The 56,856-nt window shown below is 55.0% G+C and carries 54 protein-coding genes, 1 tRNA gene and 3 pseudogenes (2 of these 58 only partly in view); 23 read left to right on the plus strand and 35 right to left on the minus strand.

The window, feature by feature from the left end:
• The 4 genes from FXO12_RS21525 to copD form a co-directional block, all read left to right on the plus strand.
• Positions 1-1,789: the 3' portion of a copper resistance system multicopper oxidase gene (locus FXO12_RS21525; protein ID WP_032894833.1), read on the plus strand. 65 nt of this gene lie to the left of the window's left edge; only the last 1,789 of its 1,854 coding nucleotides appear in the window; the start codon falls outside the window, past its left edge; its stop codon occupies positions 1,787-1,789.
• A 127-nt stretch (positions 1,790-1,916) separates the two neighbouring features.
• Positions 1,917-2,762 carry a copper resistance protein B gene (locus FXO12_RS21530; protein ID WP_232964630.1) on the plus strand — a complete coding sequence of 282 codons (846 nt, stop codon included), beginning with the start codon at positions 1,917-1,919 and terminating at the stop codon, positions 2,760-2,762.
• A 69-nt stretch (positions 2,763-2,831) separates the two neighbouring features.
• A complete protein-coding gene (copC, locus tag FXO12_RS21535) occupies positions 2,832-3,215 on the plus strand; it encodes a copper homeostasis periplasmic binding protein CopC (RefSeq protein ID WP_032894831.1) in 384 nt (127 codons plus the stop codon).
• Between the two features lie 2 nt (positions 3,216-3,217).
• Positions 3,218-4,153 carry a copper homeostasis membrane protein CopD gene (copD, locus tag FXO12_RS21540; RefSeq protein WP_032894830.1) on the plus strand — a complete coding sequence of 312 codons (936 nt, stop codon included), beginning with the start codon at positions 3,218-3,220 and terminating at the stop codon, positions 4,151-4,153.
• 51 nt (positions 4,154-4,204) lie between these two features.
• On the opposite strand, the gene FXO12_RS21545 is transcribed toward copD, so the two are convergent.
• Positions 4,205-4,651 carry a DUF411 domain-containing protein gene (locus FXO12_RS21545; RefSeq protein ID WP_032894829.1) on the minus strand — a complete coding sequence of 149 codons (447 nt, stop codon included), beginning with the start codon at positions 4,649-4,651 and terminating at the stop codon, positions 4,205-4,207.
• Positions 4,652-4,939: 288 nt separating this feature from the next.
• Between FXO12_RS21545 and FXO12_RS21550 the strand changes: the two genes are divergently transcribed.
• Together FXO12_RS21550 and FXO12_RS21555 are read left to right on the plus strand one after the other, a co-directional pair.
• The gene (locus FXO12_RS21550; RefSeq protein ID WP_032894827.1) at positions 4,940-5,623 is read left to right on the plus strand and encodes a heavy metal response regulator transcription factor; all 684 of its coding nucleotides are present in this window, start codon (positions 4,940-4,942) and stop codon (positions 5,621-5,623) included.
• On the plus strand, positions 5,620-7,002 hold the full coding sequence (locus FXO12_RS21555) for a heavy metal sensor histidine kinase (protein ID WP_047338274.1): 1,383 nt from the start codon (positions 5,620-5,622) through the stop codon (positions 7,000-7,002). Before FXO12_RS21550 ends, FXO12_RS21555 begins: the two co-directional genes overlap by 4 nt.
• A gap of 293 nt (positions 7,003-7,295) precedes the next feature.
• On the opposite strand, the gene FXO12_RS21560 is transcribed toward FXO12_RS21555, so the two are convergent.
• Complete coding sequence (locus FXO12_RS21560) at positions 7,296-7,937, minus strand: hypothetical protein (protein ID WP_032894825.1); 642 nt, start codon at positions 7,935-7,937, stop codon at positions 7,296-7,298.
• Between the two features lie 12 nt (positions 7,938-7,949).
• Entirely contained in the window at positions 7,950-8,687 is a 738-nt protein-coding gene (locus tag FXO12_RS21565) for a HupE/UreJ family protein (RefSeq protein ID WP_032894822.1), read from the minus strand.
• Positions 8,688-9,200: 513 nt separating this feature from the next.
• On the opposite strand from FXO12_RS21565, the gene FXO12_RS21570 reads away from it, so the two are divergent.
• The 4 genes from FXO12_RS21570 to FXO12_RS21585 are packed head-to-tail and all read left to right on the plus strand — an operon-like array spanning position 9,201 to position 11,831.
• Positions 9,201-9,500, plus strand: coding sequence for a metal-sensing transcriptional repressor (locus tag FXO12_RS21570; RefSeq protein ID WP_032894820.1), 300 nt, complete (start codon positions 9,201-9,203; stop codon positions 9,498-9,500).
• Positions 9,501-9,507: 7 nt separating this feature from the next.
• Positions 9,508-10,644, plus strand: a complete 1,137-nt coding sequence (locus FXO12_RS21575; RefSeq protein ID WP_160049747.1) for a nickel/cobalt efflux protein RcnA — start codon at positions 9,508-9,510, stop codon at positions 10,642-10,644.
• Between the two features lie 12 nt (positions 10,645-10,656).
• The gene (locus FXO12_RS21580) at positions 10,657-11,094 is read left to right on the plus strand and encodes a YqaA family protein (RefSeq protein WP_032894818.1); all 438 of its coding nucleotides are present in this window, start codon (positions 10,657-10,659) and stop codon (positions 11,092-11,094) included.
• A gap of 2 nt (positions 11,095-11,096) precedes the next feature.
• Positions 11,097-11,831: a TraX family protein gene (locus FXO12_RS21585; protein WP_032897726.1), complete on the plus strand. Its 735-nt coding sequence runs from the start codon at positions 11,097-11,099 to the stop codon at positions 11,829-11,831.
• A 40-nt stretch (positions 11,832-11,871) separates the two neighbouring features.
• Here the strand turns inward: FXO12_RS21585 and FXO12_RS21590 are convergent, their stop codons facing one another.
• Positions 11,872-13,182, minus strand: a complete 1,311-nt coding sequence (locus FXO12_RS21590) for an MFS transporter (protein WP_032894816.1) — start codon at positions 13,180-13,182, stop codon at positions 11,872-11,874.
• Positions 13,183-13,457: 275 nt separating this feature from the next.
• Here FXO12_RS21590 and FXO12_RS21595 point away from each other — a divergent pair, with 275 nt between their 5' ends.
• Positions 13,458-13,589 (plus strand): YHYH domain-containing protein, encoded by a 132-nt coding sequence (locus tag FXO12_RS21595; protein WP_096144211.1) that lies wholly within the window; start codon positions 13,458-13,460, stop codon positions 13,587-13,589.
• Between the two features lie 96 nt (positions 13,590-13,685).
• Here the strand turns inward: FXO12_RS21595 and chrA are convergent, their stop codons facing one another.
• Both chrA and FXO12_RS21605 read right to left on the minus strand, forming a co-directional pair.
• Positions 13,686-15,044 (minus strand): chromate efflux transporter, encoded by a 1,359-nt coding sequence (chrA, locus tag FXO12_RS21600; RefSeq protein ID WP_160049748.1) that lies wholly within the window; start codon positions 15,042-15,044, stop codon positions 13,686-13,688.
• Positions 15,037-15,919 (minus strand): annotated as a pseudogene (locus tag FXO12_RS21605) (chromate resistance protein ChrB domain-containing protein); the annotation flags it as partial. The pseudogene FXO12_RS21605 and the gene chrA, both read right to left, overlap by 8 nt.
• 182 nt (positions 15,920-16,101) lie before the next feature.
• Here FXO12_RS21605 and istA point away from each other — a divergent pair.
• A complete protein-coding gene (istA, locus tag FXO12_RS21610) occupies positions 16,102-17,616 on the plus strand; it encodes an IS21 family transposase (protein ID WP_160049749.1) in 1,515 nt (504 codons plus the stop codon).
• A 20-nt stretch (positions 17,617-17,636) separates the two neighbouring features.
• Positions 17,637-18,391, plus strand: a pseudogene (gene istB / locus FXO12_RS21615) (IS21-like element ISPsy14 family helper ATPase IstB).
• Between the two features lie 104 nt (positions 18,392-18,495).
• Here the strand turns inward: istB and FXO12_RS21620 are convergent.
• The 5 genes and pseudogenes from FXO12_RS21620 to FXO12_RS29455 all read right to left on the minus strand — a co-directional run.
• Positions 18,496-18,876, minus strand: a pseudogene (locus tag FXO12_RS21620) (FAD-dependent oxidoreductase); the annotation flags it as partial.
• A gap of 146 nt (positions 18,877-19,022) precedes the next feature.
• Positions 19,023-19,592, minus strand: a complete 570-nt coding sequence (gene gfa, locus FXO12_RS21625) for an S-(hydroxymethyl)glutathione synthase (protein ID WP_060765787.1) — start codon at positions 19,590-19,592, stop codon at positions 19,023-19,025.
• 75 nt (positions 19,593-19,667) lie between these two features.
• Complete coding sequence (locus tag FXO12_RS21630; RefSeq protein ID WP_060765788.1) at positions 19,668-20,777, minus strand: S-(hydroxymethyl)glutathione dehydrogenase/class III alcohol dehydrogenase; 1,110 nt, start codon at positions 20,775-20,777, stop codon at positions 19,668-19,670.
• Between the two features lie 65 nt (positions 20,778-20,842).
• A complete protein-coding gene (gene frmR, locus FXO12_RS21635) occupies positions 20,843-21,118 on the minus strand; it encodes a formaldehyde-responsive transcriptional repressor FrmR (protein WP_081089331.1) in 276 nt (91 codons plus the stop codon).
• A gap of 33 nt (positions 21,119-21,151) precedes the next feature.
• Positions 21,152-21,526 carry a heme-binding protein gene (locus tag FXO12_RS29455; RefSeq protein WP_223816886.1) on the minus strand — a complete coding sequence of 125 codons (375 nt, stop codon included), beginning with the start codon at positions 21,524-21,526 and terminating at the stop codon, positions 21,152-21,154.
• A gap of 486 nt (positions 21,527-22,012) precedes the next feature.
• Between FXO12_RS29455 and FXO12_RS21645 the strand changes: the two genes are divergently transcribed.
• A complete protein-coding gene (locus tag FXO12_RS21645; protein ID WP_081089332.1) occupies positions 22,013-22,306 on the plus strand; it encodes a DUF1652 domain-containing protein in 294 nt (97 codons plus the stop codon).
• Between the two features lie 99 nt (positions 22,307-22,405).
• Here FXO12_RS21645 and FXO12_RS21650 read toward each other — a convergent pair whose 3' ends face one another.
• Positions 22,406-22,771 carry a response regulator gene (locus FXO12_RS21650; protein WP_254989400.1) on the minus strand — a complete coding sequence of 122 codons (366 nt, stop codon included), beginning with the start codon at positions 22,769-22,771 and terminating at the stop codon, positions 22,406-22,408.
• Between the two features lie 248 nt (positions 22,772-23,019).
• Complete coding sequence (locus FXO12_RS21655) at positions 23,020-23,508, minus strand: cupin domain-containing protein (protein ID WP_081089333.1); 489 nt, start codon at positions 23,506-23,508, stop codon at positions 23,020-23,022.
• 201 nt (positions 23,509-23,709) lie between these two features.
• Between FXO12_RS21655 and FXO12_RS21660 the strand changes: the two genes are divergently transcribed.
• Both FXO12_RS21660 and FXO12_RS29120 read left to right on the plus strand, forming a co-directional pair.
• The gene (locus tag FXO12_RS21660) at positions 23,710-24,420 is read left to right on the plus strand and encodes a glycosyltransferase family 2 protein (protein WP_060765839.1); all 711 of its coding nucleotides are present in this window, start codon (positions 23,710-23,712) and stop codon (positions 24,418-24,420) included.
• A gap of 3 nt (positions 24,421-24,423) precedes the next feature.
• Positions 24,424-24,672, plus strand: a complete 249-nt coding sequence (locus FXO12_RS29120; protein WP_080758760.1) for a hypothetical protein — start codon at positions 24,424-24,426, stop codon at positions 24,670-24,672.
• Between the two features lie 7 nt (positions 24,673-24,679).
• Here the strand turns inward: FXO12_RS29120 and FXO12_RS21665 are convergent, their stop codons facing one another.
• Positions 24,680-24,883, minus strand: coding sequence for a hypothetical protein (locus tag FXO12_RS21665; RefSeq protein WP_372242000.1), 204 nt, complete (start codon positions 24,881-24,883; stop codon positions 24,680-24,682).
• Positions 24,884-25,110: 227 nt separating this feature from the next.
• Here FXO12_RS21665 and FXO12_RS21670 point away from each other — a divergent pair, with 227 nt between their 5' ends.
• Positions 25,111-26,250, plus strand: coding sequence for a glutathione-independent formaldehyde dehydrogenase (locus tag FXO12_RS21670; protein ID WP_060765790.1), 1,140 nt, complete (start codon positions 25,111-25,113; stop codon positions 26,248-26,250).
• A 547-nt stretch (positions 26,251-26,797) separates the two neighbouring features.
• Here FXO12_RS21670 and FXO12_RS21675 read toward each other — a convergent pair.
• The 4 genes from FXO12_RS21675 to FXO12_RS29310 all read right to left on the minus strand — a co-directional run bounded on the left by FXO12_RS21675 (position 26,798) and on the right by FXO12_RS29310 (position 29,201).
• The gene (locus tag FXO12_RS21675; RefSeq protein ID WP_034114359.1) at positions 26,798-27,274 is read right to left on the minus strand and encodes a hypothetical protein; all 477 of its coding nucleotides are present in this window, start codon (positions 27,272-27,274) and stop codon (positions 26,798-26,800) included.
• Entirely contained in the window at positions 27,271-27,480 is a 210-nt protein-coding gene (locus tag FXO12_RS29125) for a hypothetical protein (RefSeq protein ID WP_060766449.1), read from the minus strand. Before FXO12_RS29125 ends, FXO12_RS21675 begins: the two co-directional genes overlap by 4 nt.
• Positions 27,481-27,647: 167 nt before the next feature.
• A complete protein-coding gene (locus FXO12_RS21680; protein WP_196492891.1) occupies positions 27,648-28,343 on the minus strand; it encodes a hypothetical protein in 696 nt (231 codons plus the stop codon).
• Between the two features lie 342 nt (positions 28,344-28,685).
• A complete protein-coding gene (locus FXO12_RS29310) occupies positions 28,686-29,201 on the minus strand; it encodes a hypothetical protein (protein ID WP_306109887.1) in 516 nt (171 codons plus the stop codon).
• Positions 29,202-29,473: 272 nt separating this feature from the next.
• Here FXO12_RS29310 and FXO12_RS21690 point away from each other — a divergent pair, with 272 nt between their 5' ends.
• Both FXO12_RS21690 and FXO12_RS21695 read left to right on the plus strand, forming a co-directional pair.
• Positions 29,474-29,875 (plus strand): hypothetical protein, encoded by a 402-nt coding sequence (locus FXO12_RS21690; protein ID WP_131672247.1) that lies wholly within the window; start codon positions 29,474-29,476, stop codon positions 29,873-29,875.
• A gap of 163 nt (positions 29,876-30,038) precedes the next feature.
• Positions 30,039-30,425 (plus strand): hypothetical protein, encoded by a 387-nt coding sequence (locus FXO12_RS21695; protein WP_160049751.1) that lies wholly within the window; start codon positions 30,039-30,041, stop codon positions 30,423-30,425.
• A gap of 275 nt (positions 30,426-30,700) precedes the next feature.
• Here FXO12_RS21695 and FXO12_RS21700 read toward each other — a convergent pair whose 3' ends face one another.
• Positions 30,701-31,246, minus strand: a complete 546-nt coding sequence (locus FXO12_RS21700; protein WP_160049752.1) for a hypothetical protein — start codon at positions 31,244-31,246, stop codon at positions 30,701-30,703.
• Between the two features lie 296 nt (positions 31,247-31,542).
• Here FXO12_RS21700 and FXO12_RS21705 point away from each other — a divergent pair, with 296 nt between their 5' ends.
• Positions 31,543-31,761, plus strand: a complete 219-nt coding sequence (locus FXO12_RS21705; protein WP_160049753.1) for a hypothetical protein — start codon at positions 31,543-31,545, stop codon at positions 31,759-31,761.
• Between the two features lie 8 nt (positions 31,762-31,769).
• Here the strand turns inward: FXO12_RS21705 and FXO12_RS21710 are convergent, their stop codons facing one another.
• From FXO12_RS21710 to rpsU, 11 genes are all read right to left on the minus strand, one after another.
• Positions 31,770-32,327 (minus strand): hypothetical protein, encoded by a 558-nt coding sequence (locus FXO12_RS21710; protein ID WP_160049754.1) that lies wholly within the window; start codon positions 32,325-32,327, stop codon positions 31,770-31,772.
• A gap of 111 nt (positions 32,328-32,438) precedes the next feature.
• Complete coding sequence (locus tag FXO12_RS21715) at positions 32,439-34,604, minus strand: AAA family ATPase (RefSeq protein WP_160049755.1); 2,166 nt, start codon at positions 34,602-34,604, stop codon at positions 32,439-32,441.
• A complete protein-coding gene (locus FXO12_RS21720) occupies positions 34,601-35,074 on the minus strand; it encodes a hypothetical protein (protein ID WP_160049756.1) in 474 nt (157 codons plus the stop codon). The genes FXO12_RS21715 and FXO12_RS21720 overlap by 4 nt, the downstream gene beginning before the upstream one ends.
• The gene (locus tag FXO12_RS21725) at positions 35,061-35,729 is read right to left on the minus strand and encodes a hypothetical protein (RefSeq protein ID WP_160049757.1); all 669 of its coding nucleotides are present in this window, start codon (positions 35,727-35,729) and stop codon (positions 35,061-35,063) included. Before FXO12_RS21725 ends, FXO12_RS21720 begins: the two co-directional genes overlap by 14 nt.
• Positions 35,726-38,962, minus strand: a complete 3,237-nt coding sequence (locus FXO12_RS21730) for a hypothetical protein (RefSeq protein WP_160049758.1) — start codon at positions 38,960-38,962, stop codon at positions 35,726-35,728. Before FXO12_RS21730 ends, FXO12_RS21725 begins: the two co-directional genes overlap by 4 nt.
• Positions 38,955-40,370, minus strand: a complete 1,416-nt coding sequence (locus FXO12_RS21735; protein WP_160049759.1) for a site-specific integrase — start codon at positions 40,368-40,370, stop codon at positions 38,955-38,957. The genes FXO12_RS21730 and FXO12_RS21735 overlap by 8 nt, the downstream gene beginning before the upstream one ends.
• A gap of 163 nt (positions 40,371-40,533) precedes the next feature.
• Positions 40,534-40,610, minus strand: a tRNA-Ile gene (locus FXO12_RS21740).
• Between the two features lie 136 nt (positions 40,611-40,746).
• Positions 40,747-44,490, minus strand: a complete 3,744-nt coding sequence (locus tag FXO12_RS21745) for a bifunctional diguanylate cyclase/phosphodiesterase (protein WP_087716051.1) — start codon at positions 44,488-44,490, stop codon at positions 40,747-40,749.
• Positions 44,491-44,624: 134 nt separating this feature from the next.
• Complete coding sequence (rpoD, locus tag FXO12_RS21750; RefSeq protein ID WP_034128833.1) at positions 44,625-46,472, minus strand: RNA polymerase sigma factor RpoD; 1,848 nt, start codon at positions 46,470-46,472, stop codon at positions 44,625-44,627.
• A gap of 67 nt (positions 46,473-46,539) precedes the next feature.
• A complete protein-coding gene (gene dnaG, locus FXO12_RS21755; protein ID WP_014720188.1) occupies positions 46,540-48,510 on the minus strand; it encodes a DNA primase in 1,971 nt (656 codons plus the stop codon).
• 442 nt (positions 48,511-48,952) lie between these two features.
• On the minus strand, positions 48,953-49,168 hold the full coding sequence (gene rpsU, locus FXO12_RS21760) for a 30S ribosomal protein S21 (RefSeq protein ID WP_002551877.1): 216 nt from the start codon (positions 49,166-49,168) through the stop codon (positions 48,953-48,955).
• A gap of 203 nt (positions 49,169-49,371) precedes the next feature.
• On the opposite strand from rpsU, the gene tsaD reads away from it, so the two are divergent.
• Positions 49,372-50,397 (plus strand): tRNA (adenosine(37)-N6)-threonylcarbamoyltransferase complex transferase subunit TsaD, encoded by a 1,026-nt coding sequence (tsaD, locus tag FXO12_RS21765; protein ID WP_003194748.1) that lies wholly within the window; start codon positions 49,372-49,374, stop codon positions 50,395-50,397.
• Between the two features lie 31 nt (positions 50,398-50,428).
• On the opposite strand, the gene plsY is transcribed toward tsaD, so the two are convergent.
• Positions 50,429-50,998, minus strand: coding sequence for a glycerol-3-phosphate 1-O-acyltransferase PlsY (plsY, locus tag FXO12_RS21770; protein ID WP_057978453.1), 570 nt, complete (start codon positions 50,996-50,998; stop codon positions 50,429-50,431).
• A 74-nt stretch (positions 50,999-51,072) separates the two neighbouring features.
• Between plsY and folB the strand changes: the two genes are divergently transcribed.
• Positions 51,073-51,426 (plus strand): dihydroneopterin aldolase, encoded by a 354-nt coding sequence (folB, locus tag FXO12_RS21775; RefSeq protein WP_054896792.1) that lies wholly within the window; start codon positions 51,073-51,075, stop codon positions 51,424-51,426.
• Positions 51,417-51,935, plus strand: a complete 519-nt coding sequence (folK, locus tag FXO12_RS21780) for a 2-amino-4-hydroxy-6-hydroxymethyldihydropteridine diphosphokinase (RefSeq protein WP_057978456.1) — start codon at positions 51,417-51,419, stop codon at positions 51,933-51,935. Before folB ends, folK begins: the two co-directional genes overlap by 10 nt.
• A 134-nt stretch (positions 51,936-52,069) precedes the next feature.
• On the opposite strand, the gene FXO12_RS21785 is transcribed toward folK, so the two are convergent.
• The 4 genes from FXO12_RS21785 to FXO12_RS21800 all read right to left on the minus strand — a co-directional run.
• Positions 52,070-53,299, minus strand: a complete 1,230-nt coding sequence (locus FXO12_RS21785) for a multifunctional CCA addition/repair protein (protein ID WP_057978458.1) — start codon at positions 53,297-53,299, stop codon at positions 52,070-52,072.
• Between the two features lie 63 nt (positions 53,300-53,362).
• A complete protein-coding gene (locus FXO12_RS21790) occupies positions 53,363-54,928 on the minus strand; it encodes a SpoVR family protein (RefSeq protein ID WP_057978460.1) in 1,566 nt (521 codons plus the stop codon).
• Positions 54,925-56,196: a YeaH/YhbH family protein gene (locus tag FXO12_RS21795; protein WP_057978462.1), complete on the minus strand. Its 1,272-nt coding sequence runs from the start codon at positions 56,194-56,196 to the stop codon at positions 54,925-54,927. The genes FXO12_RS21790 and FXO12_RS21795 overlap by 4 nt, the downstream gene beginning before the upstream one ends.
• 113 nt (positions 56,197-56,309) lie before the next feature.
• Positions 56,310-56,856 carry the 3' portion of a PrkA family serine protein kinase gene (locus FXO12_RS21800; RefSeq protein ID WP_003194732.1) on the minus strand. 1,376 nt of this gene lie beyond the right edge of the window, so 547 of the gene's 1,923 nt are visible here — the last part of the coding sequence; its start codon lies off the right edge, out of view; it ends in the stop codon at positions 56,310-56,312.

The following is a 56,856-nucleotide window of genomic DNA, read 5'->3' on the forward strand; positions in this document are numbered from 1 at the left end:
TTTAGGCCTCTGGCATACCCCTATCTGGGCCGCCCCTAGAGTGGGCGATGCCAATGTCTTGTCAGGTACAGAGTTTGACCTCTTCATCGGAGAAACACCGGTAAATATCACTGGGAACTCCCGGACGGCCATGACCATAAATGGCGGGATTCCTGGGCCCCAGCTGCGCTGGCGTGAGGGCGATACCGTGACCTTGCGGGTCAAGAACCGCCTCAAGGATATGACTTCTATCCACTGGCACGGAATTATCCTTCCGGCAAACATGGACGGTGTTCCAGGCCTTAGCTTCCATGGAATTGAGCCTGATGGCACGTACGTCTATCAGTTCAAGGTCAAGCAGAACGGAACGTACTGGTATCACAGTCACTCCGGCTTCCAAGAACAGGTTGGTGTGTACGGCCCACTGGTCATCGATGCCAAAGAGCCTGAGCCTTTTGAGTATGACCGCGACCTCGTGGTGATGCTTAGTGACTGGACTGATGAAAATCCTGCTTCGCTGATGAAAACACTGAAGAAACAGGCGGACTACTACAACACCCATAAGCGAACAGTGGGTGACTTCATCAATGACGTGGCTGACAAAGGTTGGTCAGCGACCGTCGCTGATCGCAAGATGTGGGCCGAGATGAAGATGAATCCTACGGACATTGCGGACGTCAGTGGTGCGACGTACACCTACTTGATGAACGGACAGGCTCCGGACTCCAATTGGACTGGCACCTTCAAACCTGGCGAAAAGCTCAGGTTGAGGTTCATCAATGGTTCAGCCATGTCCTACTTTGATGTACGAATTCCAGGTTTGAAGATGACTGTTGTGGCCGCTGATGGCCAATACGTCAAACCGGTAAGCGTGGATGAGTTCAGGATCGCCACTGCCGAGACTTTCGACGTGATCGTCGAACCCACGCAAGAGGCCTACACACTGTTTGCGCAGTCGATGGATCGGTCGGGTTACGCCAGAGGCACCTTGGCTGTCCGGTCTGGCATGACTGCTCCAGTGCCTGCGCTAGACCCTCGTCCTCTAGTCACCATGGCCGACATGGGTATGGCCGGTATGGATCACGGTGGGATGGCCGGTATGGGCGATATGGCTGGAATGGATCACAGCAAAATGGCCGGTATGGGAGACGACTCGATGCAGGGTATGTCAGGTATGGACGGCGGAGCCATGAAAGATAGCTCTGGTGCTATGCAAGGCATGTCCAGCATGCAGGGAATGGATCACAGCAATATGTCCATGGGCGGCATGAATGGTATGGGAGAAATGCAGTCGCACCCAGCCACAGAGTCCAACAATCCCCTCGTCGACATGCAAGCAATGTCGACCTCTCCGAAGCTCGATGATCCTGGCATGGGCCTTCGCGACAATGGACGAAAGGTGCTGACGTACTCTGATCTAAAAAGCACGTTTGAGGATCCAGATGGCCGTGAGCCAAGTCGCACTATTGAACTGCACTTGACCGGTCATATGGAGAAATTTTCCTGGTCTTTCAACGGCGTGAAGTTTTCAGACGCCGAGCCGGTAAAACTGAAGTATGGCGAGCGAGTTCGGTTCGTTCTTGTGAACGACACCATGATGACTCACCCCATCCACCTGCATGGGATGTGGAGCGACCTTGAAGATGAAAACGGGCAATTCCTTGTCCGCAAACACACCATCGATATGCCGCCAGGATCAAAGCGCAGCTACCGGGTGACTGCAGATGCGCTGGGACGCTGGGCCTATCACTGCCATCTCCTATACCACATGGAAATGGGCATGTTCCGTGAAGTGCGCGTGGAGGAATAAGGAGATGGCTATGAGTAATTTCTTAAGCGGGACTCGCATGCACTCGGCTGTACTCACGGTCGCTCTCACTGCTGGTGTTGCCTTGCCGGCAGCTGCTGAGTCTAGCCAGGGGGTGGCCGCTGGGCAGATGCAGGGCATGGATCACAGCCAGATGCAGGGTATGGATCACAGCCAGATGCAGGGCATGGATCACAGCCAGATGCAGGGCATGGATCACAGCAAAATGGAGGGTATGCAGCCCGCCAAGCAACCACTAACTCAAAGCCGGACTCCGATACCACCACTTACCGATGCTGACAGAGCCGCAGTCTATAACGCCCCTGGTGGTCATGAAGTTCATGACACTGCAATCAACTCATTTTTTATATTTGAGAAACTGGAATGGCAGGATGCTGACGATGGAAGCGCGCTGAACTGGGAAGCACAAGGTTGGATAGGGGGAGATGTTGATCGGCTATGGTTGCGCTCCGAAGGTGAGCGCACCAATGGGAAGACTGAAGAAGCAGAGGTTCAGGCACTTTGGGGCCACTCCATTAGCCCTTGGTGGGATTTAGTCGGTGGGGTTCGTCAAGACTTCAAACCAGGCGACCCACAAACGTGGGCTGCTTTCGGTATTCAGGGCCTGGCTCTCTACAATTTCGAGGCCCAGGCTACTGCTTATCTGGGTGAAGGTGGCCAGACCGCTGCTCGGTTGGAGGGTGACTACGACATTCTCCTTACCAATAAGCTGATTCTGCAACCGACGGCAGAATTCAATTTCTATGGCAAAAACGATCCTCAACGCGGGGTCGGTTCAGGGCTGTCTGAAAGTGAGGTTGGTTTGCGGCTTCGGTACGAAGTCCGCCCGCAATTCGCACCTTACGTCGGTGTAACTTGGAATCGGGCTTATGGCAGAACCGCAGACTATGCCCGCGAGGAAGGCGAAGATAACAACGAAGCACGCCTAGTGCTCGGCGTCCGAGTGTGGTTCTGAAACAAAGTTAGCGGTACTAAATAATTATCTAACCTCATTACAACAGCTTCGCGCTGTGAGGAGCCTTGCATGTCCGTATTCAAATCCTGTGTTGTGGCCGTCGCTCTTTCTTCTAGCCTGCTGCTCAGTGCAGTTGCCCAAGCTCACCCGAAGCTGCTGTCTTCAACTCCGGCTGAAGGCGAGAGCGGCCCAGCTCCTGCGAAGATTGAACTGCATTTTTCCGAAAACCTGGTTACTCAGTTTTCCGGGGCCAAGTTGGTCATGACGGAAATGCCTGGCATGTCACACTCCCCTATGCCCATGAAAGCCAGCGTGTCTGGCAGTACCGATCCTAAAACCATGATCTTGACCCCGGCCTCTCCTCTCACCGCTGGTACTTACAAAGTCGAATGGCGAGCGGTCTCCTCCGATACCCATCCGATTACCGGCAGCGTTACTTTCAAAGTGAAATAAGCGTGGGCGACCCATTGAATGTGGCGCTGCGCCTCGCGCTTTATCTGGATCTAATGCTCCTGTTCGGCCTGGCGGTCTTTGGACTGTACAGCTTTCGGGGTAAAGAGCGCGTGTCCGGAGCGGTGCTGCATTTTGGGTGGATACTGCCCGGCACCGCTGCTATAGGCATGCTTTTGTCCGTAGCAGCTTTCATGATTATCACAAGCAATATGAGCGGCGCCTCCGACTGGGACGAGCTGCGGCCTCATCTGGAAATGATGCTGTACGAGACTGAGATCGGCTATAGCTGGGTGACGCGCATGATCTCGCTGGCAGTGGTGATTTTTGTCGCAAGTCAGAGCAAGCGATGGCCAACAGGGAGTCTCTGGGTTGCTACCTTGGCAGGCAGCATCGCCTTGTCCACGCTTGCTTGGACAGGTCATGGGGCAATGGACGAAGGTACTAAGCGGTTCTGGCACTTTGCAGCTGATATTCTGCACCTCCTCTCCGCTGGGGGCTGGATCGGAGCTCTTGCGGCGTTTGGCCTGATGTTGAGGATTAAAGGGGCTAATCCGGAGCAACTCGTAAGAGTGCTGTCACGAGCGCTTAAAGGATTCGAAACAGCGGGTGGATTTATTGTTGGCACAATCATAATTACTGGCGTCGCTAATTATCTCTTCATTGTCGGGCCGACAGTAATCGAACTCGTAACTAGCACCTACGGCATTCTCCTGCTGATGAAAGTCCTGCTTTTCGCTGGGATGATTGGGCTTGCTGCACTCAATCGTTTCTACCTGAGTCCCTCACTTGAACGTTCTTTGAAGGCTGGGGATTATTCTCTGGCAGCAACTGCCTTGAGAAAAAGTGTGATGCTCGAATCGACCTGTGCAGTTGTCATCGTTTTCTTGGTGGCATGGCTAGGAACGTTGAGCCCTTCAATCGAGATGGCTCAAGGGTGATTCATGAGCCAGATCTGAGCGTCACTATGGACGCTCAGGACTAGGTAAAAACTATCGGCTCGAGGGGTAGTCAGCGACCACTTCTTGCGCACCTGCCTTGGTGAGCCCCAATACTTGATAAGGTTGATGATTCTGGCCGTAGTCCATGCCGGGGGAGCCTGCTGGCATGCCTGGTACTGCAATTCCTGCGAGGTCTGAGCGGCCACTCAGCTTCTTGATTTCTTCCGCAGGGACATGCCCCTCTACGAACTTGCCGTCAATAACAGCCGTATGGCATGACGCGAGTCCCTGCGGCACTCCTAAGCTCTGCTTAATAGCGCTCATATTGCTTTCAACATGGTCGACCACCTTGAATCCATTCGATTCAAGGTGCTTGACCCACTCCTTGCAGCATCCGCAGTTCGCGTCACGATGCACATCGATTGTGAGCGGCTCAGCCGCCTGCGCGACAGCACAAATCATCAAGCCCACGGCGAGCGATAGCTTTCGTTTGAACATTCGATGCACCTCGTAGCGTTTTAGTATGCGGTTGCTCTGCAAGCCCCCTAGCCTTGGGCCAGCCGTCATGCTTCCACAGTGGTTGGAATTAGGTTAAGCGCAAAAAGCTCAAATCGCTGATTACATTTTTGTAAGCCGCCTGCCAATTCACTCCATCCAACCCATCACACACCGACCTGTCGTGGCATCGGGCGATCCGTGGGCTGTTGAGGCAATTACATTTACGTAAGCTTGCGCACAGATGTCAGATTGGTAGCACACTAGAACACCGCAAACCGGAGCCCGTGCATGAAACTCTTGGTCGCAGAAGACGAACCCAAAATCGGAATGTACCTACAGCAGGGTCTTGTGGAGGCTGGCTTCACTGTCGACCGAGTTGTTACGGGAACAGAGGCGTTGCACCATGCGTTAAATGAGACCTATGACCTTCTGATCCTGGACGTAATGATGCCCGGCCTGGACGGCTGGGAGGTCATTCAATCTGTCCGCATAGCCGGGAACTCAGTTCCTGTTTTGTTTCTGACAGCCAGGGACGGGGTTGATGACCGGGTCAAAGGGTTGGAACTAGGAGCGGACGATTACCTAGTCAAACCCTTTGCATTTTCCGAATTGCTTGCTCGCGTCAGAAGCTTGCTCCGCCGTGGTTCCGCCGTACCCAACCAAACATCTATCAAAATCGGCGATCTGGAGGTCGATCTTCTGAAACGACGTGCCTCCCGCTCAGGTCGACGCATTGACCTCACCGCCAAAGAATTCTCCCTCCTAGAACTCCTTATGCGCCGTAGAGGGGAAGTCCTGCCAAAATCACTGATCGCATCGCAGGTTTGGGATATGAACTTCGACAGTGATACCAACGTGATCGAAGTAGCAATTCGCCGGCTCCGGGCCAAAATCGATGATGATTTCGACACTAAGCTGATTCAGACCACCAGGGGAATGGGCTACATGCTAGATGCGCCGGATACTGAATGAAGCGTGTATCTCTTACCTTCCGTTTGAGCATGATGTTTGTCTGTGCCGTGGTAGCCGTGCTGGTTGTAGCAGGCTTTACCTTCGATGCTTTTAGTAGACATCACTTCAAAGCGCTCGACCGTCAAGCGATGACGGAAAAGCTCGTATCCATTCGGCAAATCATGGATGGCGAGGCCGGCTCCGTAGACTCTTCAGAAGTGGTGTTACAACTGCAAGCCCTGCTGGGCGCCCATCAGGAGCTTTCAGCATCGATTGTCACCAACGGAGGGAGGACGATCTTCGCTACTCCCAACGGAACTGCACAGCCTACCGCTGCGGTTCATGAGGCTGGGGAAGGTTTGTTGGAGTGGACGGCTGGCGGCCATACGTATAGAGGCATGAAGGCCCAAGTTCATTTAGTGAATGAAGCTGAGCCACTAACCGCATGGTTAAGTATGGATATCACCAGTCACATGCACTTCGTTGAAACTTTGCGTTGGTGGCTGGTCATTGGGCTGGCTATCAGCGCTCTGGTCAGCGCAGCGTTAGGGTGGCTGGTGGCGCGCAGCGGGTTAAAGCCGGTCGCACAGGTGACGCAAGTCGCGGCCTCAATGTCAGCCGGTTCGCTGAAAGAACGCATCCCGATGGACTCGGTGCCTCGTGAGCTTGAGAGCCTTGTCTCTTCTTTCAACGCCATGCTTGCTCGCCTTGAAGAGTCTTTTGTTCGGCTGTCCAACTTTTCAGCCGATATTGCGCACGAGCTACGAACCCCTATCAGCAATCTGCGTACACACACCGAAGTCATCCTTTCAAAGAAACGTGCACCGGACACTTATGAAGAGAATCTCTATTCAAACCTGGAGGATCTGAACCGACTCTCCAGCATTATTGACGGCATGCTTTTCTTAGCAAAATCGGACAACGGTCTGGTTCTACCTGCCAAAGAGAAAGTCGAGTTGCGTTCGGTGGTCGAAAAACTTTTCGAGTATTACCAGTTGCTGGCAGAAGACACCGGAGTAAAGCTACAAGTCTCCGGACACGGCGCGGTCTATGGTGACGGTACGATGTTGGATAGGATGATCTCGAATTTACTTTCTAATGCGCTCAGGTATACCCCTCCTGACTGCACTGTCTCCGTAAAAATCGAGTCGTTGGGTAGCATAATCAGCTTGTCAGTGAAGAACCCCGGCGAGGAAATAGCTGGAGAACATCTGCCCCGGTTGTTTGACCGTTTTTACAGAGTCGATCCTGCACGTAGAGAGGGTGCTACGAACAACGCGGGGTTAGGTTTGGCAATCGTCAGATCACTGGTTGACGCCCATGATGGCGCCGTTGAGTGTGTCTCCGGAGGAGGCTATACGACCTTTGAGATCCGCTTACCTGCTTGGCCTGCTGACTGAGAATAAAAGAAAACTCCCGTGCCTCTTCTTTGAGGAACAAGGCCGCAATGCGGCCTTGTTTATTTACGGCGTCACTCGTGTGAATGGCCGTGCCCAGCGATCTCAGAAGTTGCGTCTTTTTCATCGCCTCCGCAGGCCGTCATCAAACCAAGGAAGCAGATCAGGAGCATCGAACGGATCATGGTTGTTGGGGTTTTCATTGGAATACTCTTCAAAAATGGATGAAATTGAATGACATGTGGTCAAGCAGCACGCTGCGTTTCTTGCCGTAGCACAGCCATCGCTGCTTCTGATTACTGTTTGACGCCCAAATAATCGCCGCTGGTTTTCAGTGTGATGGTCACGTCGTTAGTGCTGCGATTACGCCAAAACCAGCCATGGGTGCCGTCAAAAATGGCGGTGAACTCACCTTTATCACTTTTGACTTGCTTGCCCTTGTTGTAGCTGTGGAAGTACCCCTTTTCGCCGTTGTAAGGCTCTCCATGAGTGTCGTAGTTCACAGGCCCACCTGCCGCTGTCCATTCATAGCTGACAGCCTTGTCCTTCAGCACTTCCAGTTTGATTTCTGTCCCTTCACCTGGCTTGAGCGTGACGGTCATTTGATCCGTCTTTAACGCAGGGGCAGGTGTCGCAACCGGTTGAGTCACTGGTTGAGCCACCGGTTGGACTTGCGCAACCTGCGGAGCCGGGGCTGAAGCCGCTGGTTGAGGTGGAGCTGCATCCGCCAACGCCTCTTGGGCAAGAGTGATCTTCAGTTCGCCCATCTGGGTCAGCCCCAGTGTCCGGCCCACACCTGTCGGATCAATGGCGTATTCCGAGGGCATGACCACGGTCACCAAAAGGCCGGCTGCAACCAGCATTGCAATGACAGTCGAGCGCACCAGTTTGCGAGTGGTAGGTAATTCATTAACAGTGGGAAGCGGAGTATTGAACATGGTCAGAATTCCTTACGTAGAGACAAACAGGCCAGTGATCTGATAACCCATCAGCAGGAAACCGGCACTCATCATGGCGACGTTGGCGGTATAGGCGTGGCGCCAGAAGCTGCCAGTGCGCCGCCAAAACCCCATCAGAATTAGAATCGCGCTGAGGGCAAGCAATTGGCCGATCTCGACACCGACGTTAAAGGCGATGAGGTTGGGAATCAGGCCGTCAGGCGAGATTTCGTACTCCTGGATTTTGGTTGCCAGACCAAAGCCGTGGAGCAGGCCGAATATCAGCGTGGCCACTTTGGTGTTGGGTTGGAAACCGAACCAGCGCTGGAATGCACCCAGGTTGTCGAGCGCCTTGTACACCACTGAAAAACCTATGATGGCGTCGATGATGTACGAGCTAATGCTAATCTCGGTGAGCACACCAAGTAGCAGCGTGACCGAGTGGCCTACAGCGAATAGCGTGACGTAGAGCCCCACGTCTTTGAGGCGATAGAGGAAGAAGATCACCCCGAACAGAAACAGGAGGTGGTCGTAGCCCGTCATCATGTGCTTGGCGCCCATGTAGATGAAAGGCAGCAACATGACGCCGGAGCTTTCCTGGATGAAGCCCTTGTCACCTTCCGCGACGGCGTGAGCCATCGCCTCGGGCATTCCCAGGAAAAGTACAGCGACAAGTAAAAACAACAGCAATACGGGGCGGTGCAAAGGCGCAGTAAACGCGCCGACGCCGCTCATCGAATACGAATGCATAGATCAATCCTACGTTGCAGAGATCGAAGGCCGCAGTGCGGCCAAGGTCAAGACGCGAACGAAGGACGGGGTGGACGCTCGATCAAAAATATCGGCGGCAGGGGAACAGAGTCTCGAAGCGCATCGACCCGGATGGATAGCATTAGGGGGGTCGCCAGCATCAACGCTGCTGTGAGTTGCGGTGTTTCGTGCTGGTGATCAGGGGTCAATGGCGAATGGTAGTGATCTGAAAGGCTCGAGTAGCTGGATGAAGCCTCTTCGCCGTGGGAGTGATGGGCATCTTGCGCGATCTCCCAGGCTGGCTGTTTCGACGCCACAGATAACGAATAGGTATGCCCAGCCCAAGCCACCAACATGGCGAGAGCAAGTGCGATTACCACCGTCGTTGTCAGTGTTCTGCTGAACATGGCGTTAGGGTTTCAACTCGTTTTATAGGGCTTTTACGCGTTTGACCACATCCCCCTGGGGGGGATAGGATGCCAGCGTAATTCATTGAGGCCTGAGGCTCAAGTCATGAGTGAGCACGAACACGAACACAGCCATCCCCACACCCACCAGAGTCATGAGGCAATCATCAAACGTCTCAAACGGGCAGATGGGCATTTACGCGGCATCATCACCATGATCGAAGAGGGTCGTGAGTGCGTGGACATCGCCCAGCAGCTGCATGCGGTTGAAAAAGCAGTGTGCCAGGCCAAACGTACGCTCATCCAGGATCACATTGATCACTGCCTGGAGGACACCGTTTCGGCGCTAGGCAATGGCGAGCGCGCACCACTGGAAGCTTTCAAGCAAATCACCAAGTACCTCTAGGTCTGTCATGCCCAATTTTGCTGAACTGCTGCAACAAGGCGGGGCTCACGCCTGGCTGTATTTCCCGAGCGCGATTCTGCTCGGCGCCTTACATGGCCTGGAGCCGGGACATTCCAAAACCATGATGGCGGCCTTCATCGTGGCCACCCGTGGCTCGGTCAAACAGGCAGTTTTGTTAGGTTTGGCCGCGACGTTGTCGCATACCGCAGTGGTGTGGTTGGTCGCCATCGGCGGCATGTACCTGGGCAAAGGATTGGACGCGCAAACCACTGAGCCGTACTTCCAGCTTGCCTCCTCTGTACTGATCATCGTGATTGCGCTTTGGATGCTCTGGCGTACTTGGCGCGGTGAGCAGATGTTCAAGTTTGAGCAAGGTGATGATCATCACCACGGCGAGCACGACCATGGTCATGATGATGAGACCCATCGAATCGATACCGGCCATGGCCGCATCGAGCTGTCGATCTTCGAGGAAGGCATGCCACCGCACTGGCGCCTGAAGACACTGACCGGGCACGCTTGGGCTGCCTCAGATGTTCGCCTGATGACTACTCGTCCGGACGGTAGCACCCAATCGTTCTCTTTCGTTGAGCGCGACGGCTTCCTGGAGTCGACGGTCGATATTCCGGAACCACATGAGTTCAGTGCTCGCTTGAGTCTTGGGCATGCAGGTCACTCCCATGATTACGATCTTCAGTATCAGGAACACGATCACGGGCATGCTCATTCCGAATTGGAAGGCTTAGAGTTGTCGATTGATGGCTACCAGGATGCGCATGAACGTGCGCATGCCAACGATATACGCAAGCGCTTCACCAATCGCGAGGTCACCACGGGCCAGATCGTCATGTTCGGCCTGACTGGTGGTCTGATTCCTTGTCCGGCTGCCATTACCGTTCTGTTGCTATGTCTTCAGGTTAAAGAAGTCGCACTGGGAGGCATGCTTGTCCTGTGTTTCAGCATCGGATTGGCGCTCACCTTGGTCACTGTAGGTGCTGCGGCGGCAATTGGTGCTAAGCAGGCCTCCAACCGTTGGCCTTGGCTGGGCACCGTGGCTCGTCGTGCTCCGTACCTGTCCAGCGTGCTGATCATTGGTGTTGGTCTGTACGTGGGTTTCCATGGCTGGATCGGCCTGAACGCTTGAGGCAAGTCTTTCGTGTTTGAACTTACGAGCTACATTGGTCTGTTCGTGGCGGCATTCGGTGCCGCGACGTTATTGCCGATGCAGTCTGAAGCCGTGCTGGTCGGGATGTTGCTCGCCGACCGGTACGTCGTTTCTACGCTATTGGCGGTAGCCACTGTTGGCAATGTGCTTGGCTCCGCACTGAACTGGCTTCTGGGCCGTTCTGTTGAGCGATTTCGCCACAAGCGCTGGTTCCCCGTGAGCGAGAGCAAGTTAGAAAAAGCCCAGCATTCCTATCTGCGCTACGGGCGCTGGTCACTGTTGTTGAGCTGGGTGCCCATCATTGGCGACCCGCTGACAGTCGTCGCTGGAGTCATGCGCGAGCCACTCTGGAGTTTCCTGCTGATTGTCACCTTGGCCAAGGGCGTGCGTTATCTCGCGCTGACCGCCGTCACCCTGGGGTGGGCATGACGATGCCTACTGACCCGCTTTCCCCACTCAAGAGCCGAAGCAGTAGCCTAGATCTGATCAAGTGGCTAGCGATGTTGACCATGGTTATCGATCACTTGCGGTTGGTGTGGCCGGAGTTGAGCAACCTGTTCATTCCGGGGAGAGTTTCCTTTCCGTTGTTCTGTGTCGCTATTGCAGCCAACGTGGCGCGCTCCAAACAGGGTGAATTGCTGACTGCTGCGAACGGTCGTTATCTTGCCTTGATGCTGTTATTCGCCGCCATTTCAGAAGTGCCTTATCGCTACATCAGCACCTCGGGATCATTCAACGTGTTGGTGACGCTGGCATTGGGGCTGGTGATTGCCTGGGGATGGCAACATCGCACTCTGTTGAGCAGCGCTATGGCGTTATTGGCCGCCGCGATTGCCTACGTGCTGGATGATCCACTTATGTACGGCTTCTACGGTGCACTTGTACCAGCGGCTGTCTTAATAGCAATCAAAGGCCCCGGTGTTCTTTGGCTGCTGCCTGCGGTTCTATGCTTGATGAGCAATACGCGAAGTAGCATCGTAATCAAAGCGCTGGACTTGGAAGTCTATTCATTGGTGGCTTTGAGCACCGCGTTCGCGGCGCCGCTGATCGGACTCTGGCTACTGCGTCAGAGCTTCACTTTCAAGGTCTGGCCGGTACGGCAATGGGGATACTGGTTCTATCCGGGCCACCTTGCCGCTTTGCAAGCGCTACGGTTGCTTGTCTGAATACCGGTCACCAGCTTTAGCAAGTCTTAGGAACTCACGATCATCTGTTGGGCCATCGGCGATGCTGATCATCGATCACGTATGGATGTTCGTGATCCACACCTTCCTGGCCGTCGATGTGCGCGTGATCGCCCGGCAGATTCTCATGGGTGTGTTTGATCGACTTCTGGTCATGAACTGGGCGCCAGATTACGATGCTGACCAGTAGTGCACTGCCTGCCACAGCGGCGAGGCCAACAAACGACGCCGTGAGGCTGATGTTGGCTCCCAGCCATCCCGCCAGTGGATAAGTAATCAACCAGCAAGCATGGGACAGCGCAAATTGGGCGGCAAACAACGCCGGGCGATCTTCGGCATGTGCCGAGCGACGCAACAGGCGACCGCTTGGAGTCTGGGCCAGCGAATAGCCCACCCCGAGCACCATCCACAGCGGCAGCAGGAAGTTGTAGATGGTCAGGTTGATACCGACGGCCAAGCCTGCGACCAGTATTCCTCCGCCAAACAACATGGCCGTTCGGTCTTTGATGTTTTTCAGCAGGCGAGGCAAGACCAGGGCCGAGATCATGGAACCACCACCAAACGCAGCCAGCGCCAATGCCGTTGAGCTTTGAGGCAGAGCGAAGCGCGACTGAACCATCACCACGGTATTGACGATGACCATGGCACTGGCAGCCGCTACCGTCAGGTTGAGAGCCAGCAGCCCTCGCAGGCGGGGCGTCGCTAGGAATATGCGCATGCCACGAGTAGTTCGTTCATAGATGCTGCGTCGTGGTACTTGCTTCGCCTTTGGCAACAACACCGTGGCGACTAGGGCGGCAGAAGCGAGGAAGCCGATGACCGTGCCGGCGAAAAGGCTGTGGAAGCTGATCACCGTCAGGAGCGCGGCAGCGAGCATCGGGCTCGCGACACTTTCGAGATCGTAAGCCAGACGCGATAGCGACAAGGCACGGGTGTAGTCGTCTTCATCCGGCAGGATGTCTGGAATGGTCGCTTGGAACGTTGGAGTGAACGCTGCCGATGCGGACTGAAGGACGAAAATCAGCACGTAGATTTGCCAAACCTCGGTCACAAACGGGAGAGCAAGCGCGACCAGCGCCCGCACCAGATCCAGCGAGACCAGCATGGCTCTGCGAGGCAGGCGCTCTGCAAAAGCCGCTGCAATGGGCGCTACGCCAATATAGGCCGTCATTTTTATAGCCAACGCCGTGCCGAGAACGGCACCTGCTTGGGCGCCTGCTAGATCGAACGCCAGTAAACCGAGCGCGACGGTGGCAAGGCCAGTCCCTAAGAGTGCAATCACCTGAGCCAGGAAAAGATGGCGATAGGTTCGGTTGGCTAGGATTTTCAGCATGAGAAATCTCAAAAGGAAGCGCGTACGACTATCTGGTTACTGAGATTTCCCGAAGATAAAAGAACTACGAGTTTCTCGTTTTCAGATGAATTCATATCCCCCCTAGGGGGATATGAATTCATCCTAAACCAGAGCCAGAAGTAGCTCAAGAAATAAGCATTCGACCTTTGATCGAGTCTCCGGAGAAGTAGCTTGCTCAGTGAAGGCACTTAGCCATACGCTGCCGGGCGTGAGACCTCTCACGGATATAAAATATGAGCAAGGAGCAAGCCCTGATGAAACTGTCCGCCATTTTGATCGCCGCTTTACTTTCGATTACGTCCGTTGCTGCCTTCGCACACAGCGGCGGTACTGATTCAAAAGGTTGCCATCGCAACCATAAAACCAACGACTACCACTGCCATTAAATGGCCAAAGCCCAGCGTCAGGCTGGGCTTTGGTGTGAGCTGGTCACTTCAGATCTCTGGGTGTCTGACGGACGCTGTTTAATCCGCTCGTGATCGCTAGCGCAACAGATGTACTGCCAGACCAGCGAGCGCACAGGCCATCAGTACCTGAATGACGCCGCGCTTGAAGCGGAACAATGCTATTGCGGCTGCGATGGCGATCAATGCAGAGGGCCAGTCGAGGTTACCGCTGAAGCCTTTCGGCCAAAGCACGTGATACCCGAAGAAGCACGCCAGATTGAGGATCACCCCAACTACGGCGGCGGTGATGGCGGTAAGCGGTGCAGTGAACTTGAGTTCGTTGTGGGTCGACTCAACCAGAGGGCCACCCGCAAGGATGAACAGGAACGAAGGTAAGAAGGTGAACCAGGTCACCAGGGCAGCTGCGACAGCTCCGGCCAGAAACACCTGATCAGCCCCGAACACTTGCGAGACATAGGCCCCGACGAAGCCGACGAAAGCCACCACCATGATCAGCGGCCCTGGCGTGGTTTCCCCCAGCGCAAGGCCGTCGATCATCTGTGTCGGGGTTAGCCAGCCATAGTGACCGACTGCGCCTTGATAGACATACGGCAGTACGGCATAAGCCCCGCCGAAGGTCAGCAATGCAGCTTTGGTAAAGAACCAGCTCATCTGGGTCAGGGTTCCTTCCCACCCAAAGAGCGCGGTCAAAACACCCATCGGCAAAGCCCATAGCACGGCACTAATCAGTGCGAGTGAGGCCAATTTCAACCAGCTGAACCGAGCATGTTCGGGGGACGGCGTGTCGTCATCGATTAAGGCCGGGCCGAAGGATTTTTTGGCGGCGCTATGGCCACCGGCTCTGAATTTTTCGGGTGCCATTCGCCCCCCGAAATAGCCAATCAACGCTGCCCCTAAGACGATCAGCGGGAACGGAACATTGAATGCAAAGATGGCGGCAAATGAAGCCGCTGCTATCGCCCACAGCCAATTATTCTTCAGTGCCCGAGAGCCGATTCTATGCGCCGCCTGCACCACGATGGCCGTCACGGCGGGCTTGATGCCGTAGAAAAGTCCGGCTACCACGGGTACTTCGCCGAACGCGATGTACATCCACGACAGCGCGATCAGGATGAATAGTGAGGGCAGTACAAACAGCGCGCCGGCGATCACGCCTCCCCACGTTCGATGCATCAGCCAACCAATGTAAGTCGCCAATTGCTGAGCCTCGGGCCCTGGCAACAACATGCAGTAATTGAGGGCATGTAGAAATCTGCGTTCTGAAATCCAGCGTCGCCGCTCCACCAACTCCTGATGCATGATCGAGATCTGGCCCGCAGGCCCGCCGAAGCTAATGAAACCGAGCTTCAACCAGAACCAGAACGCCTCACGCAGACTAATCTGTTCAGGCCTCAACGGATCCGCTTCAACCTCTGGTGCCATAACTTTACTCATTGGGTTGCTCCTCTTTCACAAACCCGGCGAGCAGGCCGTCGAAGATGGCGCTCGCGGCAGCCAGAAGTTGGTCGTCGTCGGAAATGGTCTCTCGCAGCCCAGCAAGCACCCGCTCAATCCCGGCAGCCTCCACCGGCTGAATACCGCCAACATCGAGGTAATGCACAAGGGCAGCAATGCGACCTAGACCTTGTATCTGGATTTGAAAACTGGCCTGTAGGGTTTCAAAGGTGACGCGGTTACCAACATGGCTGAAGGTTGCGTCATCAAAATCAAACCCCAAGGCGTTGACTGGGCAGTCCTGTGGAGTGTTCAGCCAGACGATCTGAGCTTGCGGGTCGATGAAGCGGCGGATCAACCAGGCACAGGCGAGCCGGTCGACCCAGGGACGTTTACGCGTTGCCCAGATACGGCCTTGATAATCGCTGAGATTGAGTACCGATATCGGTTGGTTACTGCTGTGGGGCTCATCCGGAGACAGGGCTCTACTGACTGCTGTCTCTAACTCCTGCAGAGCCAAATCAATCTGGTGTTTCGGCTCACCTGAGAAGTAATCGATGCTCGCTATCTGATCGTAGGCTTTGCGCAGCTTGCGGATTTGTTTGGTCGTCGCCAGCGCATTTTCAGCATTCAACTGCTCACGGCAGTCTTCGATCTCTCCACCAAGTTTTGTGTAGTCATCATTACGGTTGAAAGACTCGATAAAGCGCTCACCGTTAGGATCGACTACAGGCAGGAGGTAAGCGGTGCCATTGATGGCCAATATGTCTCGTTCGACAGAAGTCAGAGATTCGCGGCAAGCGCTGGTATCAGGTAGCAGGTAGCAGGTAAACACCGTCACGGAGTACAGCGGCACCTGAAGCTTTCAAGGCACGCTGCGGATTCCACAGCCATCCGGCCACCCATTCCATGAACATCCGGCCACTGATTCCACGATGATCCGGCCACCCATTCCACGGTCATCCGGCCACCCTTAAGGCAGGCAGCAACGCAGGATTAATTCACTACCATCGACCTCTTTTATCGAAGCAGAGAGGTCGTCGTGGAGCGGTTATCCATGCGTAAGATTCGAGAAGTGCTACGTCTCAAATTCGAGGTCGGCCTATCTGCCCGCCAGGTCGCTATCAGCCTGCAAGTAGGTCGAGCCAGCGTCGGTGAGTACCTCAATCGCTTTGCTGCCAGCGGTCTTATCTGGCCGTCTGCGCTGACTGACGCCGAGTTGCAACGGCATCTTTTTCCGCCGCCGCCCGCTGTCCCCAGTGATCAACGTCCGGTACCGGACTGGACTCATGTCCACGCCGAGTTGCGCCGCCCCGGCGTAACCCTGGCCCTGCTTTGGCAAGAGTACCGACTCGCTCATCCGCAAGGCTTCCAATACAGCTGGTTCTGCGAGCACTACCGGCTCTGGGCGGCCAAGGTCGACGTGGTCATGCGCCAGGAACATCGCGCCGGCGAAAAACTGTTCGTCGATTACGCGGGTCAGACCGTGCCGATCATCGACCAGCGAACCGGCGAGATCCGCCAAACGCAGATCTTCGTCGCCGTCCTCGGCGCCTCCAGCTACACCTTCGCCGAGGCCACCTGGTCGCAGAAACTGCCTGACTGGCTGGGCTCGCACGCTCGATGTTTTGCTTTTTTCGGCGGTACGTCACAGATCCTGGTGCCCGACAATCTACGCAGCGGCGTCACCAAGGCCCACCGCTACGAGCCGGATATCAACCCGAGCTACCGCGATCTGGCCGAGCATTACGGTGTGGCCGTGCTGCCCGCTCGCTCGCGCAAACCCAAGGACAAAGCCAAGGTCGAAGTCGGTGTACAGGTCGTCGAACGCTGGATCCTCGCGGCGTTGCGCAACCGACAGTTCTTCTCGCTCGGCGAACTCAACACGGCGATCAGCCTACTGCTGGAACGGCTCAATCAGAAACCCTTCAAAAAGCTGCCTGGCTCACGCCGCTCAGCCTTCGAGACCATCGACCAACCGGTGCTGCAACCGCTGCCGGAGCATCCTTACGTCTATGCCGAGTGGAAAAAGGTACGCGTCCACATCGACTACCACGTCGAAGTCGACGGCCACTACTACTCGGTGCCGTATCAGCTGGTGAAACACCAACTCGAAGTGCGCCTGACCGCACAGACCGTCGAGTGCTTCCACGCCAACCAGCGCGTGGCCAGCCACCTTCGCTCGCAGCACAAAGGCCGCCACACCACCCAAACCGAGCACATGCCCAAGAGCCACCGCGAGCACGCCGAATGGACTCCACAACGGTTGATCCGCTGGGCAGAGCAAACCGGGCCTAACACCGCAGGCGTCATCGCCTACATCCTCGAGCGCCGAATCCATCCTCAGCAGGGCTTCCGCGCCTGCCTGGGCATCCTGCGCCTGAGCAAACAGCACGGCGAAGCGCGGCTGGAAGCCGCGTGCCAGCGTGCGCTGGCACTGGGCGCATGCAGTTACAAGAGCCTGGAATCGATCCTGCGCCAAGGGCTGGAGCGCCTGCCGCTGGCCCAGCAAAACCTGCCGCTGCTGCCCGACGAGCACATCAACCTGCGTGGCCCCGGCTACTACCACTGACCTGAAAAAGGAGCATCAAAATGCTACCGAACCCGACCCTGGACAAGCTACAAACCCTGCGCCTGCACGGCATGATCAAGTCGCTGGGCGAGCAACACGCAACGCCCGATATCAATGATCTCAGCTTCGACGAACGCTTCGGTCTGATGGTCGATCGCGAGCTGACCGAGCGCGAAGACGCCGCCTGACCACTCGCCTCAAAGCAGCGCGGTTGCGCCATAACGCCTGCCTGGAAGACATCGACTACCGCAGCCCTCGTGGCCTGGACAAGGCGCTGATCCTGCAACTGGGCAGCGGCCAGTGGCTGCGCGACGGCCTGAACCTGATCATCGGCGGCCCAACCGGCGTAGGCAAAACCTGGCTCGCCTGCGCGCTGGCCCACAAGGCCTGCCGCGACGGCTACAGCGTGCGCTACCTGCGCCTGCCACGCTTGTTGGAGGAACTGGGCCTGGCCCACGGCGACGGCCGCTTCGCCAAACTGATGGCCGGCTATGCCAAGACTGACCTGCTGATCTTGGACGACTGGGGCCTGGCACCGTTTACCGCCGCGCAACGCCGCGACATGCTTGAGCTGCTGGACGACCGCTACGGCATCCGCTCGACACTGGTGACCAGCCAGATGCCGGTGGACAAATGGCATGCGCTGATCGGTGATCCGACCTTAGGCGATGCGATCCTCGACCGGCTGGTGCACAACGCTTACCGGATCGAACTGAAGGGCGAATCGATGCGCAGGCGCGCAACGAAATTGACGACGGCCGGGACTTCAGACTAACAATGCAAACCTGCGTCGCTGCGCTCCGACTGCCCGGCCGGATGAGCGTGGAATAGGTGGCCGGATGTTGGTGGGCTGGGTGGCCGGATGGCGTGGAATGCGCAACCGAAATCGTTTGAGTTGCTTCCAACTGCAACGATCAATGTGTCGTAGCAGAGAGTTCGAGGAGCGATGAGCGGCTTATCGTCCTCATCCATAACAGCGGCCAGACTCAGTGTCTTGGCCTTTCGATCAAGGCCCTCCATCGTGCCTAGCTCAAAGGAAAAGTGATTCCATTTAGCCTGAGCATGGTAATTAAGTTCTTCGGTAGCCGAGCTGAGCGCACCCGCAGCGACCTCGTGAAGAAGCGGTTTCCAAACGTGTGTGAGATTGGTATCGACCAGAGTAATAGACGCCTTGTCTGATTTCCCAAAGCGCTTACCTAGCTTAGTCGCCAGCTCTAATCCACCTGCACCGCCCCCAACAATAACGATTTTGTGTTTCATTGAAGTCGCTCTAAATAAATTTGAAAGATGCACTGAAAAAAAAAGGATGTACTCGCTCACCCGCCTTTTTACGGGCGAGCGAGTACGCTCGATAGCACTATGTGTTATCGGAGGTATTGCTTATCGACTACGGTGTTGCAAACAGTTTAGAGCACGCCGTTCTGCTTGGCGGTATGAGTAGCCAGGGCGTCCATCAGTGCCGGGGACAGGCAGTCATAGGTAGGAAGGCCGATTTCGCCGAAGCGGGCACGGATTCCATCCATCTCTGCTGGCGGAGTGCCGGTTTCGATTACCGAAGAAACGAACGCGGCAAAGCCTGGAGCAGCCCAACCGGCTTGTGGCGACAGTTCGGTATGAACAAAGTCCAGGCCGTGGAAGGCGTGACCAGTGTTTTCAATCCGACCAAACAGGTGCGCACCGCAGTCTTTGCAAGCATGACGCTGGATAGTGGCGTTTGCGTCGACGATAGCAAGTTTTCCGGCGTTAGCAGTCACGCTGACCTTGTCACGAGGAACAACCGCGATCACCGCAAACTTCGCGCCAGCAGGCTTCCAGCACTTGCTGCAACCGCACGCATGATTGTGCAGAGTTTGAGCACCTACCTCGACCTCAACCTTGTTGGTTGCGCATAGGCACTGAAGGGTGCCGCCGGCGAACCCGTCGATGGCAGTTTTGATACCGTTATCCAGAGAAGGATGCAGTTTTACATTGCTCACTTTGTATCTCCAACGTTGCGTGGGTGGGGGAATACGACAGCCCCCCCCTGGGCATATGCCCAAGGGGGGAACCCGTCAGTATTTGATTACCGTACGGATCGACTTCCCTTCGTGCATAAGGTCGAACGCCTCGTTGATGCGCTCCAAGGGCATGGTGTGGGTCACGAACGGGGCGAGTTCGATCTCACCCTTCATCGAATCTTCAACCATCTTCGGCAGTTGGCTACGGCCTTTCACGCCACCGAATGCGGAGCCTTTCCAGGTGCGCCCGGTAACCAACTGGAATGGGCGTGTAGAGATTTCCTGGCCTGCACCGGCAACACCGATGACAATGGACTGACCCCAGCCACGGTGGGCGCACTCCAACGCAGCACGCATGACGTGCACGTTACCGATGCACTCAAAGGAGTGATCCACGCCCCAGCCAGTCATTTCGATAATGACTTGCTGGATCGGCTGCTCATGATCCTTAGGGTTGATGCAGTCAGTCGCACCGAACTGGCGAGCTAGGTCGAACTTGGCAGGGTTGGTGTCGATAGCAATGATGCGACCGGCTTTGGCCTGACGTGCACCCTGAATTGCTGCCAATCCAATGCCACCCAGGCCGAAAATAGCCACGGTGTCGCCTGGCTGTACTTTGGCGGTGTTGTGCACAGCGCCGATACCGGTAGTCACGCCGCAGCCCAGCAGGCAGACGTGCTCATGATTGGCATCTGGGTTGATCTTTGCGACCGACACCTCAGCAACCACCGTGTACTCGCTGAAAGTCGAACACCCCATATAGTGGTACAGAGGCTGGCCGTTGTAGGAGAAGCGCGTAGAACCATCCGGCATAACACCCTTGCCTTGGGTCGCACGCACTGCGGTGCATAGGTTGGTCTTTCCAGACTTGCAGAATAGGCACTCACCGCATTCTGCGGTGTACAGAGGGATTACGTGATCGCCAGGCTTGAGGCTAGTTACGCCTTCGCCCACTTCAACGACAACGCCAGCGCCTTCGTGGCCCAGAACGACAGGAAAGAGGCCTTCAGGGTCATCACCGGACAGGGTGAAGGCATCTGTATGGCAAACACCCGTGTCGGTGATCTTGATCAGCACTTCGCCTGCGCGAGGTGGTTCGACGTCGATCTCTACGATTTGAAGCGGTTTACCTGCTTCGAAGGCTACTGCAGCACGAGATTTCATATGGTTTTTCTCCAGAGGATGGTGCTCATTTAGTCTGGGCTGTCATCGCGGTAGGCCATTGATTGCTATTTCAGGTACGTCTTCACCAGGGAAATAACCTCATCAATAGTAGACCGCTGCGCCTCAGTTGAATCTACTAATGTCGTGAATTCTTCTCTTAGATGGCTTTCCAGTACCCCAGCCATCAGCCCGTTCAATGCTCCCCTAATTGCAGCAATTTGCTGCAGGACAGGCGCGCAGTCAGCACCCGCTTCCAGCGCTGATTCCAGTGCATCGAGCTGACCTCTTACACGGCGAACTCTAGCCAGAACGCGCTTCTTCTCTTCAGGTGAATGTGGCATGTGATAACCCTTTGGCAGTCTGAAGCAGGAATTTTACATTGGTGCTGGCAGGGAACATATCAAGATACTGGCTGGGAGTATATTGTGAAACTCCCCCGGAGTATACAGCTGTATCGTGCGGCTCACAGTCGCTGCAGCCTTTTGCACGCCTACTACCTGTTTAATGGGCAGATAGCGGGGCGGCCATCTTGACTCAGAACGAACAAGAGATTCATTGTCGAGGTTTCGGGCTAGCGAGTCTGACAGCGGTTTTTCGGCGATCATCCCATCATCACGTGACATGTCACCGGCGACGCGGATAGTTCCCGCAAGGTGTTCATTGAGCGCGACAGGGACGCCACCTTTCATCGGTAGGATTCTAGGCAGCTCTTGGAAGTGTAGATGGCCTTGGACGATTTGCTCCTCCAATGCTTTCGTGATGAAACCTTAAATCGAGGCCGTCTTCTACTTTGGGATCGAGGCTTCGACCATCCCACTCCCGACCCCATCACCTACGATACAGATGACGATGGAGTCGCGTTTTCATGAGGATTGTTTCTCGATTGATTGCGGCTTTCGCAGAGTGCAAGGTGATGACTGGCTTGGTTGCTTGAGAGTCGGCATTTTACCGACTGAGCAAATGCACAAGACAGAGCCGCAATGGCTAAGAAAATTTATGGTGCATTTCTGCGCTCGGGAGAAAAACCGGTTGAACAAGCTGGGAGCTGAGTTTCAATCGGCAGAGAGAGAAGGTTCAGTCATGCGAACTTCAGTGGGTTATATGTAGGTTCAGCAAACGCAACCGCCTGGGCCGAGAAAAAACTTAACATTGTGTCTGGGATTAGTTGACCACTACATACGCGGCTACTCTCAATTGAGCCCTGATTTTCAACGTTGGCTGAAGGAGCCCCTCTGATGATTTCCGCGCTTGAGCTTAGACATATTATTGAATGCGGTTTTCTGCCGCTGTCTTGCCATTGCACCGTCAACCCTGACGGGTCGTTGATGATCAAAGTATTCGAGCCGACCTCTGGTCGTGTTGACCTTCTAGTCACCTCAATAACAACCAGCGGCCTGAACTCAAGTCGCGCAATCGCGAATTTGATCGGGGAGCTGCGCAGTGAGATGGCAGAGCGTTCAGTGAGTTTTTCCAAAGCACACAGTGGGCAGGGCAGAGTCGAAAATTCCGTTCCAAAAATAGGGAGATAGAATCTATCAAGATCCAATCGCCGTTAGGCCCCATCGTTCGGGCGGGATTACTAACTCCCACCTCTTCCGCGAGATGAGTGTCCTCTAGGAATGAACGCCCTAAATCCGCGTGAGGGGACGACCAGGTTGTAGCAACGCGGCTACTGAAAGAACCAACTCATCCAATGACCAGGGTTTGTGCAAATAGATCGTCGCTGAGGGAATGGTTGTGAGGTCAAGGGCATATCCAGAAGTAAGAATTGCTTCAATTGATGGCCATCTGCCTTTAACCATTCCAACAAACTCTGTGCCTTGAATCTGCCCAGGTACACCATGATCCGCAATTACCATGCGACATTTCTCATGAGCCTGAAGGAGGTAGGTTATTGCATCATCAGCCGAATCGAAATGCCGTACAGTTGCTCCAAGCTCAGAGACGATTTCTACCATTAGCAGCCGCAGCGTTGGATCGTCTTCTACGACCACTATTTCTCCTTGAACCGGTAATAGCCCTTCCCAATGTACTTTCACTCTAAAAGCCTCAGCCGGTTGATATCCAGCGTTTGCGAATTCATTCTGAGTGTAAACGCAAACCCAAGTTCTGCCTCGGGTCATTAAAGGTTCAGACGATAGTGCTCCGTAGTGTCCCATGATATTGGCTTCGCTTGGGCTTTACGCGGGATGACCTATTCAGGCTTTCCGATTGCCCAATGCTTGATCAACCCACCAGCCTTTCAATGAACTGGGTCATGTGTGGGAAATGGCAGGGTAGCGATATTCTCAAGCTGCGCCTTGCTAGGGGCTTCACGTCGGATATCTGCGCGCTGGACAGGTGGGTAGGCACCTACGACGAGAAAGTCTTTGGTAGATCCAATATTGCAATGGCCCGTCCCAGCAGGAATGAGCAAGACATCTCCTGTATTAACGTCCACTACATGGCCATCTGGCCCGCCCAGCATTAACCTGGCTTGGCCACTCACAACACCCAATACCTCATGTCCTTCGGTGTGGTAGTGATGGTAGTCGTAGACGCCGTCCCGCCATTGTGGGGGCCAGCCATGCGCTGAACATGTTTCCTCAAAAAGTGCTGCCGGATCATCTCCAGTGATGGTGAACGCACTTTCATAAATCAAGATCGGCAGGAGAGGGTTATTCGGCACCCAGTCATTTGATTTGAGCATCAATGTCTTCAGGTTACTTACCAACTGGCGAGTATCTTTCATCTAAGCATCTCCCGCATGGGCAATCACATCGCTTGAATGTAGGACGGATAGCAGGATCCCATATTCCTACATGGGGTTGAGCCAAGGTGAACATTCATTCCCCACTCTAGAGCGGGTTAGGGTCGCCCCAGATAATTTAAACCTTCTGCATGAGCGCAGTGTCGATTGCTGAAGGCTCTGTGCCAGGCTGAGGGAATGTCAATGATAGGGATCGTGATACCTGCCCATAACGAAGAAAGGCTTATAGGCGATTGCCTGAACGCCGTGGTGATTGCCGCTGAGCATCCTTCTCTTCAAGGGCAACCGGTCGAGATACTCGTCGTATTGGATCATTGCTCCGACAACACGGGAGCAGTGGTAACAGCGAAGGGGATAACGTCGGTAGATGTCTGCTTTCGAAACGTGGGTAAGGCAAGAGCCGTTGGGGCTGAGCAGTTACTTAAAGCAGGTGCTCGGTGGCTCGCATTCACGGATGCCGATACCGTTGTACCGCCTGATTGGCTAGCGCGCCAGATTGAGTTTGGAGCCGACGCGGTGTGCGGAACGGTTGAGGTGGACAGCTGGAGTGGATATGGAGAGGCTGTTCGTACCAAGTACCTCGCGCTGTACCAGTTCATCGAGAATCATCGCCACATCCATGGGGCCAATCTTGGACTGAGTGCCGAGGCCTATCGGAATGCTGGCGGGCTCCAGCATTTGATTGCGCACGAAGACGTTCAGCTGGTTGCAGACCTCGAGAGGATTGGCGCGCATATCGTCTGGACAGCCACCAACCCTGTGATCACCAGTGCGCGCCGGGACTATAAGTGTAGTGGTGGATTTGGCGACTATCTGGCTTCCCTTATGCCTCCCAATACGCACCTTGGAGCCGAGCCTTCCGTAAGTCCTGATTCAAGCCTCGGAGCGGGGTGACCTTTGGACTTGATCGATTGGGTGCAATGGCCCGCTATGGTCGTGACCGTCATTTCGGCTTGGTTTATCGGATCTCAACAACCGCGCCGACGCATGATTGCCTTTTGGGGCTTCATCCTCAGCAATGCGCTATGGGTTGTATGGGGATGGCACACAAATGCTTTTGGATTAATCGTGCTCGAGTGCATTCTGCTAGGCATGAACGCACGCGGGTTCAGGAAAAATCAACGCGGAAGCCAGACCTCAGGATGAATCCCCATTACTGGTTCTGAAAGTTCTTTTTACAGCCGCGCAGGTTCATCGAACAGAGGCATATCTGCAGTACGATCAATGCATAGGCCCCAGCGTAAGCACCCCAAATGACCCACAGAACATTACTCAAAATGAAACAGAAGAACCCCGCCATTCTTCTCGCGGGACGTTGAGAGCCAATAAACCACGCGGCGATAACCGTCACTGCCATAGCTGGCCACTGCACCCAATCCAGATAACTCAAGTCAACCCCTCAATCTCTTATCGATTTAAAAGGGAGAGATTCAATGGCGAATAATTCAGATTTTTTGGGCGACATTTGGAATGTACCGTTCGTCAGACATGGATCGAATTTCTTGAACATACGATTTGCTCCCTCGGTCAGATTAAACATGTGCTGACGAAAATTCCCTTTCGTCTTGCCTCTGGGAGAACGCAATGAAAGCCATCGTTTACAACGGCCCTCGTGACGTTAGTGTGCAAAATGTGCCGGACGCCAAAATCGAAAAACCTACCGACGTTCTGGTGCGAGTGACTGCCACAAACATCTGCGGATCTGATCTGCACATGTACGAAGGCCGTACTTCTTTTGAAACGGGCAGAGTGTTTGGCCATGAGAATCTGGGCGAGGTCATCGAAGTAGGCTCCGGCGTAGATCGGGTCAAGGTAGGAGATCGGGTATGCCTGCCATTCAACATCGGCTGCGGCTTTTGCGAAAACTGTGAAAAAGGTCTGACGGGGTTTTGCCTGACCGCTAACCCAGGCAGCGCGGGTGCGGCCTATGGGTTCGCTGACATGGGCCCATATCAGGGGGGGCAGGCTGAACTACTTCGAGTGCCTTATGCAGACTTCAACTGCCTGGTGTTGCCCGAGGACGCGCAAGAGCGTGAAGAAGATTACGTCATGCTCTCCGACATCTTCCCGACTGGTTGGCATGCAACCGAGTTGGCAGGCCTCCTTCCCGGTGAAAGTATTGCCATCTATGGCGCCGGCCCAGTTGGTTTGATGGCTGCTCACTCGGCCATGATCAAGGGTGCCTCTCAGGTGTTCGTAGTCGATAATCATCCTGACCGCTTGAAGCTTGCTGCTCAAATGGGCGCTACGCCCATCAACTCGCTTGAGAAAGAGGCGGTGGATCAGATCTTGAACTTGACCCATGGCAAGGGCACTGATCGCGGTTGCGAGTGCGTGGGTTATCAGTGCTGCGACCGCCACGGTCATGAAGCTAATCACCTGACCATGAACAACCTTGTCGCTTCTACCAAAGCGACTGGAGGCATCGGTGTCGTAGGGGTGTTCGTACCCCAAGATCCTGGAGCTAAAAATGAACTGGCCAAGGAAGGCAAGATGGCTTTCGATTTCGGCGCTTTCTGGTTCAAAGGGCAGCAGATTCGAACGGGCCAGGCCAACGTCAAAGTCTACAACCGTCGCTTGGCTGAGCTAATCCACCATGGCCGAGCGAAACCTTCGCAGATCATCTCCCACCGCCTCAAGCTTGCCGAGGGCCCAGATGCCTACAAGCACTTCGACGCACGTGACGATGGCTGGACGAAGGTCGTACTCAAGCCAGCAGCTTAATCGCTGATTTAAGGCTTTGCCGGCTCCCATTGGGCCGGCTTCTCACTAGAAAAGACTCAACAGCTAGCAGGAGAATGATCATGAAAAAGCTATCTGTGTGCTTATGTCTATGCAGTGTATTCATGCTTCATGGATGCTTTGACAACGCGGATAACGCCACGAAAGACAATTCTAGTGGCACCAAGTCTTCAGTCCAGATGCAGGAAGGAAAGGCTGACGAGAATAAGTAGGGGTCGGCGGCCCAGGTAGGAGTGAACCTCCTGGGCCAGAGATAGCTACAACAATAAAATGGTGATCGAGATGAATTGCCTGATTTGCGTGGGAGCTGCAGAACGCGTTATGTGCGAAGGCCCGTGGGAAGAGCGTGACTGTCCGGAGTGCGGTCGGTATCGAATCTCAGACGAGCTGATTCTCGCGTTGATGGATCAGGGGCAGATTTTCGATGTGCTTAAAACCAGGGCCTGGCTAGATACGCGGCGAAGTGAAGGCTTCCTGCCTTGCATCCAATTTCCTGAAGGGCTACTGGTTACCTATTGCTCCATTGACGTTACTGCGAGCTGAGCCAAAGCTCCACCTTTTCCAGCTTGCCTATTTCTTGAAGCTTTGACTTCCCAGTATCCAGGAGACCGAGCAATCTTTGCTTATCGGTAAGGGATGAAAACCACTCATAAATCTCTACATTGCAGTGATCTGAGTCACCAAGAGCCCACCTGACAACCATATCTGCAGCAGCTCTGTAGTGATCCGCCATGTAAAGCTGTCGACCTTCTACAGACCAGCCTCGCATCGCAAGCTCATCGGTTACGTCGATGACTCCAGCGTCTCCAAAGAAATCGGTCGTATCTGGATAATGAAAACCTGCCAAGGACACTTTCGCTACGCCCGAATCGCGGTCGAAGTAGGACAGGAAATGCCACCCACCTGTAGTGCTTCCAGCGTGCGGAAAATTGATGGCGGCTTTACCCGTTATGTAGTGCTCGTGTGAGACGCGTTTGAGATCAAAATCAAACAGTGGCTGCCTCATGGGAGCTTTTCGAGCAGGGCTAGACCCTGTTTGATGTGGCCAGAGTTCTCGCCGATTGTCTCAAGGGCACCTCGGACATTATTCCCCACATCTGCATGACCGTGAGCTTCGACGTGGAGGGTCAACTCCATGAGAGCAGCCTCAAGGGCGAGCTGATTTTGGTACATTCTTTCCAGCACGTCTGACAACGAGTATTCACTCGGCATTTACATTGTCTCCTAATGGTATTTCCTGCATCCTGCGGCGGCTGGAACACAGCCGGCTACTTGCTGAGAATTTAAGAAGCTTTACGAGATTCATAGTCGGGGCTTTATACGGCACGTGTTGCAAAATACAAACCGAAGGTTGCTTGTGAGTGCCGCACTCGTTACCTTTAATCAGTTACTTGTTCGTACCCTGTATCTGTCTTTTTAAAGTTTCGTCGCTTTATAGTTATTGGATTATCGATCATTGCTTGGACAGGGCAGATGTGACTAATATCCGAAATGTCACCAATTTGAAACTCGTAAGCACCCATGCTATTCAGACCGGCATTTTCAACACCAAACGATATGCGAAATTCTCTTTGCCAGACATATTTAACGTCCTTTGTAAACAGTCCCAAAGCTCCGGAGTAATTATCAAGCTCCTTATAGTTTATTAATCCAAACCCCTCATGTATGAATGGAGATCTAAACGCATTTCGCTCCTTCGCAAGAGCAATATTTATTCTACGGCCAAATTCTGTTGCGCTTGTTATAAAAAGCACATGCGTTCCGAATTCCAAAAAACGTGGATCGAATGTAAGCATCCCATCCACCTCCCCCGTAATTACTGCATCCTCGTTTTCTGATAGTGCTCCCATGCAGAAAAGCATGATGTTTTTAGGCTGAGGAAAGTCAGCTCGCAAGATTGCTGCCGGCCCCAGATCTGTCTCCACATCACTCTCACCGATCTTGATTGAAAGTGTCGCGTAACCTTCAGAGTTTTTCCCCGCTCTCAAGATACCGTAGACCTTTTCGAGTTCATCCACTCGAAGGGCTATTGACTCTTCATCCTTAAGATTGGAGAAATAGTCGAGACTGTTCATATACAAACATCCTGCCTGCATCTGGCGGAGTCGTTCGTAAGACGAGACTTTGAATAGCAGCCAGAAGTCTTTACGAGGTGGCGGATCTTGAAAGAATTGCTGAGTCCCGAGCTCCATTTTTTGCTCTCACAGCATGTAGATGCGTTAGCTATAGCAGGTTCTGCAATATGTTTCTATCTGGCTGGGCCTGACTCAGCATGGGTGGCAAGTGGAGCTTGTAGGCTACAGCCGAAGGCGTGAAGATGGACGCCCGCAGGGCCGAGATGCTAGCGTCTAAGCCTAGGCTTGGTTCACAACAGCCCGCACCTGAAAGGGGTACGCACCGAAACGGTAATTTTCACTTCACAATGTCTTTAGTAGTTGCTCAAGTGTCTGATGTTCCCATGTGCTGAGCAGTGCAACTGGATCAGTGCCAAAGCGATCCCCGGAGTCAAACGACCAGTGTCGCCCATCTGGACTGATGCATTGTTCGCAGTAGTCGAGCTGATCACAGTCGTTGTAAATCGATATCTCCCAACCGTCTGCATTGATCTGGAAGTGGCCGGCATAAATCTCGTCCCACGATTCATGACCCACCTTACTCATGACGGTTCGACCGAAAATCGCCTCCCTAAGTACCTGGGATACCTCTCTCGCGGAAAGCTCAGCCGCAGTGTTTTCGCTGCCGCTACCTACCTGAGATGAAAGAGCTGCCGCTCTGGCCTCGTTCAACAATTGCTCAGCGTACATAGCCGGATCATCATCTGGCAGCGGGTAGCCTGCAGCAGATAGAGCTTCGGCGCGTTCTTCAATGAGTAGGCGCTCGGGATCGCGAACCTTTTGGTAGGCTCTGCTTGGTACATGTCGAGTTGTGTCCATTCCCGGCTCCCCAGAAGGCTGATGACTAAGAGTGACTAAATTACTTTTAGAACGATAACAGAACGCTTCGAATAGCGATGCCGAGCTCCGAATCATGAGGGTAGGATGCGTTGCGATCTATGCTTCACAGAGGCTCAGACACCAAGCAAGCGGAGCGCGCAGGCGTGAGGGATGTGAGCCCGCAGGGGCGAGACACGCCTTGGCGGGGCTCGATTCACGGCAGCCTGACGCCGCAGGCGGCATGCCATAAACGCCAACAAGAGGTAACTCAAATGCCCGACGATGAACTCCGCGAGCTGGAAGCCAAGAGACGAAAGGCTTTGTGGATGCTTGCGAGCATATCCCCAGGCGATCCGAAGGCGTTCGATGCCTTATCCATCCTTGATGACCTTGACCTTCAAGAACGGAAATACTCCCCCAATGCTGGCAAGACACTTGAGCTCAACCAGCTTCGGGATTGTGTCACGGTGCAGCATCACCATTCCGGCATCGACATCATCCTGGAGCAGACTATCCCGCAGCCATGGAGGGAGCGCTTCAATCAAGCAAGTATCGGCTCGACCAGGTTGCTTCATGGGCCATACGCCCCAGACTGGGATAAATTTTTGGTTGAATGGGAGCGTGAGATGCAGCATCTGCAAAATCACCGAGTTGCACAGGCTACTAACAGCTAGAACTGCTGGCGAGCGATGGCGGCGCAACCATACAAGCAGTCGGTGTAGCCGCTGAAAATCCACCGTAAAACAGGAGCAGCAAGGTGGGACGGCCTTCGTTTTTTTTGTTGATTTTGAAGCTTCTGGAATAGCTCCTGATAGCTATCCCATTGAGGTCGCCGTCGTGTCGAGTGAGACCTCGTTCAGTTCGTTGATAAGGCCAGCACGTTACTGGACGCACTGGTCGTTCGATGCGCAAGACATGCATGGCCTTACGCAGGATCATTTGCTTCAGGAAGGTGATCCCCCCCACACCGTGGCGGAACGAATGAATCAGCTGTTTTCAGGGCAGGTGCTTTGCAGCGATTCACCGCAAGACGGGTTTTGGCTCGATGTCCTCTACGAGGCAGCAGATCTGATCCCCACCTTCGAGCTCAAGCCATTGGAGGTTTTTGTGGGCCGGGAGGCGGCTAGTGACATTTACCGCCTACTGCCAACAACCAGGCGCCATCGAGCTCTGCATGACGCTACTGCTTTGATGGAGGCCTGCCGTGCTTTTTTTAAGGCTTGAATCTTCGAAGGGGGTGTAACACCTCAGCCATACGAATACATCGAACCTATTGAGCTTTGGATCTAGCTCAGCCTGAGTGTCCACTCGAACCGAAGTCAAATGATCACGCGGCTGGATAAGCATGGTAAGCCGAGCGCGCAGGCTTGTGGGATAGACGCCCGAGGGCCGAGACGTAGACTCGGTTAACGACAGCCGCTCCCGAAGGGCACGCAACATCGCAATGTTCGCGTATCAGACAAGTACGACAGACGATCCCGTACAGTGTATTGCGACGTTCAAATGCCGCCTAGTCTGTGTGCGATTAAGCTCTCAACGGCCTCGCTGGCTGATAAACCTTCGTGCTTACGTGCGAGTAAAAAATTCTGGTCAAACACTGCCTGGTTGTTAGATATCAAGTCGTGGCATGTGGCAAAAAAATCTGGAGGCAAGCGCCCATCAACGGCGTGCGAACTTGACGGCTCGACGACAGACATATCTCCATTGGCCCGTTCTAAAAGAGCTAACCAAAGCCCATGGGGGACAGTTGTACGATTCTCGTGTCGATTACGGTATGACAGTATCCGCAGCAGTTCAGGAGCTCGGTTGATAACGATTTCGCAAACGACGCGCAGCGCCTCAAACGGAGCGTCACTCATGCCTATGACGGAGCTGTGATGCAGTTTAGATATGGATTGGTAGGGTTCTTCGATTGTGACCGGATACTCGTAAGCTAGCTGCAAAGCCAGAGCGCCGAATCGGTCGGCACCTAGAAATGAGGCGAGGCGTTCGATAGCTTCGAGCTCATGTAGGTTTTTTCGTGTCAAAGCTATTAAGTTGCCCACGATTTCTCCAGTAGTTCGATAGCACTGTTCACTGATTCGGTCTCCTGCTATCAACCATGCGATCTGGGATTAATCTTGCCGACAACCATCGATTTTATCCACATCCAGCCAACGCAGCTAACGCATTTGAACATTTAAGCAAGCGGAGCGCGCAGGCGTGTGGGATGGACGCCCGAAGGGCCGAGATGGCGGCGCTTGCGGCAAGGCTCGGTTTACGACAGCCACTCCCCGAAGGGGCACGGCCTAATGCCGGTCGTGGGAACAGAAGACCAAGATCCTACTGCGAGGATTTCCCGATGGGAATGAAGAACGATGACGACACAGTGTACTGCGACGTTCAAATGCCCTTAGCTCAGGGCCGTGAACTGTTGCAACTGGTGACGACATTGAGAGAGTCGAAAGCCCATCCGAAACTCGACAGAGTTTTGGAACGCATACAGGACGAGCTCATCACCTCAATTGACTTCGTTGAAAACCCGCCAACCTGGGGCCTTGGTGTCAGTAATGATGCATAGTGGAGGCCTCAAAGCTCTGCATCCCATGCATCCATAGCCTCGCTCGCAGCCGCGTACCACTGGAGATCACCGGGCTGTAGGGCATTCGCGATTAGTCTGTTGGTATTGCCGTCGACCCAAGTCGGGAGACTCTCTATGGCTTTTGTGAACAGACTGGCTGTAGCGACAGCAAATCGCCCCGTACTTTTAGACTGAAGGCACACGTATCGCACAGTAACGCCGCTCTGCAACCGACGCCAAGCCACCACCTCGATACAGTCCATGGCACCCACTGGAGCCTCAACGGCGGGACTCGCTTCCTGCTCCACCTGGACGTCCCCCGCTGCCTTGAATGATCCGCTAGGCGCTCCTGGATTGTGGACAAGATGCTTCAACTGCTCACGTGAGGCGATAATCTGATCTCGGAGCTCTTCGGGATCGATGGACATTCCGCCCTCTGGTGTCACCTTGAGGGTCTTCAAGGAGTTCGCCGCCCGGATGAACTCGCGTTCACGCGCTTTCTCACGCTCGGGGTGGCGGTCGGGGCTGATGACGCTCCAAAGCGTTGTGAACAACTTCAATGACATTCTCCTACCTTGAGGCATTGGGCGTGGATCCTGCGATCATACAAGGAGGGTAAGGCGCCTGAGGCGAAAGCCCTGCCCGCAATATTGTAGGGCTAACGACCTGTTTGGTATTCAAACCGAGAAGCCAACACAGAGGGTGTCGCTTCGGTTTGGGCGAGCTACCCCCTGCAGCATGATGTCCTGCGTGCTTAGGATCAAAGCCAGCCGCTTAGATCGGGAGACGGCTGTGTACAGCATGCTTCGTTCCACAAATTCGCTTTGACTCAGAGTGCAAAGGATTGACGTCTCGTACTCGCTGCCTTGCGCCTTATGAATGGATATGGCGTAGGCAAGCTTCATTCCCAGCCCGAACAAGTCCATCCTGGACAGGGTCACTTCGAACCCATTGAAGAAAAACATACCTGAAGTCTGCCCATCGATTGACGTAACCCCAGTCATGATCCCGGTGTTGCCGTTGAACAGATTATGCTCGTAGCTATTCTGGGTGACGATGACGGGGTCGTTAACTCGCAGCCAGTATTTGCCCATCCAAATGCCTTGCTTCTCGTCTGTATGCTGGAGGGCACTTTGCAGGTGTTTGTTTATATTGTGCCCGGAATCCGGCATGCGATCAGACATGTGTGGCGTCAAGATCTGAGCGTCAGGGATGAGCTGCTTGATCTTCGCGAGGTGTGTCAGCATGTCCTGCGTGTTTGTGCAGGGGATCAGATAAACCCCATCGCGCTCGCCATTCCAGAATGGCAAGGTATCCAGATGACCAGATCTAATCTTCATGGCGATGTTCTGAAGGTGACTGTTGCCGATTGACCTGTGAACCTTGATCAAGTGGGTCGACGGTATCGCCTTCGATTTGGCCAGTGCATGGAAAAAGATTCCATAACCAACCGGTGATAGCTGACCAGTATCGCCTACAAGCAAGAGAGACAGTTCTTTCTTCGCGAAGGCATTCAGCAGTTTCAGCATCAAGGCGATGTCTACCATGCTGGATTCATCAATGATTACCAGAGGGTCGCCTCCAGTGCTGATCCCTGAGCTTGCGGTGCTGATTTTGATCAAGAAGCTGTGGATCGTGTAGGTGTCTCGGCCAACACACTCCTTGGCGCGCTCCTTGGCTTTTCCGCTCAGTGCTAAGACATGCACAGGGCGGTGCTGAGAGGCTATATCAACGATGGCTTTCAGCACGGTTGTCTTGCCCGTACCGCCAAATCCAGTCAGCGTGCTGATGCGATTAGTAAGCGCCATCAGCACTGCGCTTTTCTGGTCTCGGGTGAGTGAGTGTCCAGGCACGCTCTCACCGTGTGCGCAGTAATCTTCAATCGCTTGCTCAAGTTCCTGCGGAGAACCGTGAAGCAATGAGGCCTGAGCGGACAGTAGACTCGCGACTCGCAGCTCGAGTTTACTTTCGACAAGGGCCGCTCCCAGTGGCTGGATAAGCGTCGTCCCTTGATGCTTCTTGACGCATACAGCACGCCTTTGTAAGGCACAGTTGATAGCTTGGTCTACCAGTCTGGCGGATGGAAGCTTCTGCATCAGGGCGGCTTTTAGCTCTTCGATTTCGTATGCGGTATGACCCTGATCCAAGCGCACATAGAGCAAGTTCTCCACAAGGCCAGCCAACCTGCGTGGGTCATCACGAGGTATGCCTAGCTTGGCTGCTGCGGCGTCTACGATTTTCCACATGTTCGGGTGAATGCCTTGAAACGCAACGAGGCTGTACGGATTAAGCTTCAGGCGCTCTACCGTGTCCGTCTGGCAAACCTTAAGAATGCTTTTGGCGAGCCCAGGGTCGAAGTCGTGCTCCATGAGAAACTCAATCGTTGAAATTTCATCCTGCAGTGTCCTCCAGGCATCCACGACTTTTTGGGCGAGATCAGGATTAATCAGCTCCGCCAGGTGGCTGACTCTGCCTACAGTCAATACCTGAGCAAGGTTTTCTGCGCCCAATGCCCTGACAAGTTTTGAGACTTTTGCTTTGCCGAATGACAGCCCACGAAATGCAGGATGCTTTATCAGCAATCGTTCCACATATGCCGCTATGGGCAGGTTTACGATGTGGCAGCTTTCGATCAGAACGAAATCCCTGTACTGATCGTGCCCTGTGATCGAGCCTTTGAACTGCCAGCACTCACCGGGCTGAGGTATGCGCGTGATGATTTTATAGCTGGCTCTGCATGTGTAAATTTTATTTTGGCCAATGATGCGTCCGGAGAAGACTGCCCCGCCAAAACTGCCTGGCTTCACCGAACTTACCTGGATTATGCTCGACAGATTGGTCATAGGATAAATGACCGCCCGGAGTCGATCATCAAGTCCTGCTGGCTACTGATTTCCTGTGCAGATGTCCGAAGCAACCGCAGCTCGGCAGAGAGTCGCTCAACTTGCTCGCGGAGCAGTTCGTTCTCCTTCGACTTTTGCTCAAGCATTACTCGCAACCGATTCGCTTCGCGGCTTTTCGAATCCGCCATATCATCCGCCAGAGACTCAGTGTCTTTGGCCGCAAAAAACTCACTGCCTATGCGGCGAATGTCCTTCGCGATGACCTGTTCCAGAGTCTGGCCCTCGGAGCAAAAGACCTTCTTTGCGCTTTCAGAAAACCACTGCCTACGATTACCACATTCATCAGCTATTTTGCTGAAGTTGACGGCGCCAAACTGATTCACAGGGAATTTTTTTCCAGCCTGTTCAAGCTGCAGCACATAGTCCCTGTAGCGGTCGTACGGAGAGCGCTTTTGATCACCGGTCGCCATTAGTGCTTTCCTTGGCTTTCATCCAAAGGACGAAGGGTTCGGCAATGTCTCTTGGAATAAGCCCTTCAGCAGGTTCGAGATCATCAAACGTGCAGGTGATTTTCTCGGCCTTTATATCAACATCGAACATGCCATCGCTTTTTTTGAGCACTTGCAGGAGTACGCGGCATGTCTTATCAAATTTCGCCATGAAGCCTTGATCGCTATTTTTTGCGTCTGGCAATGCTACCGCCGAGGCTCCATGGCTTCGCAGGGCCGAGCGAAGGGCTTCATTTTCCTTCCTCAGCCTGTCTGCTTCAGCTTGCAATTGGTCTGCTCGCTGAACGGCCAGCTTTCCGACAAGCTTGTCCTTCTTGGACTCCATGTTTCCAGCAGCATCCCAGTGCTTGAAGAATATTGGCCCGAGCAGAGCCCAATAGTCAGTGCTCTGTACCAAGGTTCTGTAGCCAATCTTCTTTTCGTTTACAGGAAGCCCATCGTTGTAAAGTTCGGCGCAGAATCTTGAGTAAGGCGTAACCCCATCGAATGATGCTTTTCCTACGAAAGACTTCAGCTTAGGTATTACTTCGTCTTTAATTCGGGAAATTCTATAGTCGCGGTTCAGCTTTTGAGAGCCAGCAAAGCGGTTTTGGCCCTTTTTCGCACCTTTGCTCATGCAGGAACACCTCCTGGGCTCGAAATTAGCTTGAGGATTGCAGTAGGTCGTTCCAAGGCCATGGGCTTACTAATTGCATCATTCAAATCATGCAGTGAAAGACCCAGAACTTCACACGTAGACCGAATCAGGCCCCTAAATTCATCGATCAACGTGAATCCTGTAGGAGCTTCTTGCAGCATGCGGTTAAAGTCTCCAGTGAATGCAAGGAGCTTGTTTCTTGCCACTTTAACCTGCTTGTCTAACTGTGGAGTGAAATACTCCGCATGCGACTTGGCTTCTGCAGTGCGAGCAATCAGGTTGGAAAGCGAGTCTTTCTTGAGCTCTAAGCGCTCCAGGTGCTCTGAGACGATTTCAGGTTTCTCTACCAGGAAGCTTTCACGCGTTTTGATTTCGTTATGCATTTGCTCGAGGCAGTGAGCAGTAACGCTCCATGAAATGATCTCTGCGGCAAGGAATTTGCGACGATTGGCTTTTGGCACAAGGCTTTCAGGCGATGCTCCATTCCTTTTAGACTCGGCGATATAGGCCTCCAGCTCGCTACACTCGTCAGTTAGCACACGAATGTGACCGTATATCCTTGGCAGGTGGTCGACAGTTTTGACCGAGTAATAGCAGCCCCCGCACGGCATACTTATCCCAGGAATGGCACCCAGGTCTTTAACGACGTCCGCTGGGCAGCGATTACCAAATGGGCAGATATGAGTGGGCATGAAGGCCAGCGAGTCGATGGGGCGCTGCCTTGTCTCCCTGACACCTGAAACCACATCATCCTTGGTCTCACGGTCAAATGAGATCGCACCGAAGTCAATCAGAGACTTGTCCTTGTCTCGCCGGAAAGCCCGCTGAAGCTTCGATGCAACGTCTTCTGCTTTGATGTTAGACATTGCTGGGCGGTCAACTAGCCATCCATGCTCAATACTCAATTTTTGATACTGGGCAACCGATTTCAGGTATGCAGGGTCAACTTTTGCGTAATACATTACATGTTCATCACTGGCATGGCCGGTAATAAATGCGCCGATGATGTGTGGCGGTAAAATTGGGATGTATTCAGATACAACTGATACTCGGCAGGAGTGCGGGGTATGTTCGATTAATTTGCAGGCCTGTCCCTCAAGTTTGATCGCGGTGAGATAGTCGTGAGGATCATCAATAGATTCCAGATCCCCCACAGCCTCTGGCATTGCGTTCGTCGCCTCAATGCCCAGCTGAAACCTGCAGAACAAGTCGAAAGAATAAATTAGCCTTTTGAAATATTTCGCATAGGCCTCCGGAGTCAGCACGCCAGGACTTGTTCCCTTCGGAAATAGCGTGATGATTTTGCCATGCTCATTTTCTTCATGGTAGTCATACCAGGTTTCGACATCCATTGCGGGATCGTTAAACCAAGGGATCATGGCTTTTTGACGATCCAGCAGTTCAATTACCGTCTTCGAAACAGTAGCGTCCCAGGGGCCGTTTACTTTGTCAGTGTTGATGCGTAATTTGCAAAGCGGAGGCAGGGGTCTTGAACGATCAATTCGCATATCATAGGTTCGCCTCTCTAGCCAACGTATGTGAATACTACGAACCCCTGTCTCCAGTGCGATGATATTATGTCTGATGTAATTGAGCTGAGGATAGAACACCCACTTCCCTTCGCGTTCAACCGAGTGTTCAATAATTGGCACGACGAACCTTGGAAGAAGTCGCAGCGCCTCATACTTCATGGGGCGATTATCTTCGGATTTAGGCTGAGAAGCGTCAAATGATGGGTTCCGGTAGAACACAATTGGAACGTACCCAAGTTTTTCAGTTTGAACGATTTTTTGAGTATTGTTCCAGTCCTTTGTTTCAATATCAGCCCTGAATTTTTTGTCGAATAGGTTTATTTGTTCGTGATATACCCTTTCGGCTAGGTGAGTTGTGAAAGACTCTATCGCGTAGCAGTATTGGAGAAGGTATGGGAAATGCTCAGAATGAAATGCAGGCTTATTAGAGCTATTCCTTCTTCGCACGATGGGGAAATCGAGCTCCAGTATGGGGCAAACAAAACCAGAAAGTTTCTCGTCGGCGCTCGAGTGAGCCGTCAAATAGTTGAAAAAGCTGGTGATGTGGTACATGATCTGCTGGATCGTTGAGTTTGACCTGCCTCTACGAAGAAAGGTGAGGAAGCCTATGTATCCATCGCCTTCCATGTGCGTCCGATTAAGCTCACTTGGGTGAGGAGGAAGCAATCCCGTAGCAGTAGGGTATTCGCCAAACAACCAGGTATTCAGAACTGAGAAGCTCTTGCTGTAAGCGTCGAAAGACTTAATACCCCGAGACTTTTGTAAGCCGGTATATTTGTCCTGATATTTCAACCACGACTCGACACTTTCCTTGTGCTCATCAGGATAGTCATATTCGCCAGAGGCCAGAGCTTTTCTACTGGCGTGCAAATCATTTTTAGGGCGGACGGCGACCTGGCTACATCTGTCAGAATACAGCCTCTGAACATAGTTCCAAAACGCGGCTGGGGAGATGGGGTACTGGAACCAGTCAACGTCATTTCTTCGCGTTAAGACCAAGTGGTCGGAGAGGTCAGCGATGTCATCTGGATTGATGTCTTCGATTCTATGCCAGTCTGTGCAACGAATCATGCGCCATGCGTACCATCCAAAGTTTTTGACGGCACTAGGCTTCATTACGGAGGTAATGTCCGGAATGTCTTCGTAGGGAACATGCGATATAAACGGTTTGCTCACAAATGCAAGCACCTCGGTATAGGATGCTGCAGCAAACTCATAGAAGTTGGTTCCTTCGTCCTGATTGTGAACGGTGGGCTTCCTTAGGTCAGCCGGTAGCAGGACAGCTCGCTCCTGCCAGAGAAAGTGAAGAATTAAGACGCAGTCTTTGCTCAGCCTCTCCAAGGAAGACTTGTTGAGCCAGTCAATAGAGGCCTTCGGAACGACCTGCTTCGCAATTTCTATCGGCGCAGTCTTTTTCGTGCAAGCTAAAGCATTACGCACCCACACTTCATCATAAATAGGTGCATTCGACACGTTCAGGTGGTCATCAAACAGGCGCACGATGGACGCGTTGTAATATTCGTTACGAGCGCTGCTTGTTACCTTACTTGGAGAGATATAGTTCGTGCCAAACAGCTCTTTGCAGACGCAAGCCTTGGCTTTCGTGATCGCCTCTTTAATGGAGCTATCAAGAGGCGCTCCAGTTTTGATAATCTGAATATCCTTAGTCAGGTTAATCATGTTGCGTCCCTTGAATGCGATTCGCCTCGTCCTTCAATACTTCGAGCTGGCGCAGATAAAATTCCTCGCGAATTGTGGTAAAGGAGGCATCGCCTCTTTGCATGACGTACTGGTTAGCATGTTGAATGTATGCTTCGATGATGTCGGTGTCGTGCTTCGCGTACTTCATCGTGGATGTAACGCTGGCATGGCCCATCAGGATCTTCACGTAGGTAATGGGTAGGCCAGGAAGGGTTTGGCCAGGAACTGGCATGTAATTAAGCGTGTAGGTTCCGTACATATGCCTCAGAGAGTGAGTGCTGATGCCTGTGACGTCCGGCAAGCCTGCCTTCAAGGAGTATTTCTTAAAGGTTTTGTCACGGCTGCTCCTGTCGCTTGCGAAGAAGGGCCTGCCGTCAGTGTTTTGAAATAAGAAATCATGTCCAACGCTAGAGTTGTATTCTAGGGTCAGGTACTTCTCAAGGTTCTCCCAGAATATTTTAGCGAATGGTTCAATCATGAAGGTCACCTCGGTCTCCCGACCTTTCCAGGAGAGAAGCTTATGCTCTTCTTCAGTAATACCAGGCGCTTTCCTCGCAAAGGGGTCGCGTAGGAACACTGCAAAATCGTCATCATCGATGTCAGACATTCGAACTTGTAGCGCCTCGCTTGTACGCGAACCTGTCGCGGCAAGTAGGGCATATAGCGTCATATCCCTGTAAAATGTCGTGGACTTTGCAGGCTTGGCCTGTCTGAGAAAGTCGACGGATCGTTCTATAGGGAATGGGAGGATCTTGAACGGCTGCTTGTCGTGTTTGCTGTTCCTACGACCTGCTTTAGCAAACAGCTTATCTCTCTTGCGTTTAGGCAAAACTGAGTTCAGCGAGCCACGAATGACTGCTGCCATCCATGAATTAGCTTTTTGGGCCGAAACCTCATATTGACTTCGATATTCGGCCTTGCTCGAGCAGAACCGACTGAACAGATGGTCAGGTGCTGTCATGTTTTTTGACTCGGCTACCTCAAGAAACCATCGAATAGACGACTCTATTGATTCCGCGATTGAGTTTTGACCGGTTAGCCGTGTCTTCCCTAGGCTATGGGCCAGCGTCTTCGCTATCGGGTTCGTGGCGTCCGTACCGAAGAGGAGATAAACCTGGTAGCTGTAGATGACGGTCTCGATAGTGAACTCGACATCTGCAGGAAATTGGGTTTTCGTCGCCTCATATACGTAGTCGATGAAGCGGCCAACGTGCTCCGAGTAGAGCTTATCGGTGTTTCCTGCGTAGCCCTTACGTGCCAGCCACGTCGTGTAGTCGGTGAACGGTTTGAACTCGCGTGCCTCGTCGGGCATGCCAGGGTCGAGATGAAGCAGGATGTAGTTAGCCTCGCTCGTAACGGGCGCTTCGACCAAGATGAAGTTTTTCATGAGCTCTCAATTCCAAATGCCACACCCTGTTAGCTTTGGGTGTTGCTTTAGTCATGTCAAGAAAAAATCTCAAATTGCCGAATTCTTAGAACGAACAAAGCTCCGTCAGTGTGGTCGTTGACCTTCTGCGGAGTTTGGGTAGGTGCTTGATTTTAAGGGGGTATGGGGCCACTGGAGGGAATCGAACCCTCGACCTGCCGATTATGAGTCGGACGCTCTAACCGATTGAGCTACAGTGGCATTGAGTGATTACAAGCTAACAAAAATTGCCTTCAAATACCACACTGGTATTCGTACCACATAAGAACCTACGACCAAGGGATTATGAGTCCCCTGCTCTAACCAACTGAGCTATAGGCCCTCAGTAGGTCGCGGATTATAGCGATGGTTTGTTCACTGTGCCATCCGAAAAATCCTTGTGCCGTGTACGAAGGAAGCTGGCGGCAAAAAGCTCCGGCGGCAGGGGCAGGCTGACGATGTAGCCTTGCATCTGTTCACACCCCTCGCTTGCGAGGAATGCTTGTTGTGCCGGGGTTTCCACGCCTTCGGCGATGATGGTGAATTGCATGCTGTGGCCAAGGGCGATGATGGCGCGCACGATGGCTGCATCGTGAGGGTCGTCGGGCAAGCCGCGGACGAAGGATTGATCGATCTTGAGGAAGTCCAGAGGCAGGCGTTTGAGGTAGCTGAGGGACGAGTAGCCGGTGCCGAAATCATCGATTGCCAGCTGTACGCCCAGGCGCTTGAGTTGGTGCAACACCGCCAGTGCTTCTTCGGCTTGGCTCATGATGAAGTTTTCGGTGATCTCCAGCTGCAGGCAGCCGGGTTCGAGGTGGTAATCGCGCAGCAGTTGTTCGATGCGTGACAGCAGGTTGGGGTGACGCAGTTGCGCGCCTGCAAGGTTGACCGACAGGGGGCCGAAATCCTCGAAAGCCGCTTGCCAGGCGTGCAACTGCCGGCAGGCCTGTTCCAGTACCCACTCGCCGATTTGCAGGATCATGCCGTTCTCTTCGGCCAGGGCAATAAAGTGCTCGGGCGGGACCTCGCCCAAGGTCGGGTGGTGCCAACGGATCAAGGCTTCGGCGCCGATCAGTTGTTGGGTGACCAGGCTGCGTTTGGGTTGGTAATACAGGCTCAATTCTTCACGTTCGATGGCGCGGCGCAGTTCGTGCTCCAGCGCTACGCGTTCATTGGCCTGGGCGGTCAGGTCGCGGGTGTAGCGCTCGACCCGGTTGCGCCCCTTGGCTTTGGAGCGATACATCGCGGCGTCGGCATTTTTGACCAGGGTGGCGACGTCGGTACCGTCTTGCGGATACAGACTGGTGCCGATACTCGCGCTGATGAAGAACTCATGCTCGCCGGCCTGGAATGGCGGGGTAAAACAGTCGAGCAGTTTGTTCGCCAAGTGCTGGGCGTCGCTGGCCTGTTGCAAGCCGGGCAGCAGGATGATGAATTCGTCGCCGCCCAAGCGAGCAACGGTGTCCACGTCCCGCAACTGCTCCTTGAGGCGTACGGCGATGTCTTTGAGCAGCAGGTCGCCAACCGGGTGGCCGAGGCTGTCGTTGATGTGCTTGAAGCGGTCGAGGTCGAGAAACAGCACCGCGCCCTGTTTACCACTTTCCTGCTGGCCGTTGAGGGCGGCCTGCAGCCGGTTTTCAAACAGGGTGCGGTTGGGCAGGCCAGTCAATGGGTCGTGGTGGGCCTGATAATCCAGGCGGGCCTGGGCCAGCTTGAGGCTGGAGATGTCGGCAAACACAGCAACGAAGTGCGTGACCAATTGCTCGCGGTTACGCACAGCGCTGATGGTCAGCCAGCTCGGATACACCTCGCCATTCTTGCGGCGGTTGGAGATCTCTCCTTGCCAGTGGCCATAGGTCGTCAACTGGTGCCACATCGCCGCATAGAACGCGCTGTCGTGCAGGCCGGAGGCGAGCAGGCGCGGGGTATGGCCAAGGGCTTCAACCTCGCTGTAGCCGGTTATCTCCGTGAAGGCGCGGTTGACGGCGCTGATGTTCTGCCGTGTGTCGGTGATCAAGACGCCTTCGGCGGTGCTTTCGAACACCGTGGCGGCCTGCTGCAGTTTTTCCTGCATCAACTGGCGTTCGGTGATGTCCCGGGCGATGGTCAGCATGCAATCTTCGTCGCCAATCGGCAGTGGGCGGCTGGACACTTCGCACAGGCGAATCTGGCCGTCGGCACGACGGATATGACAGATGAAATCGCGGACAAAGCCGTCGCGCTGCATCAACTCCAGCATGTGTTTGCGTTCGTTGAGGTCGACCCAGATGCCTAGGTCCAGGGTTGATTGGTCAAGTGAGGAGGCGCTGGTGAAACCGGTCAGGTGGCTGAAACCTTCGTTCACTTCAATCAGCAGGCCATCTCTTTGGCGACTCAGTAGTAAACCGTCGGGGGAAGCATGGAATGCCTTGGCGAATTTCTCTTCGGAGGTTTGCAGCTGCTGTTGGGTTTCCTTGAGCTCGGTGATATCGCGCACCACTACCACCAAGGCTTCAGTGGTATCGAGTTGGAACGGCTCAGCTGAGATCAGCCCGGTAAATGCCTGACCATTGCTGCGCAGAAAGGACATTTCCAGGTTACGGATACTGGTGGTCTGTACCCGCTGCAGCAAATCCGGACCGACGCCCTGAATGCCCCATATATTCAGATCTGAGGCGGTTTTGCCCACGACCTCATCAAAGCTCAGGCCAATCTGGTCCTCGAATGCCTTGTTGACCTCCAGCAAACAACCATCAGACAACCGAGCAATCACCAGGATGTCCGGGCACTGCTGAAACACCGAGGCAAATTTCTGCTCGGACAGTTGCAGGGCTTCTTCGGTGCGCTTGGCTTCGCTGATGTCGATCATCAGGCCGCGCAGCACCGGCTCGTGGCCGTGTTCGATCAGGCTGACAATGTCACGTACCCACAGGCAGCGGCCATCAGCGGTGATGACCCGGTAATCAATACTGTGATCACGGTTGGCACGAGTTTCCCGATAGCAATAGGCCTCGGCGCGGGTCAGGTCAGCGGGATGGATGATGTTGCGCCAGAAGCCTGGAATCAGCCAGTGGGCGCGGGGATAGCCAAGCAGGTCTTCGGCATGGGGCGACACATAGCTGTAGGTGAAGTCGCTGATGCTTGCTTCCCAGGCGATGGCGGACAAGCTCTCCACCAAGCCGCGATAGTGGTACTCGCTGCTTCGCAGTTCTTGCTCAAGGGCGACCCGACGGGAAATTTCCGAGCTGAGCCGGCGATTGATCCGAATGACGATCGCCAGCACTGTACTCAACAGCAGCACCGCTGGCAGGCCGTACGTGAGCAGGTCAGCCCAGAAGGTGCGGTGATCGGTGAAGCTGCCGACCCAGTGTTGCTGGATCGCATCAGTTTCGGCTGAACTGAGATCGGCGAGGACTTTGTCCAGGATGCCCACCAGGATTTTTTCATCCCGCGGGACACCCATCGCCAGTTGGTAGCGGTAAGGCGTTTCGCCGCTGACGTACAGGCCGTCGAGCTTGAGTTGGCGCAGGCTCCAGACGCTGGAGGCGAGGTCGCCGACCACGGCATCCACTTCATCGGTGGCCAGGGCTTGCAGCGTCGAACTGACGTTGGGCAGGGCGACCAGATTCAGGTCCGGATGGTGGGTGCGGAGCAATTCATGGGGGGCGTAGTTCTCCACCACGGCAATTTTCAGCCCGTACAAATCCTTGAGGCTGCGTGGTTTCGCGCCGCCTTCATGGGCCAGGATGACGATGGGAAAGTCGAGATAGGGGCGTGTGAAGGCCAGGAAGTTTTGGCGTTCGGGGGTGGACATAATGCCCGGCAGCAGGTCGAGCTGATTATTGCGGGCTTGTTCAAGCACTGCGGTCCAGTTAACTGGTTCGATCAGTTTGATTCGCACACCCAGGCGGTCCTGGAGCAGGCGTACGTAATCGGCTGCCAAGCCCTGATATCGCCCATTTTCATCGCGATATTCAAAAGGTGGCCAAGACGCATCCACGCCTAGGCGCAGCTCCTGATGGTCCGCCAACCAGCTACGCTCATCATCCGTAAGAGTCAACGCGCCAGCCGTTGCGGTCCAGGTCAGCAGCGACAGCAGTATCACGGTCGGCAATCTGGGCATAACGGTCTCGTTATGGCACGGGGAATGTCTCGAGTGTAGACGGGCATTGCGAGGGTGGGGTGGTGCGGGGCAGTTAATCTGTCAAAGCAATCGGTAGAAAGCAAAACCCCCGGCCTGGGCCGGGGGTTCTGGTATCACTCGTCGAGGAAGGAGCGCAGATGCTCGCTTCGCGTCGGGTGGCGCAACTTGCGCAGCGCCTTGGCTTCGATCTGACGGATCCGCTCACGGGTCACGTCAAACTGCTTACCGACTTCCTCAAGGGTGTGGTCGGTATTCATGTCGATGCCGAAACGCATGCGCAGTACCTTGGCTTCACGGGCAGTGAGGCCGGACAGTACGTCGCGAGTCGCTTCTTTCAAGCTCTCAACAGTGGCGACATCGATTGGCGACTGCATGGTCGAGTCTTCGATGAAGTCGCCCAGATGGGAGTCTTCGTCATCACCAATCGGCGTTTCCATGGAGATCGGCTCTTTAGCGATCTTCAATACCTTGCGGATTTTATCCTCAGGCATTTCCATGCGTTCGCCCAGCTCTTCCGGAGTCGGTTCGCGACCCATTTCCTGCAACATCTGCCGGGAAATGCGGTTGAGCTTGTTGATGGTCTCGATCATGTGCACCGGAATACGGATGGTGCGGGCCTGGTCGGCGATCGAGCGAGTGATCGCCTGACGGATCCACCAGGTGGCATAAGTCGAGAACTTGTAGCCGCGACGGTATTCGAACTTGTCCACCGCCTTCATCAAGCCGATGTTGCCTTCCTGGATCAGATCAAGGAACTGCAGGCCACGGTTGGTGTACTTCTTGGCGATGGAGATCACCAGACGCAAGTTCGCTTCAACCATCTCTTTTTTCGCGCGGCGGGCCTTGGCCTCACCGATCGACATGCGACGGTTGATGTCTTTGATTTCTGCAATCGTCAGGCCGGTTTCGGTCTCAAGCGCGGTCAGCTTCTGCTGGCAACGGATGATATCGGGCTGCAGGCGACCGATGGCTTCGGCGTATTTCGCCTTGCCCTTGGCCAGTGCGTCGCTCCAGCTTTCGTCAACTTCGTTGCCCGGGAACTGGCGCAGGAAATCGGTACGCGGCATGCGCGCATCACGCACACAGAGCTGCATGATCGCACGCTCTTGGGCACGCAGACGCTCAAGGGCGCTGCGAACACGCTCAACCAGGCCTTCGAATTGCTTGGGCACCAGCTTGATCGGCATGAACAGCTCAGCCAGGGCCACCAGCTCGGCAATCGCCTGCTTGTTGCCGCGACCGTGCTTCTTCAGGGCCTTGCGGGTGATTTCCATTTGATCGGAAACCGCACCGAAGCGCTGGGCCGCGATGACCGGGTCTGGACCGCTTTCGGCTTCTTCTTCGTCGTCGCTGCTTTCAGCTTCGTCGTCGTCGGAGTCGTCGTCCGCTTTTGCGGCTTTCGCATCAACAGGCGGCGGTACTTCGGCGGCAGGCGGCGCAATGCCGTCGTCCGGGTCGATATAACCGCTCAGGACGTCAGACAGGCGGCCACCTTCGGTGGTGACGCGAGTGTACTCGGAGAGAATGTGGTCAACCGTGCCAGGGAAGTGCGCAATGGCGCCCATCACTTCACGGATACCCTCTTCGATACGCTTGGCGATTTCGATCTCGCCTTCGCGTGTCAGCAGCTCGACGGTACCCATTTCGCGCATATACATGCGCACGGGGTCTGTCGTGCGGCCGATATCGGTCTCTACTGCAGCCAGCGCGGCAGCAGCTTCCTCAGCGGCGGCCTCGTCGGTATCAGCGTCGGCCAGCATAAGGGAATCCTTATCTGGCGCGACTTCGAATACGTTGATCCCCATGTCGTTAATCATGCGGATGATGTCTTCCACCTGCTCAGGATCTGAAATATCCTCAGGCAGGTGGTCGTTGACCTCCGCGTAAGTCAGGTAACCCTGCTCACGACCAAGAAGTATCAACTCTTTGATACGAGACTGCTGTTGCGCTTTTCCGGACATAACACCCTATCCACTGAAGGTCTTGGCGGGCAAAAAACAAGCCGAGGATTATACCCGAGCTATGACCTCACACGCCAGCTGAGGTCGGGTTTGATGCGTAAACATTCTGTTTTAAGAGGTCGCGCATCTGTTTTGCTATCTGAATTTGCTCTTCAGCCGATAATCCCGGCTGCCTTGCTCTCTTGATAAGTTCGTCGAGGGTCTGAGTGTGTTGACCCGCGGATAACCTATTAATGGTGTCTAAAAACTGTTGTTCAAGGTTGTCGCCGTCAATTAGCCACTCCTTTTCCGCCAGTGCCCGTAATAAACGGCCCTGTTCCGTGCCATGCCAGCGAGCCATCAACTGGATTGAGTTTAGCTTAGGGTTTTTCTGCACGGCTTCGATCAGTGCAATAAGCACCTGGGCGTAGGTGTTGCTCTCGTTGGCAAAATGGTCGGCGCTTTCAACCTTACCGGCCAATTGCGGGTGGTGAATCAGTGTGCGCAGTGCAATCAATGTGGGGGCTTCCACCGCTACGGGTGTGCGTGGAGCGTAGGCTTCATCGCGATCACCGCGTTTACCGTTTTTGCTCCACGGCTTTTTATCCCACTTCTTGCCGCCTGCGCCGGGCTTCTTCGGCGTCCATTCCTGCTGGGGGGCGAAGGCCTCCTGAGGTTGGTGAAAGTCAGCGTAGTCCGGCATGGCGTCGTAATCCATTCCGGGGTCGTAGGCTGGCGGCGCCTCTTGCGGAGCGCTGTGCACCAGCTGGCTGACGGCTTCACCGCTCAAGCCGGTGATCTCCAGCAGGCGCTGGCGCATCAGTGTGCGCAAATTGGCGCCCGGGACTTTGTCGATCAGCGGCGCCGCAAGGGTGGCCATATGGGCCTTGCCCTCCAGGGAGCGCGGGTCGGCTTCTTCGGTCAGTTGCTGGAAAAAATAATCCGCCAGCGGCTGTGCATGTTGATTGATGCGTGCACGGAACGCATCGGTACCTTCCGAGCGCACGAGCGTGTCCGGGTCTTCGCCTTCGGGCAGGAACAGGAAGCGTGCGCGACGCCCATCCTGCAGGCTCGACAGCGTGGCTTCGAGCGCGCGCCAGGCGGCGTTGCGGCCAGCCTGGTCGCCGTCGAAGCAAAACAGCACGCTGGGCACGACACGGAACAGGCGCTTCAGATGTTCTTCGCTGGTGGCGGTGCCGAGGGTCGCGACCGCGTTGCGCAGGCCTTGTTGGGCCAGGGCGATCACGTCCATATAACCCTCAACCACGATGATTTCGTCGAGGTTGCGGTTGTTCTTGCGCGCCTCGAACAGGCCGTAGAGTTCCTGGCCCTTGTGGAACACCGGGGTCTCCGGAGAGTTCAGGTACTTGGGCTTGTCGTCCCCGAGTACACGGCCGCCGAAGGCGATGATGCGGCCACGGCTGTCGCGGATCGGGAACATCACCCGGTCGCGGAAGCGGTCATAGCGCTTGCCGGTCTCGGCGTTTTCCACCAGCAGGCCGGCATCAATCATGGCCTTTTGCTGGAGGGTGTCGCTGCTCAGGTGTTTATACAGATTGTCCCAGCCCGGCGGAGCGAAGCCGAGACCGAAGTCCCGAGCGATTTCGCCGGTGAGGCCGCGCCCTTTAAGGTAATCGACAGCGGCCTTGCGCTGCGGATGGCTCTTGAGTGCCTGGCGGTAAAAATCGGCGGCAGCGGTCAGCAGCGGGTACAGCGGCGAATCGGTGGGTTGCCGGGGTTTGTGCGGGCGGCCACTTTCTTCGCGGGGCACTTCCATGCCGGCGGCTTTCGCCAGGTCCTCGACAGCCTGGGGGAAGTCCAGGTTGTCGTGGTCCATCAGGAAGCCCAGGGCATTCCCGCCCGCCCCGCAACCGAAGCAGTAATAGAACTGCTTGTCGGGGCTGACGCTGAAGGATGGGGTTTTTTCTTTATGGAACGGGCAGCAGGCGGTGTAGTTTTTGCCGGCTTTTTTCAGTTGTACGCGTGAGCTGACAACATCGACGATGTCGGTGCGGTTCAGAAGGTCGTCAATAAAGCTCTGGGGAATCAGCCCGGCCATGGCGTTCTCGTCATCACTGCGTGTAAATGAGGGCCCGTGAGGTGTTCAAGCGCACGTATAGGGGGCTCGATCATCATCGTCTGCATGGGTCATCAGGAAGTGTATCTGCCGAATATTCACTGAGGGTAGTTTCTGATCAGTCTTCGGCATGGAAATGTTGCCCGGGCGTCCGGTCTTGGCCAATGGCAGCCTCGGAAACGCATCGATGGGCACAGCCGACACGGTTGATCGTCTGTTTGAAGAATAGGTGTGCTCGTCAGTAGCCTTGTTAGGCTCGTCAGAAGAGACGTGCACCGCTGGCAAAAGAGCCAGCCCTGACGTGTGAAGCAGTGTCTCGGTCGCATGTGCGGCGTCGACGGTGAAGCATCAAGCGATATCCGCAAATGCCAACAGCCCGGCTGAGGGCCGGGCTTGGCAGAAGCTTGCTACGAACGTCTGTGTATTAGTACAGACGAACGGCGCGGCGCTGTTCGCGCTGAACTTTCTTAGCGTGACGCTTAACAGCGGCTGCTGCTTTGCGCTTACGCTCAGAAGTTGGCTTCTCATAAAATTCGCGGCTACGAACTTCAGCCAGAACACCGGCTTTTTCGCAGGAGCGCTTGAAACGACGCAGAGCTACGTCGAAGGGTTCGTTCTCTTTTACTTTGACGGCTGGCATCCAGAGCTACCTTCTTTCATTACCGGGAATCAACGTTCTCGTCGCAAAAAATTCGCGGCTGAGGTCGTCGGTTTTTAAGGGTTGCGGATGTTAACCCCTCATTGCCCGGAATGCAAAGCCTCTGATCGAAAACCGCTAGTCGGGAGGGGGAGTGGCGACTATTATGCGCGCCTTCGAATTCAGCCTCTACAAGGCGCAAACCCATGCTAGTACTGGGACTTGAAACCTCCTGCGACGAAACCGGAGTCGCACTATACGACAGTGAACGCGGGCTTTTGGCCGATGCACTGTTCAGTCAGATCGACCTGCATCGCGCCTATGGCGGCGTGGTGCCGGAGCTTGCCAGCCGCGATCACGTCAAGCGCATGCTGCCGCTGATCCGCCAGGTGCTGGATGAAGCCGGCTGTGTGGCAACCGAGATCGATGCCATCGCTTACACCGCCGGCCCCGGATTGGTCGGAGCCCTGCTGGTTGGGGCCTCTTGCGCCCAGGCGTTGGCGTTTGCCTGGGGCATTCCTGCCCTTGGTGTGCACCATATGGAAGGCCATTTATTGGCGCCCATGCTGGAAAAAACACCGCCGGAGTTTCCGTTCGTCGCTTTGTTGGTTTCGGGGGGGCATACGCAGCTGGTTCAGGTGGACGGGATCGGCCAATACACACTGTTGGGCGAGTCGCTGGACGATGCCGCCGGTGAAGCGTTCGACAAAACCGCGAAGATGATGGGACTTAATTATCCGGGTGGTCCGGAAATCGCCCGCCTTGCCGAGAACGGCGTTGCCGGTCGCTACACCTTCCCGCGGCCGATGTGTGATCGCCCTGGCTTGATGTTCAGTTTCAGCGGCTTGAAAACCTCTGCCTTGAACACCTGGCAGCAGAGCGTCAGCGCCGGGGACGACGGCCAGCAAGCCCGTTGCGACATCGCGCTGGCGTTCCAGCAGGCTGTGGTGGAGACTTTGACCATCAAGTGCAAGCGCGCCCTGAAACAGGCGGGCATGAAGCGGCTGGTGATCGCAGGCGGCGTCAGCGCCAACAAGGCGTTGCGCAGTTCCCTGGAAAAAATGCTCGGCGACATGAATGGCAATGTGTTCTACGCACGCCCTGAGTTCTGCACTGACAACGGCGCAATGATCGCCTATGCCGGTTGCCAGCGCTTGCAGGCCGGGCAGCACGAAAGCCTGGCGATCAGCGTGCAGGCGCGCTGGCCGATGGAGCAATTGCCGCCGTTGTAAGGTTCAAGGGCGCCGAGTCCAGGCGGGATATTTAAAAATGCCGTTCGCGCCCGGCAAACAGGTCGCGTAGATTGCCGCGGTGGCGCCAGACGATCAGCAGTGTCAGCACGCTCATCGGTAACAGCGCTTGCGGTTCCTGCCAGGCCAGCAACGGCAGGGTCAGCGGCGTAGCAATCAGCGCGGCCAGCGAGCTGGTACGGGTCAGGTAGAACGTCAGCAGCCAGGCGAGCATGGCCAGTAACGCCGCAGGGGGGTAAATACCCAGCAGCATGCCGGCCGCCGTGGCTACGCCCTTGCCGCCGCGAAAACGGAAGTACAACGGGAACAGGTGGCCCAGGACGGCACATAGGCCCACCCAGGCTTGCTGCTGCAAGCTAAGGCCGACGAGGCTGGCGATCAGCACGGGCAGCAGGCCCTTGCAAACGTCGCCCAGCAAGGTCAGGACGGCGAGTTTCTTGCCGGCCAAGCGCAACATATTGGTGGCGCCGGCATTGCCTGAGCCACTCATTCGCGGATCGGGGTTTCCCGTCAAGCGGCTGAGCAAAATGGCGAAGGACAGCGAGCCGAGCAGGTAGGCGAAAATCGCCAGTGACCAAAACATGCTAACTATTCCGGGCGAGGACGCCCTGATTCTAACGGGGCATCGCGCCCTTGTCGTGCTGCGGAGAAAAGTGCTTGGACAGAGTGTTTATCGAAGGCCTGGAAGTCGACACCGTGATCGGGGCTTACGACTGGGAGCGCGGAATCCGGCAATGCCTGCGCCTGGACCTGAGCTTCGCCTGGGATAATCGCCCAGCTGCGGCCGGTGACGACCTGACCCTGGCACTGGATTACGCCAGGGTGTCTGCGCGTATCCAGGCCTTTGCCGAGCAGTCCCAGTACCAACTGGTGGAAACCTTTGCCGAGCGTCTGGCCGAAGTGCTGATGAGTGAATTCCAGATTCCCTGGCTGCACCTCAAGTTGACCAAGCCCGGCGCGGTGCCGGCTGCCAAGGGCGTGGGCGTGGAGATCGAGCGCGGATGTCATTGACTCAGGTTTACCTCGGGCTTGGCAGCAATATCGACCGCGAGGCTCGTCTATGTGCCGGCTTGGATGCGTTGGCGGGTTTCTTGACGGATATGCGCTGTTCGGCGGTGTTCGAAAGCCAGCCGGTGGGGATCAAAAGTGGGCCGTTTTTCAATCTGGTGGTGTCGGCTTATACCGATCTGCCGTTGATGGAGTTGGATCGTCGTTTGAAATCCATCGAGGCTGACAATGGCCGCTACGCGCCAGACCGCAAAGGCCTGCCGCTGGATATCGATGTGTTGTTGTATGGCGATCTGGTGGGCAATTTCGATGGCTTGATCTTGCCGCGAGCCGAAATCCTGAAAAACGCCTTTGTGTTGTGGCCGCTGTCGATGATGGCGCCGGACCGTATGCACCCTGAGGCTGGCAAGACAATGGCCGAATTATGGCGAGACGCGCAGATTGATCAGGTATTGGCACCGGTTGCGTTCGAATGGCAGGGTCAGCCACTCATGCCACGAGCTGTTTTGTAGGAGCCGAGCTTGTTGTGGCGAGGGAGCTTGCTCCCGCTGGGCTGCGCAGCAGCCCCATTATCTTGGGAGCGCTTCGCACTGGAGCGCCAGCCCGGTCCCGCGGGAGCAAGCTCCCTCGCCACAACGGCCATCGCCTAAGGAGAGGGGTTTTCCTTGTAGGCTTTCAATGCGCTTAACCGTTCGCGCTTGAGCGCATCGCCCAGTTCGGGACCTTTGAAACCCTTTTCTAGCAGCGGCGCGACCGGCACTTCGCGTGCAGCCTTTGCCGCTCCGCGCAAATAATCGGCCTGTGGATAACTGCGCTGTTCAAAACCCTTGCGGCCACGAGCGTCCATTTCGCAGGCCACCACGAACTCCTCAAAGCGTTGCGGCCGACGGTACACGTCGAAGCTTTGCAGCAACTCCAGCAATGTCGAGGCCTTGAGTTCAAGCGCTCGATGCCCGTGAGTATGATATTGCCCCACCAGCAAGGCCAACTCCTGGCAATCCCTCGGCACCTTGAAACGCTCGTTCACCGCTTTGATCAGCTTCAAGCCGCGATGTTCGTGGGCAATGTGCTGCGGCAACTTATCCACAGGTGTCAGGCCCTTGCCCAGGTCGTGCAGCAGGCAGGCCCAGCGCACGCTCAGCGGTTGCTTGTGCAGGGCAGCTTGTTCCAGCACGCTCAAGGTGTGCACGCCGGTGTCAATTTCCGGGTGGTGAGCTGCGGGCTGCGGCACGCCGAACAGCGCATCCACCTCCGGCATCAAGGTTTTCAGCGCGTCGCAGTCACGCAGTACTTGGATAAATACCTGGGGTTGATCTTCCATCAGCGCCCGTGAGATTTCCTTCCAGCTACGCTCGGGGGTAAGGGCCTCCAACTCGCCGGACTCACTGAGTTGGCGCATTAACTCCAGAGTCTCAGGGGCGACTGTGAAGCCAAGAGGCGCATAGCGCGCGGCGAAACGCGCAACGCGCAGTACACGGAGGGGATCTTCGGCGAATGCGGGAGAAACATGCCGTAAAATACGCGCTTCAAGGTCGCGTTGGCCCTGATAAGGATCGGTCAGGTTACCCTCGTCGTCCTCCGCCATGGCATTGATGGTCAGGTCACGCCGGATCAGGTCTTCTTCCAGCGTAACGTCGGGGCTCGCATGGAATATAAAGCCACCGTAACCCCGGCCATTCTTGCGTTCGGTGCGAGCGAGGGCGTATTCGTCACCGTTTTTCGGATCGAGAAATACCGGAAAGTCGGCGCCCACCGGTTTATAACCCTTGGCGAGCATCTCTTCAGCCGTCGCGCCAACGACGACGCGGTCTATATCGGTGACCTCGATGCCCAGAAGGCGATCACGCACGGCGCCGCCGACTTTGTAGATTTTCATGAAAAAGCCTCCATTAGCGGCACAGGATAACGCCTGAGCCTGGCCAATGGAGGCTTTGCTGTCTCAGAGATGAACGACGGCCATGTCCAGGCGGCCGTAGTCGTTGTCGTTATGATCGCTGCGCGGTGGCACATGATGGGTTTTCATCACTTGGTCGCCCTGCAGGGTTTCCAGATGAATATCAAAGCCCCAGAGCCGATGCAGATGCTTGAGCACTTCCTCAGTGGATTCGCCCAAGGGTTTGCGGTCGTGCTGCTGGTGACGCAAGGTCAGCGAACGGTCGCCACGCACATCAATGCTGTAGATCTGCACGTTAGGTTCGCGGTTACCGAGGTTGTATTGCGCGGCCAGGGTTTCGCGAATGATGCGGTAGCCGGGTTCGTCGTGGATGGCAGGTACGACCAGGTCGTCCTTGAGGTCGTCGTCCAGGATACTGAACAGCTTGAGGTCGCGGATCACCTGGGGCGACAGGTACTGCAGGATGAAACTCTCATCCTTGAAGCTGCTCATGGCGAACTTGATGGTCGAGAGCCAGTCGCTGCCGGCGATTTCCGGGAACCAGCGGCGGTCTTCCTCGGTGGGGTGCTCGCACATGCGGCGGATATCGCGGTACATGGCAAAACCCAGTGCATAGGGGTTGATGCCGTTGTAATACGGGCTTTCGAAGCCTGGCTGGAAGACCACGCTGGTATGGGACGTGAGGAATTCCATCATGAAGCCGTCAGTGACCAGGCCCTCGTCGTACAGGTCGTTCATCAGGGTGTAATGCCAGAAGGTTGCCCAGCCTTCGTTCATTACTTGGGTTTGGCGCTGTGGATAAAAATATTGCGCGATCTTGCGTACGATCCGCACGATTTCACGCTGCCAGGGCTCCAGCAGCGGTGCGTGTTTTTCCAGGAAGTACAGGATGTTTTCCTGAGGTTCGGCGGGGAAGCGTGCATTGTCTTTGTCGCTGTTCTTGTCGGCGCGCTTGGGGATGGTGCGCCACAGGTCGTTGATCTGTTTCTGCAGGTGCTCCTCGCGTTCCTTCTGGCGCAGGCGCTCCTCTTCTGCGGAAATCGGATAGGGGCGTTTATAGCGGTCAACGCCGTAATTCATCAGCGCATGGCAAGAGTCCAACAGGTCTTCCACCGCATCAATACCGTGGCGCTCCTCGCACTGCATGATGTATTGCTTGGCGAACACCAGGTAATCAATGATCGAACTGGCATCGGTCCAGGTGCGAAACAGGTAGTTGCCCTTGAAGAAACTGTTATGCCCATAGCAGGCATGGGCCACTACCAGCGCCTGCATGCAGATGGTGTTTTCTTCCATCAGGTACGCGATGCACGGGTCGGAGTTGATCACGATCTCGTAGGCCAGGCCCATCTGGCCGCGTGTGTAGGACTTCTCGGTACTGAGGAAGTGTTTCCCGTAGGACCAATGGTGATAGCCCAGGGGCATGCCCACCGAGGCATAGGCATCCATCATCTGTTCAGCGGTGATGACTTCTATCTGGTTGGGGTAGGTGTCCAGGGCATAACCCGCCGCGATACGGCTGATTTCCCGGTCATAGGCCTGGATCAGTTCGAAGGTCCACTCGGAGCCAGTGGAAATGGGTTGGCGCTTGTTCTCTTTTTTGGCGGTCATGTCACTAACCTGCGCTGGAAGAGTTCACGGAAGACCGGGTAGATATCGCCGGCCGAGACCAGTTGCTGCTGAGCGAACGTGTCGGCAAAGGCTTCGCCGATGCGCTCGTATTCGAACCACAGGGCCTGGTGCTCACGGGGGGTGATTTCGACGTAAGTGTAGTACTGCACGAACGGCATGATCTGGTTGATTAAAATGTCCCGGCAGATTGGGGAGTCGTCGTTCCAGTTATCGCCGTCGGAAGCTTGGGCGGCGTAGATGTTCCAATCGTTGGCGGGGTAGCGCTCGGCCATGATCTCCTGCATCAGCTTCAGTGCGCTGGAAACAATGGTCCCGCCGGTTTCCCGCGAGTAGAAAAACTCCTCTTCGTCCACCTCTCGCGCGCTGGTGTGATGGCGGATGAACACTACGTCAATCTTGTCGTAGTTCCGTTTCAGGAACAGGTACAGCAGGATAAAGAAGCGCTTGGCGATGTCCTTGGTGGCCTGGGTCATGGAGCCGGAAACGTCCATCAGGCAGAACATCACAGCCTTGGAGCTGGGGTTGGGTTGCTTGACCAGCAGGTTGTATTTCAAGTCAAAGGTATCGAGGAACGGCACGCGGTGGATGCGCGCGCTGAGTTTTTCGATTTCCGCCTCGATTCCCTGGATATCGCCGAAGTTGTCCGGTTCTTCGCGCTTCAAGCGTGCCAACTCTTCCTTGGCCTGCTTGAGTTTGGCGCGGCTGCTGCCGGACAGGGCGATACGCCGTGCGTGGGCTGAACGCAGGGTGCGGATGATGTTGATGCGCGACGGGTTGCCCTCGTTGCTGATCCCTGCACGTACGGTCTTGAAGGTATCGGTGCCGGTCAGGTTGCGTTTGACCAGGTTGGGCAGTTCGAGGTCTTCGAACATGAATTCGAGGAATTCTTCCTGAGTGATCTGGAATACGAATTCATCCATGCCTTCGCCAGAGTTGCCGGCTTTGCCCGGGCCTTTGCCGCCGCCACCGCCTTGTGGGCGCTGGATATGTTCGCCGGTGGTGAATTCCTTGTTGCCGGGGTGCACCACGGTCTGTTTGCCGCCGCGGCCATGGTGAAGCACCGGTTCGTCGATGTCCCGTCCGGGAATGCTGATTTGTTCGCCATGCTCCATATCGGTGATGGAGCGGCGGCTGACGGCCTCTTCTACCGCCTTTTTGATGTGGTCACGGTACCGCCGCAGGAAACGCTGGCGGTTTACCGTGCTCTTGTTCTTGCCATTGAGGCGTCGGTCGATCACATAGCTCATGGGGAGCCCTCCGGGCAGCTTCACGTTACAAGCTTCAAGCCGCGGGCTGGAAGCTTAGAGACAAGCGGTCAACTGCCAGGCCGGATGCCTGGCAGTGCGCGCTTGCCGCTGCCTTACTGCGATTTGCGAACCCGCAGGTACCACTCGGAGAGCAGTCGTACCTGTTTGTCGGTGTAGCCTCGCTCGACCATGCGTGTGACGAAGTCGTTGTGTTTTTGCTGATCCTCCTTGCTGGCCTTGGCGTTGAAGCTGATGACGGGCAGCAGGTCCTCGGTGTTGGAAAACATTTTCTTCTCGATGACCACCCGCAGCTTCTCGTAGCTGAGCCAAGTGGGGTTCTTGCCGTTGTTGTTGGCACGGGCGCGCAGTACGAAGTTGACGATTTCGTTGCGGAAATCCTTCGGATTGCTGATGCCGGCGGGTTTCTCGATTTTTTCCAGCTCTTCGTTGAGGGCCACGCGATTGAGGATTTCGCCGGTTTCCGGGTCGCGGTATTCCTGATCCTGGATCCAGAAATCTGCGTACAGCACGTAGCGGTCGAAGATGTTCTGGCCGTATTCGCTGTAGGACTCCAGATAGGCGGTCTGGATTTCCTTGCCGATGAACTCGATGTAGCGCGGCGCCAGGTATTCCTTGAGGAAGCGCAGGTAGCGCTCACGG

The organism is Pseudomonas sp. J380 (assembly GCF_009827115.1).
Classification (GTDB): Bacteria; Pseudomonadota; Gammaproteobacteria; order Pseudomonadales; family Pseudomonadaceae; genus Aquipseudomonas; species Aquipseudomonas paracarnis.

Coding starts and splice junctions, on each gene's coding strand:
- FXO12_RS21530 (WP_232964630.1), top strand. CDS start 1,917: ATGCAGGGCATGGATCACAGCCAGATGCAGGGTATGGATCACAGCCAG.
- copC (WP_032894831.1), top strand. CDS start 2,832: ATGTCCGTATTCAAATCCTGTGTTGTGGCCGTCGCTCTTTCTTCTAGC.
- FXO12_RS21545 (WP_032894829.1), bottom strand. CDS start 4,651: ATGTTCAAACGAAAGCTATCGCTCGCCGTGGGCTTGATGATTTGTGCT.
- FXO12_RS21550 (WP_032894827.1), top strand. CDS start 4,940: ATGAAACTCTTGGTCGCAGAAGACGAACCCAAAATCGGAATGTACCTA.
- FXO12_RS21555 (WP_047338274.1), top strand. CDS start 5,620: ATGAAGCGTGTATCTCTTACCTTCCGTTTGAGCATGATGTTTGTCTGT.
- FXO12_RS21560 (WP_032894825.1), bottom strand. CDS start 7,937: ATGTTCAATACTCCGCTTCCCACTGTTAATGAATTACCTACCACTCGC.
- FXO12_RS21565 (WP_032894822.1), bottom strand. CDS start 8,687: ATGCATTCGTATTCGATGAGCGGCGTCGGCGCGTTTACTGCGCCTTTG.
- FXO12_RS21570 (WP_032894820.1), top strand. CDS start 9,201: ATGAGTGAGCACGAACACGAACACAGCCATCCCCACACCCACCAGAGT.
- FXO12_RS21575 (WP_160049747.1), top strand. CDS start 9,508: ATGCCCAATTTTGCTGAACTGCTGCAACAAGGCGGGGCTCACGCCTGG.
- FXO12_RS21585 (WP_032897726.1), top strand. CDS start 11,097: ATGCCTACTGACCCGCTTTCCCCACTCAAGAGCCGAAGCAGTAGCCTA.
- FXO12_RS21590 (WP_032894816.1), bottom strand. CDS start 13,182: ATGCTGAAAATCCTAGCCAACCGAACCTATCGCCATCTTTTCCTGGCT.
- FXO12_RS21595 (WP_096144211.1), top strand. CDS start 13,458: ATGAAACTGTCCGCCATTTTGATCGCCGCTTTACTTTCGATTACGTCC.
- chrA (WP_160049748.1), bottom strand. CDS start 15,044: ATGAGTAAAGTTATGGCACCAGAGGTTGAAGCGGATCCGTTGAGGCCT.
- istA (WP_160049749.1), top strand. CDS start 16,102: ATGCGTAAGATTCGAGAAGTGCTACGTCTCAAATTCGAGGTCGGCCTA.
- FXO12_RS21630 (WP_060765788.1), bottom strand. CDS start 20,777: ATGAAATCTCGTGCTGCAGTAGCCTTCGAAGCAGGTAAACCGCTTCAA.
- frmR (WP_081089331.1), bottom strand. CDS start 21,118: ATGCCACATTCACCTGAAGAGAAGAAGCGCGTTCTGGCTAGAGTTCGC.
- FXO12_RS21645 (WP_081089332.1), top strand. CDS start 22,013: ATGATTTCCGCGCTTGAGCTTAGACATATTATTGAATGCGGTTTTCTG.
- FXO12_RS21655 (WP_081089333.1), bottom strand. CDS start 23,508: ATGAAAGATACTCGCCAGTTGGTAAGTAACCTGAAGACATTGATGCTC.
- FXO12_RS21660 (WP_060765839.1), top strand. CDS start 23,710: ATGATAGGGATCGTGATACCTGCCCATAACGAAGAAAGGCTTATAGGC.
- FXO12_RS21665 (WP_372242000.1), bottom strand. CDS start 24,883: ATGGCAGTGACGGTTATCGCCGCGTGGTTTATTGGCTCTCAACGTCCC.
- FXO12_RS21670 (WP_060765790.1), top strand. CDS start 25,111: ATGAAAGCCATCGTTTACAACGGCCCTCGTGACGTTAGTGTGCAAAAT.
- FXO12_RS21675 (WP_034114359.1), bottom strand. CDS start 27,274: ATGAGGCAGCCACTGTTTGATTTTGATCTCAAACGCGTCTCACACGAG.
- FXO12_RS29125 (WP_060766449.1), bottom strand. CDS start 27,480: ATGCCGAGTGAATACTCGTTGTCAGACGTGCTGGAAAGAATGTACCAA.
- FXO12_RS21680 (WP_196492891.1), bottom strand. CDS start 28,343: ATGAACAGTCTCGACTATTTCTCCAATCTTAAGGATGAAGAGTCAATA.
- FXO12_RS29310 (WP_306109887.1), bottom strand. CDS start 29,201: ATGGACACAACTCGACATGTACCAAGCAGAGCCTACCAAAAGGTTCGC.
- FXO12_RS21690 (WP_131672247.1), top strand. CDS start 29,474: ATGCCCGACGATGAACTCCGCGAGCTGGAAGCCAAGAGACGAAAGGCT.
- FXO12_RS21705 (WP_160049753.1), top strand. CDS start 31,543: ATGGGAATGAAGAACGATGACGACACAGTGTACTGCGACGTTCAAATG.
- FXO12_RS21710 (WP_160049754.1), bottom strand. CDS start 32,327: ATGTCATTGAAGTTGTTCACAACGCTTTGGAGCGTCATCAGCCCCGAC.
- FXO12_RS21715 (WP_160049755.1), bottom strand. CDS start 34,604: ATGACCAATCTGTCGAGCATAATCCAGGTAAGTTCGGTGAAGCCAGGC.
- FXO12_RS21720 (WP_160049756.1), bottom strand. CDS start 35,074: ATGGCGACCGGTGATCAAAAGCGCTCTCCGTACGACCGCTACAGGGAC.
- FXO12_RS21725 (WP_160049757.1), bottom strand. CDS start 35,729: ATGAGCAAAGGTGCGAAAAAGGGCCAAAACCGCTTTGCTGGCTCTCAA.
- FXO12_RS21730 (WP_160049758.1), bottom strand. CDS start 38,962: ATGATTAACCTGACTAAGGATATTCAGATTATCAAAACTGGAGCGCCT.
- FXO12_RS21735 (WP_160049759.1), bottom strand. CDS start 40,370: ATGAAAAACTTCATCTTGGTCGAAGCGCCCGTTACGAGCGAGGCTAAC.
- FXO12_RS21745 (WP_087716051.1), bottom strand. CDS start 44,490: ATGCCCAGATTGCCGACCGTGATACTGCTGTCGCTGCTGACCTGGACC.
- rpoD (WP_034128833.1), bottom strand. CDS start 46,472: ATGTCCGGAAAAGCGCAACAGCAGTCTCGTATCAAAGAGTTGATACTT.
- dnaG (WP_014720188.1), bottom strand. CDS start 48,510: ATGGCCGGGCTGATTCCCCAGAGCTTTATTGACGACCTTCTGAACCGC.
- rpsU (WP_002551877.1), bottom strand. CDS start 49,168: ATGCCAGCCGTCAAAGTAAAAGAGAACGAACCCTTCGACGTAGCTCTG.
- tsaD (WP_003194748.1), top strand. CDS start 49,372: ATGCTAGTACTGGGACTTGAAACCTCCTGCGACGAAACCGGAGTCGCA.
- plsY (WP_057978453.1), bottom strand. CDS start 50,998: ATGTTTTGGTCACTGGCGATTTTCGCCTACCTGCTCGGCTCGCTGTCC.
- folK (WP_057978456.1), top strand. CDS start 51,417: ATGTCATTGACTCAGGTTTACCTCGGGCTTGGCAGCAATATCGACCGC.
- FXO12_RS21785 (WP_057978458.1), bottom strand. CDS start 53,299: ATGAAAATCTACAAAGTCGGCGGCGCCGTGCGTGATCGCCTTCTGGGC.
- FXO12_RS21790 (WP_057978460.1), bottom strand. CDS start 54,928: ATGACCGCCAAAAAAGAGAACAAGCGCCAACCCATTTCCACTGGCTCC.
- FXO12_RS21795 (WP_057978462.1), bottom strand. CDS start 56,196: ATGAGCTATGTGATCGACCGACGCCTCAATGGCAAGAACAAGAGCACG.